At 41.5% G+C, this 57,120-nt stretch carries 59 protein-coding genes and 1 riboswitch (2 of these 60 cut by a window edge); of the genes, 24 read left to right on the top strand and 35 right to left on the bottom strand.

Going from position 1 to position 57,120, the window contains the following annotated elements:
• The 8 genes from speD to PSM_RS01070 all read right to left on the bottom strand — a co-directional run.
• A protein-coding gene (gene speD / locus PSM_RS01105) for an adenosylmethionine decarboxylase (RefSeq protein ID WP_013463831.1) crosses the window boundary here: on the bottom strand, positions 1-227 show its start. The gene continues 586 nt to the left of window position 1, outside the view; only the first 227 of its 813 coding nucleotides appear in the window; the start codon lies at positions 225-227; the stop codon falls past the left edge of the window.
• Positions 228-314: 87 nt separating this feature from the next.
• Positions 315-728: an OsmC family protein gene (locus PSM_RS01100; RefSeq protein WP_013463830.1), complete on the bottom strand. Its 414-nt coding sequence runs from the start codon at positions 726-728 to the stop codon at positions 315-317.
• A 95-nt stretch (positions 729-823) separates the two neighbouring features.
• A complete protein-coding gene (locus tag PSM_RS01095) occupies positions 824-1,162 on the bottom strand; it encodes a DUF3802 family protein (RefSeq protein WP_013463829.1) in 339 nt (112 codons plus the stop codon).
• Between the two features lie 137 nt (positions 1,163-1,299).
• A complete protein-coding gene (astD, locus tag PSM_RS01090) occupies positions 1,300-2,769 on the bottom strand; it encodes a succinylglutamate-semialdehyde dehydrogenase (RefSeq protein ID WP_013463828.1) in 1,470 nt (489 codons plus the stop codon).
• Between the two features lie 15 nt (positions 2,770-2,784).
• A complete protein-coding gene (gene astA / locus PSM_RS01085) occupies positions 2,785-3,801 on the bottom strand; it encodes an arginine N-succinyltransferase (protein ID WP_013463827.1) in 1,017 nt (338 codons plus the stop codon).
• 82 nt (positions 3,802-3,883) lie between these two features.
• Entirely contained in the window at positions 3,884-5,089 is a 1,206-nt protein-coding gene (locus PSM_RS01080) for an aspartate aminotransferase family protein (RefSeq protein ID WP_013463826.1), read from the bottom strand.
• A gap of 370 nt (positions 5,090-5,459) precedes the next feature.
• Complete coding sequence (locus tag PSM_RS01075) at positions 5,460-6,620, bottom strand: HDOD domain-containing protein (protein ID WP_013463825.1); 1,161 nt, start codon at positions 6,618-6,620, stop codon at positions 5,460-5,462.
• Between the two features lie 45 nt (positions 6,621-6,665).
• The gene (locus tag PSM_RS01070; RefSeq protein ID WP_013463824.1) at positions 6,666-7,247 is read right to left on the bottom strand and encodes an anthranilate synthase component II; all 582 of its coding nucleotides are present in this window, start codon (positions 7,245-7,247) and stop codon (positions 6,666-6,668) included.
• Positions 7,248-7,478: 231 nt separating this feature from the next.
• Between PSM_RS01070 and PSM_RS01065 the strand changes: the two genes are divergently transcribed.
• The 3 genes from PSM_RS01065 to glpD all read left to right on the top strand — a co-directional run bounded on the left by PSM_RS01065 (position 7,479) and on the right by glpD (position 10,903).
• Positions 7,479-7,721, top strand: a complete 243-nt coding sequence (locus PSM_RS01065; RefSeq protein WP_013463823.1) for a YdcH family protein — start codon at positions 7,479-7,481, stop codon at positions 7,719-7,721.
• A 168-nt stretch (positions 7,722-7,889) separates the two neighbouring features.
• The gene (glpK, locus tag PSM_RS01060; protein ID WP_013463822.1) at positions 7,890-9,395 is read left to right on the top strand and encodes a glycerol kinase GlpK; all 1,506 of its coding nucleotides are present in this window, start codon (positions 7,890-7,892) and stop codon (positions 9,393-9,395) included.
• Positions 9,396-9,400: 5 nt separating this feature from the next.
• Positions 9,401-10,903 carry a glycerol-3-phosphate dehydrogenase gene (gene glpD / locus PSM_RS01055; RefSeq protein ID WP_013463821.1) on the top strand — a complete coding sequence of 501 codons (1,503 nt, stop codon included), beginning with the start codon at positions 9,401-9,403 and terminating at the stop codon, positions 10,901-10,903.
• A 7-nt stretch (positions 10,904-10,910) separates the two neighbouring features.
• Here the strand turns inward: glpD and PSM_RS01050 are convergent, their stop codons facing one another.
• On the bottom strand, positions 10,911-11,309 hold the full coding sequence (locus PSM_RS01050) for an acyl-CoA thioesterase (protein WP_013463820.1): 399 nt from the start codon (positions 11,307-11,309) through the stop codon (positions 10,911-10,913).
• A gap of 31 nt (positions 11,310-11,340) precedes the next feature.
• Here PSM_RS01050 and PSM_RS01045 point away from each other — a divergent pair, with 31 nt between their 5' ends.
• A complete protein-coding gene (locus tag PSM_RS01045; protein ID WP_013463819.1) occupies positions 11,341-12,045 on the top strand; it encodes a 2OG-Fe(II) oxygenase in 705 nt (234 codons plus the stop codon).
• Positions 12,046-12,203: 158 nt separating this feature from the next.
• On the opposite strand, the gene PSM_RS01040 is transcribed toward PSM_RS01045, so the two are convergent.
• The 6 genes from PSM_RS01040 to PSM_RS01015 form a co-directional block, all read right to left on the bottom strand.
• On the bottom strand, positions 12,204-13,436 hold the full coding sequence (locus tag PSM_RS01040; RefSeq protein ID WP_013463818.1) for a cysteine desulfurase-like protein: 1,233 nt from the start codon (positions 13,434-13,436) through the stop codon (positions 12,204-12,206).
• Positions 13,437-13,446: 10 nt separating this feature from the next.
• Entirely contained in the window at positions 13,447-14,079 is a 633-nt protein-coding gene (locus PSM_RS01035) for a 2OG-Fe dioxygenase family protein (protein WP_013463817.1), read from the bottom strand.
• 201 nt (positions 14,080-14,280) lie between these two features.
• A complete protein-coding gene (acnB, locus tag PSM_RS01030) occupies positions 14,281-16,878 on the bottom strand; it encodes a bifunctional aconitate hydratase 2/2-methylisocitrate dehydratase (RefSeq protein ID WP_013463816.1) in 2,598 nt (865 codons plus the stop codon).
• A gap of 255 nt (positions 16,879-17,133) precedes the next feature.
• The gene (locus PSM_RS01025) at positions 17,134-18,198 is read right to left on the bottom strand and encodes an OmpA family protein (protein ID WP_013463815.1); all 1,065 of its coding nucleotides are present in this window, start codon (positions 18,196-18,198) and stop codon (positions 17,134-17,136) included.
• Between the two features lie 320 nt (positions 18,199-18,518).
• Entirely contained in the window at positions 18,519-19,928 is a 1,410-nt protein-coding gene (locus tag PSM_RS01020) for a protein adenylyltransferase SelO (protein ID WP_013463813.1), read from the bottom strand.
• Between the two features lie 8 nt (positions 19,929-19,936).
• Entirely contained in the window at positions 19,937-20,635 is a 699-nt protein-coding gene (locus PSM_RS01015; protein WP_013463812.1) for a DNA-3-methyladenine glycosylase I, read from the bottom strand.
• A gap of 187 nt (positions 20,636-20,822) precedes the next feature.
• Positions 20,823-21,002: riboswitch (Lysine riboswitch) on the top strand.
• Between the two features lie 127 nt (positions 21,003-21,129).
• Here PSM_RS01015 and dapA point away from each other — a divergent pair.
• The 5 genes from dapA (at position 21,130) to PSM_RS00990 (ending at position 26,311) form a co-directional block, all read left to right on the top strand.
• Positions 21,130-22,014, top strand: coding sequence for a 4-hydroxy-tetrahydrodipicolinate synthase (gene dapA / locus PSM_RS01010; protein WP_013463811.1), 885 nt, complete (start codon positions 21,130-21,132; stop codon positions 22,012-22,014).
• 15 nt (positions 22,015-22,029) lie between these two features.
• Positions 22,030-22,770 (top strand): 2,3,4,5-tetrahydropyridine-2,6-dicarboxylate N-succinyltransferase, encoded by a 741-nt coding sequence (locus PSM_RS01005; protein ID WP_013463810.1) that lies wholly within the window; start codon positions 22,030-22,032, stop codon positions 22,768-22,770.
• Positions 22,770-23,975 (top strand): PLP-dependent decarboxylase, encoded by a 1,206-nt coding sequence (locus tag PSM_RS01000; RefSeq protein WP_013463809.1) that lies wholly within the window; start codon positions 22,770-22,772, stop codon positions 23,973-23,975. The genes PSM_RS01005 and PSM_RS01000 overlap by 1 nt, the downstream gene beginning before the upstream one ends.
• A 5-nt stretch (positions 23,976-23,980) precedes the next feature.
• Positions 23,981-25,102 (top strand): succinylglutamate desuccinylase/aspartoacylase family protein, encoded by a 1,122-nt coding sequence (locus PSM_RS00995; protein ID WP_013463808.1) that lies wholly within the window; start codon positions 23,981-23,983, stop codon positions 25,100-25,102.
• Positions 25,103-25,279: 177 nt separating this feature from the next.
• Complete coding sequence (locus PSM_RS00990) at positions 25,280-26,311, top strand: phospholipase A (protein WP_013463807.1); 1,032 nt, start codon at positions 25,280-25,282, stop codon at positions 26,309-26,311.
• A 54-nt stretch (positions 26,312-26,365) separates the two neighbouring features.
• Here the strand turns inward: PSM_RS00990 and PSM_RS00985 are convergent, their stop codons facing one another.
• The gene (locus PSM_RS00985; protein WP_013463806.1) at positions 26,366-27,259 is read right to left on the bottom strand and encodes a bifunctional GNAT family N-acetyltransferase/hotdog fold thioesterase; all 894 of its coding nucleotides are present in this window, start codon (positions 27,257-27,259) and stop codon (positions 26,366-26,368) included.
• 122 nt (positions 27,260-27,381) lie between these two features.
• Here PSM_RS00985 and PSM_RS00980 point away from each other — a divergent pair, with 122 nt between their 5' ends.
• Entirely contained in the window at positions 27,382-28,128 is a 747-nt protein-coding gene (locus tag PSM_RS00980) for a spermidine synthase (RefSeq protein ID WP_013463805.1), read from the top strand.
• Here PSM_RS00980 and dtd read toward each other — a convergent pair.
• Both dtd and PSM_RS00970 read right to left on the bottom strand, forming a co-directional pair.
• Complete coding sequence (gene dtd, locus PSM_RS00975) at positions 28,125-28,562, bottom strand: D-aminoacyl-tRNA deacylase (protein ID WP_013463804.1); 438 nt, start codon at positions 28,560-28,562, stop codon at positions 28,125-28,127. The genes PSM_RS00980 and dtd overlap by 4 nt on opposite strands.
• Positions 28,563-29,444, bottom strand: coding sequence for a virulence factor BrkB family protein (locus PSM_RS00970; RefSeq protein WP_013463803.1), 882 nt, complete (start codon positions 29,442-29,444; stop codon positions 28,563-28,565).
• A gap of 86 nt (positions 29,445-29,530) precedes the next feature.
• Between PSM_RS00970 and PSM_RS00965 the strand changes: the two genes are divergently transcribed.
• From PSM_RS00965 to PSM_RS00950, 4 genes are all read left to right on the top strand, one after another.
• The gene (locus PSM_RS00965; RefSeq protein ID WP_013463802.1) at positions 29,531-30,184 is read left to right on the top strand and encodes a DUF2959 domain-containing protein; all 654 of its coding nucleotides are present in this window, start codon (positions 29,531-29,533) and stop codon (positions 30,182-30,184) included.
• 138 nt (positions 30,185-30,322) lie between these two features.
• Positions 30,323-31,414: an MBL fold metallo-hydrolase gene (locus tag PSM_RS00960; RefSeq protein ID WP_013463801.1), complete on the top strand. Its 1,092-nt coding sequence runs from the start codon at positions 30,323-30,325 to the stop codon at positions 31,412-31,414.
• 88 nt (positions 31,415-31,502) lie between these two features.
• Positions 31,503-31,928: a BLUF domain-containing protein gene (locus tag PSM_RS00955; protein ID WP_016900061.1), complete on the top strand. Its 426-nt coding sequence runs from the start codon at positions 31,503-31,505 to the stop codon at positions 31,926-31,928.
• A gap of 79 nt (positions 31,929-32,007) precedes the next feature.
• Positions 32,008-32,745, top strand: a complete 738-nt coding sequence (locus PSM_RS00950) for a CBM9 family sugar-binding protein (RefSeq protein ID WP_029609984.1) — start codon at positions 32,008-32,010, stop codon at positions 32,743-32,745.
• Positions 32,746-32,896: 151 nt separating this feature from the next.
• Here PSM_RS00950 and PSM_RS00945 read toward each other — a convergent pair whose 3' ends face one another.
• Complete coding sequence (locus tag PSM_RS00945; RefSeq protein WP_016900062.1) at positions 32,897-33,214, bottom strand: hypothetical protein; 318 nt, start codon at positions 33,212-33,214, stop codon at positions 32,897-32,899.
• A gap of 210 nt (positions 33,215-33,424) precedes the next feature.
• Positions 33,425-35,248, bottom strand: coding sequence for a translational GTPase TypA (typA, locus tag PSM_RS00940; protein WP_013463797.1), 1,824 nt, complete (start codon positions 35,246-35,248; stop codon positions 33,425-33,427).
• Between the two features lie 508 nt (positions 35,249-35,756).
• Here typA and glnA point away from each other — a divergent pair.
• The 5 genes from glnA (at position 35,757) to PSM_RS00915 (ending at position 40,841) form a co-directional block, all read left to right on the top strand.
• On the top strand, positions 35,757-37,163 hold the full coding sequence (glnA, locus tag PSM_RS00935; protein ID WP_013463795.1) for a glutamate--ammonia ligase: 1,407 nt from the start codon (positions 35,757-35,759) through the stop codon (positions 37,161-37,163).
• Positions 37,164-37,277: 114 nt separating this feature from the next.
• Positions 37,278-37,799, top strand: a complete 522-nt coding sequence (locus PSM_RS00930; protein ID WP_013463794.1) for a DUF4124 domain-containing protein — start codon at positions 37,278-37,280, stop codon at positions 37,797-37,799.
• Positions 37,800-37,879: 80 nt separating this feature from the next.
• A complete protein-coding gene (glnL, locus tag PSM_RS00925; RefSeq protein ID WP_013463793.1) occupies positions 37,880-38,950 on the top strand; it encodes a nitrogen regulation protein NR(II) in 1,071 nt (356 codons plus the stop codon).
• 15 nt (positions 38,951-38,965) lie between these two features.
• Positions 38,966-40,351, top strand: coding sequence for a nitrogen regulation protein NR(I) (ntrC, locus tag PSM_RS00920; RefSeq protein ID WP_010391999.1), 1,386 nt, complete (start codon positions 38,966-38,968; stop codon positions 40,349-40,351).
• A gap of 31 nt (positions 40,352-40,382) precedes the next feature.
• Positions 40,383-40,841: a Crp/Fnr family transcriptional regulator gene (locus PSM_RS00915; RefSeq protein WP_013463792.1), complete on the top strand. Its 459-nt coding sequence runs from the start codon at positions 40,383-40,385 to the stop codon at positions 40,839-40,841.
• Between the two features lies 1 nt (position 40,842).
• Here PSM_RS00915 and PSM_RS00910 read toward each other — a convergent pair whose 3' ends face one another.
• Both PSM_RS00910 and PSM_RS00905 read right to left on the bottom strand, forming a co-directional pair.
• Positions 40,843-41,508 (bottom strand): hypothetical protein, encoded by a 666-nt coding sequence (locus tag PSM_RS00910; RefSeq protein WP_013463791.1) that lies wholly within the window; start codon positions 41,506-41,508, stop codon positions 40,843-40,845.
• 56 nt (positions 41,509-41,564) lie between these two features.
• Complete coding sequence (locus tag PSM_RS00905; protein WP_013463790.1) at positions 41,565-41,843, bottom strand: hypothetical protein; 279 nt, start codon at positions 41,841-41,843, stop codon at positions 41,565-41,567.
• 244 nt (positions 41,844-42,087) lie between these two features.
• Between PSM_RS00905 and PSM_RS00900 the strand changes: the two genes are divergently transcribed.
• The 4 genes from PSM_RS00900 (at position 42,088) to PSM_RS00885 (ending at position 46,336) form a co-directional block, all read left to right on the top strand.
• Positions 42,088-42,471: an RNA-binding S4 domain-containing protein gene (locus PSM_RS00900; RefSeq protein WP_013463789.1), complete on the top strand. Its 384-nt coding sequence runs from the start codon at positions 42,088-42,090 to the stop codon at positions 42,469-42,471.
• 96 nt (positions 42,472-42,567) lie between these two features.
• A complete protein-coding gene (locus tag PSM_RS00895) occupies positions 42,568-42,996 on the top strand; it encodes a hypothetical protein (protein ID WP_013463788.1) in 429 nt (142 codons plus the stop codon).
• Positions 42,997-43,196: 200 nt separating this feature from the next.
• Positions 43,197-45,941 carry an aconitate hydratase AcnA gene (gene acnA, locus PSM_RS00890; RefSeq protein ID WP_013463787.1) on the top strand — a complete coding sequence of 915 codons (2,745 nt, stop codon included), beginning with the start codon at positions 43,197-43,199 and terminating at the stop codon, positions 45,939-45,941.
• A 158-nt stretch (positions 45,942-46,099) separates the two neighbouring features.
• The gene (locus PSM_RS00885; protein ID WP_013463786.1) at positions 46,100-46,336 is read left to right on the top strand and encodes a hypothetical protein; all 237 of its coding nucleotides are present in this window, start codon (positions 46,100-46,102) and stop codon (positions 46,334-46,336) included.
• 10 nt (positions 46,337-46,346) lie between these two features.
• Here PSM_RS00885 and PSM_RS00880 read toward each other — a convergent pair whose 3' ends face one another.
• The 4 genes from PSM_RS00880 to PSM_RS00865 all read right to left on the bottom strand — a co-directional run bounded on the left by PSM_RS00880 (position 46,347) and on the right by PSM_RS00865 (position 51,371).
• Positions 46,347-46,877, bottom strand: coding sequence for a DUF4124 domain-containing protein (locus tag PSM_RS00880; protein WP_013463785.1), 531 nt, complete (start codon positions 46,875-46,877; stop codon positions 46,347-46,349).
• 136 nt (positions 46,878-47,013) lie between these two features.
• Positions 47,014-47,754 (bottom strand): phosphoadenylyl-sulfate reductase, encoded by a 741-nt coding sequence (locus PSM_RS00875; RefSeq protein ID WP_013463784.1) that lies wholly within the window; start codon positions 47,752-47,754, stop codon positions 47,014-47,016.
• Between the two features lie 42 nt (positions 47,755-47,796).
• The gene (gene cysI, locus PSM_RS00870; RefSeq protein ID WP_013463783.1) at positions 47,797-49,494 is read right to left on the bottom strand and encodes an assimilatory sulfite reductase (NADPH) hemoprotein subunit; all 1,698 of its coding nucleotides are present in this window, start codon (positions 49,492-49,494) and stop codon (positions 47,797-47,799) included.
• Positions 49,495-49,556: 62 nt separating this feature from the next.
• Positions 49,557-51,371 (bottom strand): assimilatory sulfite reductase (NADPH) flavoprotein subunit, encoded by a 1,815-nt coding sequence (locus tag PSM_RS00865; RefSeq protein WP_013463782.1) that lies wholly within the window; start codon positions 51,369-51,371, stop codon positions 49,557-49,559.
• A 298-nt stretch (positions 51,372-51,669) separates the two neighbouring features.
• On the opposite strand from PSM_RS00865, the gene PSM_RS00860 reads away from it, so the two are divergent.
• A complete protein-coding gene (locus PSM_RS00860; RefSeq protein WP_013463781.1) occupies positions 51,670-53,280 on the top strand; it encodes an endonuclease in 1,611 nt (536 codons plus the stop codon).
• A gap of 318 nt (positions 53,281-53,598) precedes the next feature.
• Here the strand turns inward: PSM_RS00860 and rpsQ are convergent, their stop codons facing one another.
• The 9 genes in view from rpsQ to rplD are tightly spaced (at most 17 nt apart) and all read right to left on the bottom strand, a layout consistent with a single transcriptional unit that may run on beyond the window.
• Entirely contained in the window at positions 53,599-53,856 is a 258-nt protein-coding gene (rpsQ, locus tag PSM_RS00855; RefSeq protein WP_013463780.1) for a 30S ribosomal protein S17, read from the bottom strand.
• Positions 53,856-54,047, bottom strand: a complete 192-nt coding sequence (rpmC, locus tag PSM_RS00850) for a 50S ribosomal protein L29 (protein WP_004588692.1) — start codon at positions 54,045-54,047, stop codon at positions 53,856-53,858. The genes rpsQ and rpmC overlap by 1 nt, the downstream gene beginning before the upstream one ends.
• Positions 54,047-54,460, bottom strand: a complete 414-nt coding sequence (rplP, locus tag PSM_RS00845; RefSeq protein ID WP_008108352.1) for a 50S ribosomal protein L16 — start codon at positions 54,458-54,460, stop codon at positions 54,047-54,049. Before rplP ends, rpmC begins: the two co-directional genes overlap by 1 nt.
• Positions 54,461-54,472: 12 nt before the next feature.
• A complete protein-coding gene (gene rpsC / locus PSM_RS00840) occupies positions 54,473-55,174 on the bottom strand; it encodes a 30S ribosomal protein S3 (protein ID WP_008108350.1) in 702 nt (233 codons plus the stop codon).
• 12 nt (positions 55,175-55,186) lie between these two features.
• A complete protein-coding gene (rplV, locus tag PSM_RS00835; protein WP_004588690.1) occupies positions 55,187-55,519 on the bottom strand; it encodes a 50S ribosomal protein L22 in 333 nt (110 codons plus the stop codon).
• A 13-nt stretch (positions 55,520-55,532) separates the two neighbouring features.
• Positions 55,533-55,811, bottom strand: coding sequence for a 30S ribosomal protein S19 (gene rpsS, locus PSM_RS00830; RefSeq protein WP_004588689.1), 279 nt, complete (start codon positions 55,809-55,811; stop codon positions 55,533-55,535).
• Positions 55,812-55,826: 15 nt separating this feature from the next.
• Positions 55,827-56,651 carry a 50S ribosomal protein L2 gene (gene rplB, locus PSM_RS00825; RefSeq protein WP_007376192.1) on the bottom strand — a complete coding sequence of 275 codons (825 nt, stop codon included), beginning with the start codon at positions 56,649-56,651 and terminating at the stop codon, positions 55,827-55,829.
• Positions 56,652-56,668: 17 nt separating this feature from the next.
• Complete coding sequence (rplW, locus tag PSM_RS00820; protein WP_008108343.1) at positions 56,669-56,971, bottom strand: 50S ribosomal protein L23; 303 nt, start codon at positions 56,969-56,971, stop codon at positions 56,669-56,671.
• Positions 56,968-57,120: the end of a 50S ribosomal protein L4 gene (gene rplD, locus PSM_RS00815; RefSeq protein WP_008108340.1), read on the bottom strand. It continues 453 nt past the right edge of the window; only the last 153 of its 606 coding nucleotides appear in the window; its start codon lies beyond the right edge, outside the window; it ends in the stop codon at positions 56,968-56,970. The genes rplW and rplD overlap by 4 nt, the downstream gene beginning before the upstream one ends.

Raw genomic sequence — 57,120 nt, 5'->3', positions numbered from 1 at the left:
TCGTAATCTTGACGTGCAATATTTAAAATATTGGCACCAATAATATCAACCACATCACCTAAAATGTCGGTTAGTCTATCTGCACTATACTGCTCATCGATATATTCTATATATTCTTTACGTTGTTGCTCTGTTTTTGCATAGCAAATATCGTAAATACTAAAGCTTAGGCTTTTAGTTAAATTATTAAAGCCATGAAGTTTAAGTTTATCGAAGGGTTTGTTCATATAAACCAACCTATAAATTAGTGAAATCTGCACCTGCAGAATGAAAAGTTCGCGGATTTTATACGAATTTTACTCACGGAAAAAGCGTTATTTTCCCTGATCTTGAACAACTTCATGGCTGTGGGTAATTTCTACTGTTTTATCAAGCATTAATGCAACTGAACAATACTTTTCTGCCGAAAGCGAAACCGCTCTTTCTAGGTGCTTTTCAGACACATTATTACCGGTTACAACAAAGTGTAAATTAATTTTGGTGAACACGCGCGGGGCTGTTTCTGCTCGTTCAGCGGTTAACTGCACATCTACTGATGAGAACTCTTGCTTAGTTTTTTTTAAAATACTCACCACATCAACCGATGAACAACCACCAACCGACATCAATACCATTTCCATTGGGCTAGGTGCTGCTCCGTCACTGCCCGCATCAAACACGACATTATGATTGCTGTTAGAGCGACCGATGTAAGTATTACCTTCAACCCATTTTACATTTGCTTGCATTGTTTTATCTCAATAATTTATATTCATTACACGCAGACACTCGCGCGCATTTAAAATTAAATAGCGAATAAAGCGTGGTTTTAAAGGGGGAAATATTAACTAATAGCGTTATCAAATAAGTTTTTGACTAGCCCTGCAAACTCATCAATAAAAGCATGCTGTTCGACTGTGACGGTGTGAGAAGTCACACTGCTGAGTACTTCTTGTAAGTCGTAAACAATGCCATCAACTTCGCGTACAATTTGACTACGCTGCTCTGTAGATAGATCGGGGTGTTGTTGACAAATGCGTATGACATTTTCGGCAATTACATCTTCAATTAACTCAATAACCGTTGGTGCACCTGGCTTTATTTCACCTGGTTTTTCAAACAACGCTAAGTTCTGAGTTAGGTACATTATTAAGTCATCGTACCCTTGCCTGTTTAAAACCATTGTCTACTTACCTCAAAAATACTGGTTGCTTAATTTAAGCAGAAAGCACTGATAATTGCTAGCTTTGTGAGATTGCAGTACAAAAAAAGCAGCCGAAGCTGCTTTTTTAGTGATTTATTACTAGTTTAAAAAATCGATTAATCGATTTTTAAACCTGGGCTTAGTGTTGCTGGCATGGTTACTTTTTCAAGTTCCACAGACGCAACAGGGTATGCACAGTAGTCAGCGGCATAATAAGCGCTTGCTCTGTGGTTACCTGAGGCACCAATACCGCCAAACGGCGCTGCACTTGATGCACCGGTAATAGGACGGTTCCAGTTAACAATCCCCGCACGGATACGACGTAAGAAATGATCGTAATCGGCTTGGTTATCACTTAGTAGGCCTGCTGATAAACCAAAGCTCGTGTCGTTTGCTTTATCAATTGCTTGGTCAAAGTCATCAAAACGGAATACTTTTAGAAGCGGACCAAAATGCTCTTCATCTGGGAAATCATTGATATTTGTACACTCAATAATACCAGGTGTAACAAAACCAGTGTTTGCTGTGTGCTCAAGTTCAACCAGCACTTCGCCACCCATGGCCTTTAACTCATCTTGTGCTTTAACCATTCCAGCGGCAGCGGCCGTTGAAATCATAGAGCCCATAAATGGTTGGTCAGCATCGTCGTAATTACCAACTTTGATTGCTTTAGTGGCTGTAATTAGGCGCGCTAAAATTTCATCGCCTTTAGCACCTGTTGGTAAAAACAATTTACGCGCACACGTACAGCGTTGGCCGCTTGAGATAAACGCAGATTGCACAATATCGTGCACAACAGCAAGCGTATCTTCTGCATCTTTAACGATTAGCGGATTATTACCACCCATTTCAAGCGCTAAAATCTTACTTGGTTGACCTGCGAACTGCTCATGTAAAATATGACCCGTACGAGAAGAACCTGTAAAGAATAAACCATCAATGCCTTTGTGTGACGCCAGTGCTTTACCTGTTTCAACTTCACCTTGTACAAGGTTAATAACCCCTGCTGGTAAACCGGCTTTTTCCCATAGTTTAAGGGTTAGCTCAGCCACCATAGGTGTTAGTTCAGACGGTTTAAATACCACGGTATTACCAGCTAAAAGTGCAGGTACAATGTGGCCATTTGGTAAATGCCCAGGGAAGTTATAAGGACCAAATACAGCAACAACACCGTGTGGCTTATGGCGGATCATCGCACGGCCTTGCGGCATCGCGTTTTCAACGTCGCCGGTACGCTCTAAAAATGCTTTTTCAGCAATGGCAATTTTTCCGACCATGGCACCCGCTTCAGTACGCGTTTCCCAAAGAGGCTTACCTGTTTCTTGAGCTATTGCCACAGCCAACTCTTCGCTATGCTCTTTTAACGTTGCAGCAAAGGTTTTTACAATTTCTAAGCGCTGCGCAAAGCTTTTATCAGCCCAGCTATAAAATGCTTCACGCGCAGAGGCTACGGCGCTATCTACTTGCTCAGCGCTTGCAGCTGATGCCTGCCAAATAACATCGTTATTTGCAGGGTTAACTGAGTTAAATTCGGTGCCTTGGCCTGGTGACCATTGACCATTAATAAATTGTGCAGGATGAGTCATATACTTTCTCCTAAATTAAACTGGGGTAGCCGTAACAAAATCGCCCGATTTCAAATGTAATGCATCAGCAAGTTCTTGCGTAAGCACTAGGCTGTTTGATCGCGAATCAAATGTCATAGGAACAACGGTTGCTCTAAAGTCTTCAAGCTTGTCATTGGCTAACAACACCATGGTATCGCCTGTCATTTCGCCAATTTCAACACTAAAGTTTTGTGCATTGCGAATTGTCGCAATGTTATCTACTTTTGCTTCAACGGTTGGGCCCGCATCAAAAATGTCAACGTAACCATTAAAAGTAAAACCTTCACTTTTTAATAGTTGAATTGCAGGGCGCGTATTGTCATGCACTTGACCTATAACCGCTTGCGCGTCTTTACTCAATAAGTTGACGTAAATTGGGTATTTAGGCATAAGCTCAGCAATAAATACTTTTTGCCCTATTCCCGTCAGATAATCTGCCGTTGGGAAGTCCATAGAGAAAAAGTGCTCTTCAAGCCACTGCCAAAATGGGCTACTACCGTTTTCGTCAGATACACCGCGCATTTCTGCAATAACGGTTTGTGCAAAGCGTTGTTGATGCTGTTTTATAAACATAAAACGTGCTTTTGAAAGCAGCTTACCGTTACAATTTTTACGATAGCCGTTTTTTAAAAACAGTGTGCACAGCTCTGTCGCCCCAGTGTAGTCATTACAAAGGGTGAGAATATCTACCGCTTTATACACATCTAGCGTGCGCGAAGAGTGAATCACTTTACTCAAATGATAATGATAAAATGCGTCATCTAAGCCAACTGCGGCTTCAATACCTGAAGTACCGACTACTTCACCAGTTTCAGTATCTTCAAGAACAAATAAGTAACCCTCATCACCTGGTTGTGATGTCGTTTTTGTAAATGAGTTAACTGAATGCGCTATCTTCTTTTGTAATAACTCTTCATTATTAGGCAAAGAAGTAAAGCCATGTCCCGACTCGTCGGCGATGGTTACTAAAGCTGCATAATCACTTTTTTGGATTGGGCGAAGGATCATCATGAATCCGCTTACTCCCTTATATATAACGGTAAATAGGAACTGCAAGGCAAACTACGTTTGCCCCTAGAAGTTGAATTAGCAATTACGCATTTACAACGTGGGCTACTGCTTTTTCAAAGCGTGCCATACCTTCGCGAATATCCGCTTCTGGTATTACTAAAGAAGGTGTGAAACGAACCACATCAGCACCAGCAACCAATGACATTAAGCCATGCTCAGTACCGGCAACTAAAAACTCTTTTGCACGGCCTTTGTATTGCTCGTTTACCACAGCACCAATTAATAAACCTTGGCCACGAATTTCACTAAATACGTTGTACTTGTCGTTAATGGCATTTAATAGCTCAGTAAATAACGCCGACTTTGCTTTAACGCCTGCTAAAACTTCAGGGTTATTTACAGTATCAAATGCAGCTTCTGCAACTGCACACGCTAATGGGTTACCACCGTAAGTAGAACCATGTGTACCCACTTTAAGATGCTGTGCAATCTCAGTGGTTGTTAGCATAGCGCCAATTGGGAAACCGCCACCGAGAGCTTTTGCTGAGGTTAAAATATCAGGCACTACGTTTAAACCTTGGTATGCGTATAGCTCACCTGTACGGCCAACACCTGATTGTACTTCATCAAAAATAAGCAGTGCGTTGTGTTTAGTACATAAATCGCGAACGCCCTGTGCAAATTCGTCAGTTGGCGAAATGATACCGCCTTCACCTTGAATTGGCTCCATCATTACCGCACAGGTGTTATCGCTGATCAGTGCTTCAAATGCGGCAAGGTCATTGTAATCACAATGAACAATGTCGCCTGGCTTAGGACCAAAACCATCTGAATAGGCTGCTTGACCGCCTACAGTAACGGTGAAGAAGGTACGGCCATGGAAACCTTTATTAAAGGCGATGATTTGCGATTTTTCTGCGCCAAATTTATCAAGCGCAAAACGACGCGCCAATTTAAGTGCCGCTTCGTTTGCTTCTGCGCCTGAGTTTGCAAAGTAAACTTTTTCAGCAAATGTCGCATCAACCATTTTTTTAGCTAGGCGAAGTGCCGGCTCGTTGGTCATTACATTTGATAAATGCCAAATTTTTTCGCCTTGCTCTTTTAATGCGCCCACTAATGCAGGATGGCAATGGCCAAGACAGTTAACGGCAATACCACCAGCAAAGTCGATAAACTCTCGTCCTTGTTGATCCCATACACGAGAGCCTTCGCCTCGAACAGGAATTACGCTTGAAGGTGCGTAGTTAGGAACCATTACGTGATCAAATAATTCGCGATTGACTGTCATTTTATTTCCTCTTAATTGTGTGCATCACAAAGCAGTAGAATAGGGGTGTGATTATTGTTAATAACCAAATGTGCCGGCAAAAATTAATAACTGTATATTTGCCTGAAACTACGTTGTGGTTCAATTTTCAGGCGCTCATTATTTCAGAAATTTAGGGGGATGTCTCTTCAAAAACTTTCATGTACCCCTTTAAAATAAAGGGCTTAAGATATTATTTCATAGATAGTGAATAACTATTTGAGAGCTAATTATGATGTGCATTTACCTTAGTGAGCGCCTCTACAACGAAAAAAGCATGGCGCTTATAAATCAACTGCACATGAATAAGTAGAATTAAAGTGAATGAATAGTCGCAAAAAAATTAACAGATTTAATCAATTTGAAGTGCCAAATTAGTAAAATTACCTGTTTTTAGAGTATCTAACTCTTTTTTAGTGAACTGATAATAGCTAAACCAGCTTTGTAATTCATCGTCTTCAATCAGCTGGTGCTCTTTTAAATTTAAATATTGAGAATAACAGCGAGCCTTTAAAATCACTTGCGATAATGGCAATAAACTATCGCCCTTTTCAACCCCATTCACTAACTGCTGCATAACACTGTTAAAGGGCAAATATTTGAACGACATGGTTTCTATGACCTTGGCGCTGACAAGCAGTGATTTTTCGTGTAGCAGTGTTGTTAAAAATAACGGATCTGGTTTTAGCTCTAATAGCGCGGTGTGTAGGTTTTTATCACCTTCTTCACGAGCACGCAGTACTTTGCGCTGCCATACCTGATCAAACACTTTTAGGTATAAGCGCACTAAAGCAATTTGCCCTACATTCAGTAACATGCCCAATGTAAACGCATGCATTGGGTTTACCCCGTTAAGCTGGGCAAGCGTTTGCGCTGCAATGGCACACGACATGGTGTTGTCTTTTAACCTGCGTTTTAATAACGTGAATGGTTCTGTGCTGTGTGGCATCCAATGACGCACAGCAAAGGTAGGCACTACCAGCTGTAAATTATCTAACCCTACATAACGCAATGCTAATGCAGGCGAGTCTACTTTTACTGAGGTGGTTTTACTGCGCTGCTTACGATAAAAGGGTAAATTAACTAAGGTAACCAGCTCTCGCCCCAACCAACTTAAATCGTTAATTAGCGGCTCTAAACGGCCAACCGAGGCGGCGCGAGTAGCCAGTATATCGAGTATGGCGCACACGTTATCTTCTATGCCAATGGTGTCTTTAATCACAAAATCGATGTCTTCAAGACGTTTAACAATCACGCTTTCAATAACGGTATGGAGTTTTTGACTGGTTTTAGCCTGTAACTTTTGATGTGAAGAGCTTTTTTGTTGGCGCTTTTGCTGCGCAGCTACTTCTACTTCTAATAAGGTGCGTTTTTTAACGGGTTTGCCGTCATTAAGATCTAAGGTATGAATAAAACCAATTTGCTGATTGGCAAAACTATGACCCAGTAGCAAATCATGCGCTCGTTGGTTTAGCACATTAACAATACGCTGTTGCTGCAATATGTCGGTCATAAGCTCTATCTTAGGGCAAAAAGTAAATAGCTTGCAGGTATAAGCCTAGAAGCGCGTTAAAAAGTTATCAAGTAAAGCTAAGCCCTGCTCGGTCAAAATCGCTTCAGGGTGAAATTGCACACCTTCAAGTGCGAGCTCGTTATGTAATAATCCCATAATTTCATCACGCTGCCCAGCGATGCTTTGAGTCCATGCTGTTACTTCTAACTCCTTTGGCAATGAGTGCGCTTCAACAATTAATGAATGGTAGCGGCACACCGTAAGTGGATTAGGTAGGCCTTTAAACATGCCTTGGTGCTGATGATAAATAGGCGATGTTTTTCCATGCATAACCTGTTTAGCTCGCACTACTTTACCACCTAGCACTTGAGCAATGGTTTGGTGCCCCAAACAAATACCTAATATAGGATAAACTCCTTTAAACTGCTCTACCACAGATAACGACACTCCCGCTTCAGTCGGGTTTTTAGGCCCTGGAGAAATCACAATATGATCTGGGTTTAACTGTTTGATCTCACTCAGCGTTATTTGGTCGTTACGTTTTACCAACACGTCTTGATCTAAGCGCTGAAAATACTGTACCAAGTTATAGGTGAACGAGTCGTAGTTATCGATCATTAAAAGCATGTAATAAAGTACTCAAAGTAATTAGGGCCTGTCGCAGGCATATTCTAACTGAAGCCTTTGCAGGTGTCAGTGTTTTGCAGCCCAGCAAACATAAATAGACACACTAACAACCAATAACGGTTGATTTATTTTAGATCAGCCCAAGCTCTGTTGTATGGGGACACCCCAAGTCACTGATCATTTTTATATAACGTGACGTGCATTATGCAACAGCCATTTAAGGAGTAACCTATGTTAGGCGAAGACCATTCATTAACTAAAGATTTTCCTGATTACACGCAAACTATTGCAAAACTTAATGCAAACGATGAAAACTTTGCAACCAAAGCAAAACAATACAATGAAATCGATAAAGAAATTCGAGTACTTGAGCTACAAGACTCACCTATCGATGACGAAGCCATGCAGCAGTTAAAACACGACCGAATGGTATTAAAAGATTGGCTACATCAACAATTAACGGATGCTAATTAATTGTTGTTATTTGGCGCCTATAAAATTGTAGGCGCCAGAATTGAGTGTTCACCTCCCTCTCCTACCTTTCGCTCATCTATAATTTTAACCATTATGGTGCAAAAGCATTGCTATTCGTTTAGCTTAAAGACAAGCTGTCTTTATCTAAATTAAACAACACTATTTTTTATGTCTAAATACATACTCTCGATTGACCAAGGAACGACAAGCTCTCGAGCTATTTTATACACTAAAGATGCCGAGGTTTTTGACACGGCTCAACAAACCTTCCCTCAACACTTTGTGAAAAATGGTTGGGTTGAACATGACCCTGTAGATATTTGGCAAACCGTATTAAGCAGCGTTAAAAGTGTATTATCGCAGCAACAAGTCACTGCCGCCGACATTATTGCCATTGGCATTGCTAACCAACGAGAAACCACCTTAGTGTGGAATAAAAAAACCGGGCAACCTATCTACAATGCGATTGTGTGGCAAGACCGACGCACCAGTGAATATTGCGATAGTTTACGTCATGCAGGGCATACACAAATGGTGAATGATAAAACCGGTTTAGTGCTCGATCCTTACTTTTCTGCAACCAAAATTCGTTGGATTTTAGATAACGTCAAAGGCGCTAAAGAGCAAGCACACGCAGGTGAACTAGCATTTGGTACGATAGATACCTACTTGCTATGGCAACTCACTAACGGTAAAGCTCACAAAACCGATGCTACCAATGCCTCTCGTACATTACTGTTTAACATTCATCAGCAATGCTGGGATGAAGACTTACTCGCCTTATTTGATATTCCAGCGTCGATACTACCTGAGGTAATGGACTCAGCGGCTGACTTTGGGGTGACTGCAAGCGAGCTATTTGGTGGTGAAATTCCAATTTGCGGTATAGCAGGCGATCAACAAGCCGCCTTAATTGGTCAAGCTTGTTTTGAAGAAGGAATGGCAAAAAGTACTTACGGAACGGGCTGCTTTTTAATGCTTAACACTGGTGATAAAGCACTAAAATCAAATAATCGTTTATTAACCACTCTTGCGTATCGGCTCAACGGCAAACCCACCTATGCGATTGAAGGCAGTATTTTTATGGCTGGTGCCACCATGCAGTGGATAGTAGAAGGCTTAAAGTTATTAGAAAACGCGGGAGAAAGTGAAGCTCTCGTCAAAGATGTTCCCTTGGATCATGGGGTATTCTTGGTTCCCTCGTTTACAGGCTTAGGTGCGCCCTATTGGGATGCAAATGCCCGAGGCGCAATTTTGGGCTTAACCCGAGACTCAGGCATTAGCACTATTGTTGCAGCTGCCTTGCAGTCGGTGGGTTATCAAACCAAAGATCTACAAAAAGCCATGGAAGGCGACGGACTCCGCCCTAGTATTCTAAGAGTTGATGGCGGCATGGCAAACAATAATTGGGCAATGGCGTTTTTAGCCAATATTTTAGGCGCAAGCGTTGAGCGCCCTACTCTAACCGAAACCACTTCGTTAGGGGTTGCTTACTTAGCCGGTTTGCAAACTGGGGTGTATAAATCAACTGCGCAGCTTGCCAGCATGTGGAAAAGCGATCATCGTTTTGAACCGACCATGAGCAGTGAAGAGCGCAACGATTTATATGCAAAGTGGCTACATTGCATTGCACAAGTTAGACTTTCTAATAGCACTGACGGCGAGAGTGAGTAAAATCTATGAGCGCACACGACAACGAATATGACTTACTCATTATTGGCGGCGGTATTAACGGCGCTGGCATTGCTGCCGATGCCAGTGGTCGCGGTTTAAAAGTATTATTGTGTGAGCAAAACGATTTAGCCTCAGCCACCTCCTCTAATAGCAGCAAGCTTATTCATGGCGGGCTACGCTATTTAGAGAATTATCAATTTAGATTGGTAAGAGAGGCATTACGTGAACGTGAAGTGCTATTAAAAAAAGCGCCGCATATTATGTGGCCACTGTCTTTTCGACTGCCGCACCAAGCACACTTACGTCCTTCTTGGATGATTCGTGTGGGGTTATTTATTTACGACCACCTAGCCAAGCGTAATACTTTACCCGCTTCAAAGGCGATTGAGTTTAACAGCGATAGCGTTCTTAACAGCAGCATTACCCAAGGCTTTGAATACGCAGACGGCTGGGTTGATGACGCGCGTTTAGTGATTTTAAACGCCCAAGCGGCTCATAATTTAGGCGCCACCATTGCAACACGCACCCGCTGCATTAAAGCAACGCGTAACGCAGATTATTGGGATGTGATTTTAGAGCAACAAGCCAGCAAGCAGCACCTAAATATAAAGGCAAAAAGTGTTGTAAATGCCGCAGGCCCATGGGTCGCGTCATTATTTGAAGATGTATTTACCCAGCCCACACCGCACACTATTCGCCTTGTGAAAGGCAGTCATATTGTAGTGCCCCGACTCCACGATGAGCCAGTTGCCTATATTTTACAAAATGAAGATAACCGCATTGTATTTGTCATTCCTTATGAGCAAGATTACTCACTGATTGGCACCACAGATGAAGAGTACACCGGCGATATTGCTGATGTAAAAATTAGTGAGCAAGAAATCGAGTATCTCATCAGTATTACTAATCATTACTTTAAAAAGCCAATAAGCGAAGCGGATATTGTGCACACGTTTAGTGGCGTGCGCCCGCTGTTAGATGACAAATCAACAGATGCCCAAGCGGTGACCCGCGATTACAAACTGATATTAAATAATGAAGCTGATTATGCTCCATTATTAAGTGTGTTTGGTGGCAAAATTACCACTTATAGAAAGCTTGCAGAAAATGCCGTCAATAAGTTAGCGCCTTTTTACCCACAAATGAGTGGCTCATGGACGAAAGATGCCCCTTTACCAGGCGGTGACTTTAGTAACCAAGCATACCTTAGCGCACAGTTAGAAAGCAGCTACCCTTGGCTGGCAATCGACACCTTAAAACGTATGGTTCGCAGCTATGGCACGCTTAGTTATCAATTACTGGGGAACAGCCAAGCAATCGGCGATTTAGGTTATCACTTTGGTCATGGTCTTTATGCGCAAGAAGTTGATTACTTAGTAAACCATGAATGGGCAAGAACCAGCGCAGATATACTTTGGCGACGAACAAAGCTTGGGCTGCGCTTTACTGAAAAACAAGTCATTGCCTTGGGGCAATATTTAACTAAACATCCTGCTTGTCATAGTTAAGCTGCGATTAACTAACTGCTACAAGGTGCTGTGTTAATGCGGCTTTTTCATCAGTCGAAAGTAGTTGCTTTGTTTTACTAGCAAAGTCATAACGTACCATCACCGTTTTACCAATGGCGCAGCACTTATCTTGCTGCCATGCTTCTTGGCGGATCACAAATGAACTATTGCCAATCTGCTCTATGCTGGTGTTAATTGTCACCTCATGGGCATAAAATAGTTCGCCAACAAACGACACTTCTACTTTAGCAATGATTAACTTCCAGTTGTGTGGATTTAGATCAGGCGTAAAAAATTTAAAAATAGGTACTCGGGCCGCTTCAAACCATACGGGGAGTACGGTATTGTTGATGTGTCCGAGTGCATCCGTTTCGCTAAAACGCGGCATCACTTTTTCAGTAAACATAATAATCCAATAATAATTAAACAGGTAACTCATGACGGACTTTATCCGCGTGTATGACAACGCGCTCAGTAATGAATTTTGCGATAACTTTATCACTACCTTTTCTCAAAGCCCGCATATTAAACAAGGGATGACATCGGGCGGTGTTGACCTTAATAAAAAAGATAGCCACGACTTATACTTAAACAATCATCCTGAATACGCAGAACAATTAAAACATATTCAACAAACCACTGCACAGTATGTTTTCAACTACATTGAAGAACATATTTTTATGATGATTGGGGCATTTGGTTTAAAGGTATATCACCCAAAAACAGGACAACCGGTTGATTTAACTCACGCCAACTATGACGAGGTAGGTAAACCACAACTCCCCTTATTGGTACAGCAAATTTTTAGACTCGGTAATATTCAAGCGCAAAAATACGAAGTAAATAAAGGCGGTTATCCGTATTGGCACAGTGAGGTGTATCCGCAGCTACAGCATAATGAAGCACTGCATCGGGTGTTGTTATTTATGTTTTATTTAAATGATGTTGAAGAAGGCGGAGAAACCGAGTTTTATTATCAAAATCGTAAAATAGCCCCTAAAAAAGGCAGCATGGTAATTGCCCCAGGCTACTTTACGCATACACATAGAGGCAATAAGCCAGTATCAAACGATAAGTATATTTTAACCTCATGGGTTTTGTTTAATCGAGCAGAGCAAATTTATGGAACGCCACAAAGCTAAAGCGGTCAGCGGTCAGCGATCAGCGGTCAGCGGTCAGCGGTCAGCGGTCAGCGGTCAGCGGTCAGCGGTCAGCGGTCAGCGGTCAGAAATTAACTAACTGCTGACTACTGTCAAGTATTTGCATTAAACTGAAAGCTGACGGCTTATAGCTGACAGCTTCAAATCAGCTCATCAAACAAGTCAAACAAAGTGTCCATCTCTTCAATGGTGTTGTAGTGCATACAACCAATGCGTACTACGCCGCCCTTATCAAGCACACCCAGTTGTTTGCATAAACCTTGGGCGTAAAAATTACCATCCCATACACATACATGTTGTTTACCCAAAAATTCAGACACTTGGCGAGGCTCTAACCCTTCAAAGGTCAGTGCGAACGTAGGGGTACGCTCACTCAAACGCTCTAAATCGTCTATACCAAACAACTTAATTTTTGGGTAGTTAACTAGACGCGTTAAAAAGTATTCACTCAATGCCATTTCATGTTGTTTTGTTTTAGCAAACGCAACACGTAATTTTTCTCGGCGTGAGTGACTGTCATCAAGTTCGCTAATCGCCGCTATGTAATCAACCGCCGCAATAAAGCCTGCAAGTGCCTCAAAACTTTGTGTGCCGGTTTCCCAGCGACCTGGTGCAACATCTTTTGCTGGCTCTACTTTATAAGGTGTAAACCCTTCTAAGTGCTCAGTTTTACCATAAACCATGCCTAAGTGCGGGCCAAAAAACTTATATGCAGAACAAGCTAAAAAGTCGCAATCTAACGCTTGTACATCAATCAGTTCATGTGGCGCATAATGCACCGCATCAACATACACCAACGCACCCACATTATGAGCAAGCTCTATAATACGTTTAATATCGTTAATAGAGCCAGTGGTATTTGATGCATACGTAACCGCAACCAATTTAGTGTTAGCGTTTAATAAGCTTTCAAAATGCGCCATATCTAAACTACAATCGGCTTCGTTAATTAGCGCTGTGTTAACCACTGCGCCTTTATCTTCAGCGGCTTGCTGCCAAGACGATACATTTGAAAAATGATCAGCATTGGTCACTATAATTTCATCACCTGCTTGCCAATTGCGTGAAATTGCTCGGCTAAAGCTAAATGTTAGGCTAGTCATATTAGGGCCAAACACAATATTTTGTGCACTGGGCGCATTTAACAAATCAGCCGCCGCTTGACGCGCATTCGCCATCAGCTCAACCGTTTTGTCACTTGAGAAAAACGCACCGCCCAAGTTTGAATTGTAATGCCCTAAATAAGCGGTCATGGCATTGAGTACCGACTGAGGTACTTGTGAGCCACCTGGCCCATCTAAAAACACCGGTGACTTGCCATCAACAGTTTGCATTAAAGCAGGAAATTGCGCGCGCAATTGCATTAAATTCATTTTATTTCTCTTAAGCAGTTAGTACAAAGCAATCCAGGTAACCTGGTTTGTTAGCATCAATTTTGTTCATTGGCGTGGCGTTATGCCATACCTGACGGTCATTAATTAGTGCAAACATGCCGTCTTTTATTTCCATTTTAAAACACGGTTCAGCTTGTTGGTTTTCATAAACCAATAGCTCACCACCTTCTAAATTTTCATGAGAAACACCACATACACACACATGGTCAAACCCATCTTGATGCACACCTTCTGGAGCTGCTGGCGTATCGCTATCAATGGCAAGCATTCTAAATTGGTGAATTTCAATATCACGCTCTGCGTCAATGCCGGTGATCGCTGCAAATTCGCTAACAATGCTTTTCATACCCTCAGACTCAAGCAAGCTTTGCTCTAAGTTTTCGTAAGTACGCTCAACATTACCTTGAAAGGTATTAATTGAATCGTCTTGCACAAACGCTTTGGTCGCTTGAAGATTAAGCTCACCATTTTGTAATTTAACCACTGAATAACGGCGTTTACGAAACGCACCATCTGCATAAGGATTTGCAGGTAAGTTATCAAAAGAAGGCTTAACCAAATCAATATTGGCTTGGTTAATAAAACGAAGTTGCAGTAAATTCTGGTTGTTTAATGCGGTCATAAAATCCTGCTTATAATAATGATAATATTGTCGAGGATTTTAATGCATGTAGAGAGGATTTTTTGCTTTATTAACCATATCAATGACGATATTTAACGAAAGTTAATACAATCATGCAGCGAATTAAGCATTATCTATCTAATATTTTATTTGGACAATAAAAAACCCGCCGAAGCGAGTTTTTTAAACACACTCTATAAATTATACAGCTTGCTGAATAATTACGTTGTCTGCCTTTTTAGTGTACTGAGGCATACGGTGAAAGTTCAAGTAACGGTAGGTATCTGCTGCCGTTGCATTGATCTTCGCTGCGTATTCTTGGTACTCAGTAGGTGTAGGTAATTTGCCTAAAATTGCTGCTACTGCTGCCAGCTCTGCTGATGCTAAGAATACGTTTGCCCCTGTACCTAAACGGTTAGGGAAGTTACGTGTAGAAGTAGACACAACCGTTGCTTTGTCCGCAACACGTGCTTGGTTACCCATACACAGTGAACACCCTGGCGTTTCAATACGTGCACCAACACGACCAAAAATACCGTAGTAACCTTCGTCTGTAAGTTGGTCTTTATCCATTTTCGTTGGTGGAGCAACCCAAAGCTGTGTTGGAATACGCCCTTTAAAGCCATCGAGTAATTTACCTGCAGCACGGAAGTGACCAATATTAGTCATACAAGAACCGATAAATACTTCATCGATTTTCTCGCCTGTCACATCAGAAAGTAGGCGTGCATCATCAGGATCATTTGGCGCACACAGTACTGGCTCTTTAATCTCAGCAAGGTCGATTTCAAGTACGTGTTTGTACTCTGCGTCTTTATCAGCTTCCATTAGCTCTGGGTTTGCTAACCAGTCTTGCATTGCAGTAACACGACGTTCAATCGTACGTACATCGCCGTAACCTTCAGAAATCATCCACTTAAGCATAACAATATTAGACTCAAGGTATTCGCTGATAGACTCTTTAGAAAGCTTAACAGTACAGCCAGCAGCTGAACGCTCTGCAGATGCATCGGATAGCTCAAACGCTTGCTCAACCGTTAAGTGCTCAACCCCTTCAATTTCTAGTATGCGACCAGAGAATTCGTTGATTTTACCTTTCTTCTCAACCGTTAATAGGCCTTCTTTGATACCAAAATAAGGGATAGCATGTACAAGGTCACGTAAAGTGATACCCGGTTGCATTTCACCTTTAAAACGAACCAAAATTGATTCAGGCATATCTAGTGGCATTACACCCGTTGCAGCTGCGAACGCTACCGCCCCCGAACCTGCTGGGAATGAAATACCTAATGGGAAACGTGTATGTGAATCACCACCCGTACCTACGGTATCTGGTAATAACATACGGTTTAACCATGAGTGAATTACACCGTCACCAGGGCGAAGCGATACACCGCCACGATTCATAATAAAATCAGGAAGCGTATGGTGCGTGTTTACATCGATTGGCTTAGGGTAAGCGGATGTATGACAAAAAGACTGCATTGTTAAATCTGCAGAGAAACCTAAACAGGCTAAGTCTTTAAGCTCATCACGCGTCATAGGACCTGTTGTATCTTGCGAGCCAACCGTGGTCATTTTAGGTTCACAGTATTGGCCTGGGCGAATACCGGCAACGTTACATGCTTTACCAACCATTTTTTGCGCAAGCGTAAAGCCTTTGTCTGATACTTCAGTCATTGCTGGTACTTTAAATACGTCAGTTGCGCCTAAACCTAATGATGTACGTGCTTTGTCTGTAAGACCACGACCAATGATCAATGGAATACGACCACCAGCACGAACTTCGTCTAAAATTACCTCTGATTTAAGTTCAAATGTAGAGATCACATCATCAGTACCATGACGTTTCACAACACCTTCATAAGGGTAGATGTCGATTTGGTCACCCATGTTGAATTCATCAACATTTAATTCGATTGGTAACGCACCCGAGTCTTCCATTGTATTGAAAAAAATAGGCGCAATCTTGTTACCTAAACATACACCACCCACGCGCTTGTTTGGTACGAATGGGATATCATCCCCCATAAACCAAAGCACAGAGTTTGTTGCAGACTTACGCGAAGAGCCTGTACCAACAACGTCACCTACGTAAGCAAGTGGTAAGCCTTTAGTTTTTAATTCTTCAAGCTGAGTGATTGGACCTACTTCACCGTCTTTGTCAGGGTTAATACCATCACGCTCATTTTTAAGCATAGCTAATGCATGAAGTGGAATATCAGGACGTGACCATGCATCTGGTGCTGGTGATAAATCATCTGTGTTTGTCTCGCCAGTGACTTTAAATACCGTAACAGAGATTTTTTCAGCAACGGCTGGCTTATTGATAAACCATTCTGCAGCAGCCCAAGACTCTATAATTTGCTTGGCGTATGCATTACCTGCTTTTGCTTTTTCTTCTACATCGTAGAACGCATCAAACATTAATAATGTGTTCGAAAGGCCTTTTACTACAATTGGCGCTAACGCTTCGTCATCAAGTAGTTCAACCATTGGCGCAATATTGTAGCCACCGAGCATAGTACCTAGTAACTCAGCTGCTTTTTCTTTAGAAATCAACGGAGAAACAGCTTCACCTTTAGCAACAGCCGCTAAAAATCCTGCTTTAATGTAGGCTGCATCATCAACACCTGGTGGTACGCGGTTGATCAGTAGTTCTAGGATGAACTCTTCTTCACCTGCCGGTGGCGTTTTAATTAGCTCAATAAGATCAGCCGTCTGCTGAGCATCTAATGGCGCTGGTACGATACCTAACGCGGCACGTTCTTCTACGTGTTTACGATATTCTTGTAGCACAGTATTGCCCTCTTGGTGACGTTAAAGTATTCGGTGGTGTTTACTAAACACACCATAACCCAATACTTATAGTATTCTATCTGCCGATTATAAAGCTTTTGTGCATAGATTAAAATCCATCCAGTTAGGCAACTAGTTATACCGATTATTAATAATATGAATAGTGAAAAAAGTAAAACCAAATCCCATGAATACCTATTAAGCAGCCATAAAAAAACCCAGCCTAAGCTGGGTTTTTACTCAATAATGAGGCTATTAACGTAATACTTTTACACGTTTAATAGATTTTACGTGTGCTTCAACGCGGCGGTTTTCAGCATGCGCTTTTGCCGTATTCGCTTCATTTTTAAGGCGTTCTTCACCTAAACCTGCCGTTGTAATGCGATCTTCTGCAATACCATCAGCAATTAGCTTTTTAGCTACTGCATCAGCACGTTTTTTAGATAACCATTTATTGTAAGACGCTTTACCTACTGCAGACGTATGACCTTCAAGAAGCACTGTTGTATCTGGGTACTCTTTTAAGAAAGTCGCTACTTCATCAATATCATTTAAGTACTGCTGTGAAACTGACGAGTCATTGTTAGGGAATGTTACTAACAAGCTTACTGTTACTTCAGTATCTTCATAAAGTGTACAACCATCGCTACCAACAGCATCTGTCATAGGTGTATTGGCACATTTATCATCTACATCAGGAATGCTGTCTTTATCTGTATCAGCAAGTGCTACCGGCACAGGAACAATTTCTGGCTCTGGCTGTGGTGCAGGCTCAACCGGTGCTACTGGCGCCGATTTTTGACCAAAGAAGTAGTTTATACCTAATTTAGCGCCAACATCTGTGTAGCCTTTGTCTAAACCTTGGTAAACACTGGTTTCAGCATTAACAAAAAAGTTGTCTGTAACAAAGTGTCGGTAACCTACACCTGCGTTTACAAACGTGTTGTCATCAACAACATCAATATCTTTCAGACCAAATAAACCGTAGAAAGGACCGCCACCAAAGTGGTAAAGTGCATCGATACCGTAACGTTCGCCGTCAATATCGTTGCGGTTATTCAATACTTTGTCGTGAGCATTAAAGTCTAGGTCTGCGTACTCTAAACGCGCACTCCAGTAATCATTAAAGCGGTAGCCTAATTCAGCACCCCAGCCTGTTGACTCATTAACGTCAAGGCCAGCTTGCTCACGCATGTTTTTCCACGAAGCATCGTAATAATCGCCGAATGCACCGATGTAAAAGCCTTCTTGCTCGGCTGCGAAAGTAGATGCGCTAGTTGCAGCTAACGCAATAGCCATTGTAAGTGATTTTAATTTCATTGTTTTCTTCCCATTTTAACAACTAAAAATGTAGCTAAGCATTGCTAGCTCTTCTAACTTACCTATACAGTAACTGAGTCTTTGTTAATCAATACTTAACGCAAATATATTTTTTCAATATCTAGGATAATAAAACTAGCTCATAAAAAATGTCGATGAACACAGGCTAGCTCAAAAAGCAAACAATCGCTTTAAACCCCACACGATCACTGGCTTTTATGGAGTTATGGTATCACCCGTTCATAGTTTGCTCTATGAATGAACGTCGCTGGGGTAAAAAATGACCTTTTATATTCATTTTAAAATGCAATAAACCATACTTAAGTACCGCAAAAAGTACGATAATTCTTATCATCTTCGGGCGGCGTTTGAAACTCAGTGGCCTGCGCATGGCTTGTGTAAGGGCTCGACATCACTTTGCTAAAACGACTGAGTAGCTCACTATCCCCATGCGTAGTGTACTGCGTAATAATATCTTCAATAATATGGTTACGTGGGATCACGCTCGGATTGGCTTGTCGCATCACTTGATAGCTGTGCTCATTAGTTCGTGTTTGCCATTGCTGTGCCCAAGAGGTAAGTGCTAATGGTATTTCAGCTTGCCCATTTAACGACTCAGTGAGTGCATTAAAAGTATTGGTATAATCAAGCTGGTGTTGTTTTAATAACCCTAGTAACTCCCCCACCAGCTCATTATCTTTATCATCAGCTATTGTTAGCCCTAACTTTTGTGCCCACATAGCGCTAAATTGCTGATTAAATTGCGTTGAAAAGCCCTCAATTAAAGGCGTCATCATTGCCACCGCTTGCTCGTCATCGTCACTGATCAGCGCTATTAGACTCTCTGCTAAGCGGGCACAGTTCCAACTTGCCATGTTTGGCTGATTACCAAACGCATAACGCCCTTGTTTATCAATAGAGCTAAACACGGTATCAAAATCAAACTGGTTCATCATGGCACATGGACCGTAATCTATGGTTTCACCACTAATTAAGGTGTTGTCGGTATTCATTACCCCATGAATAAACCCCACCCTCATCCAACTTACGACTAAGTTAACTTGATTGGTTATCACTGCGGCTAAAAAATCTAAATAACGCTGAGCGCCAGTGCTGTTAATCTCGGGATAGTGTCTTTGAATGGCTAAGTCGGCTAAGTTTTTTAGGCTAGTAACGTCACCTTGAGTGGCTAAATATTGAAACGAGCCCACCCGAATATGACTGCTGGCGAGTCGGGTTACAATAGCACCTGGTTGAGGTGGGTTGCGATAAACGGTTTCGCCACTGCCAACCACGGCTAAACAACGCGTTGTTGGAATGCCAAGCGCGTGCATAGCTTCGCTCATTACGTACTCACGAATAGCTGGACCTAATGCACAGCGGCCATCGCCTCCGCGCGAAAATGGCGTAGCACCAGCGCCTTTTAATTGCAGATCCCAAAGCTGATTTTTATCATCGCTAATCGCACCGAGCAAATGTGCCCTACCATCCCCTAGTCGCGGTGAAAAGTGACCAAACTGATGACCAGAATATCCCAGTGCCACCGCAGAAATCGCTTGGGGTTCATTACCGCTAAATATATTTGCTCGAGAATCGGCACTCACCTGTATATTAAATTGCTTAGCTAGGGGCTCATTCCATAACAATAACTGTGGCGCTGTCACCTTGGCTGGATGATCGCTAATTGCAAACCCCTCACCAATGTCGGTATACCTTGGCACTAATTTCATGTTTAATCCTATTGTTTTTGGCTGATACCTACGCGATTGTCACCTACACCATAAGCGACAATTAAGCTTAGCTCTTGCATGCTTAAGCCGCTTTGCTGCTGCAGTTCATTAAAGAATGCCTGCGCCGCACTTAGTGACTTTTTAGTTTGTAATCCGCCATCTATAATTTTATGGGCACGCAAATAGCTTTCTACGTCTCTTGAAAGTAAAAAAGTATCTTTTCCTAAGGCGCGCAGCGCATAAGGGCCGGTATTACCACCAAGCCTTGCACCATGCTTTTTTAAATACGCCCACAAGCCAATAATATCTTCACTTGGCCAGTTAGCAATAAACTCACTAAAGCTGCCGTATTGCTCTGCAACTTCGTGGATCATATACGCATTTTCAGTAATAGTTTTTACTTTTTTATAGTTGCGTACAATCCGCTCATCACTGGCTTTTTGCTCAAGCATATCCGGTGGCATCATCAATAGTTTTTCAACATTGAAATCCCAGAAAACCTCTCTAAATCCGGCCCACTTACTGTTGATCACCGACCAATAAAAACCACTTTGAAAAACTTTCCGAGTAAATTCTTCTAGCCAATCATCATCACTTAATGTGACGAGTTGCTTTGTTGATAAAGGTTTTGCGAGTAACAACTTAAGCATTTTTTCAGAGCCCTTTCGCTCTACCGCTCGCTTATAAATATCACTAAATTTTTCCATCTGCTTAATACCTTACTTCGACAATAGTACTAGTGTACGAGAAAAGCAGCTAATACGTAATAACTGTCAATCAGGATGAATCTATCTATATTTAGTCACTTGACACCTAGACGGCTAAAGTGGTTTAATCGCCACACTTACCCTATTACATTGTATTTGCTGATTGATTTTTCAATAGCAAGTGCAAAGGGCTGGAAGAGGTGCGTTATTCAGGTAGCGTATGTTAGGAGCGCAAACTCCATTGAGCATACGTGAGGGGAATTAACGCCGAGAGGTAACACTTTTTTGTGAAAGGTTGCTTCGGGCGACTAGGCTGAATCCTAGCGACTGTCACCAATAACATATTTGGTGGAGAGCTTCTGGTCTTAGTATAATAAGGCCGTGCGCCCTATTATTTAAGCCCATTCGCTCTTCGAATTATAAACACATTCAAAGAGTCAGGCATCCTAAATACCCGCCAAAAACTCGACGAATGCCCTATAAGTTCGTGAGAGATGATCAACAACTTCAATATTAACAATTTCCATTTATGGACTGCGCTGATCACCCCATTTGATCAAAATGGCCTAGTTGATTACGCAACCTTAGACACCTTGGTGGCCGAACAAGAAGCCGCTAACAATGGCATTTTACTGCTAGGTAGCACCGGCGAAGGGTTAGCCCTTACCCTCAAAGAACAGCAAGCCATCGTAGAGCATGTCTGCCAATTACAGCCGAGCGTCCCCCTTATGGTTGCGGTAGGCGGTAGTAACTTAAAGCAACAGCTTGAATGGGTTAATTACTGCAACCAGCTGCCTATCCATGGTTTTTTACTCGGCTCGCCTTTGTATGCCAAACCCGGTGCAGTGGGGCAAACGCATTGGTTTGAAAGCTTACTCAATGCCAGTTCTCATCCTTGTATGCTTTATAACGTACCAGGACGTAGTGCGGTTAGCATTCCCATTGCAACCATTGAAAACCTCAAACAACATAAAAATTTATGGGCACTGAAAGAAGCCAGTGGCTCTATCTCTCAATTTGAAGCCTATCGACAAGCAGCGCCTGAACTAGCCATTTTTAGTGGTGACGATGCCCTCATGCCTTATTTTGCCCAAGCAGGTGCAAAAGGTTTAGTGTCGGTTGCAGCCAATGCATGGCCAGTGCAAACCCATGAGTTTGTAAAGCGCAGTTTAAGCGGCCAACACCCTAATCTTTTTGTCCAGTGGTCTAGTGCTATCAATAGCTTATTTTCAGTAGCCAACCCTATCCCAGTCAAAGTGTTAATGCATTTACAAGGGCGTATTGGCAGTCCGTATTTACGCCCACCTTTAACACACCTTGAGCTGACACACACAGATGACATTTCATCGGCAAACAACACCATTTTATCTTGGCATTAAATACAGGTTTTTATAATGAACTGGTTAGAACTATTAAATAATTTAGAAACGGGCGCGGTTCGCGCAGCAACACAAGACGAAAACGGCCAATGGCACGCTAACGTAGAAGTAAAGCAAGGCATTTTAGAAGCCTTTAAAAACGGTCAAAACACCGAGTTTGCTGGCGGTTTTGTTGATAAACATAACTTAGCGCCGCAAAGCTTTGAAGCCACAGCAGGCGTTCGCATGGTACCCGGTGGTTCAAGTGTGCGCCGTGGTGCACATGTTGCCAAAGGCACTATTATTATGCCACCTGCGTACGTAAATATTGGTGCATTTATTGACGAGGGCACTATGGTAGATAGCCACGCGCTCGTAGGGTCGTGTGCTCAAGTAGGTAAAAATGTGCATTTAAGCGCAGCGGTACAATTAGGCGGAGTACTTGAGCCCATTGGTGCCAGCCCTGTGGTCATAGAAGACGATGCATTCATTGGTGCAGGCTGTGTGATTGTTGAAGGCGTGGTAGTTAAAAAAGGCGCGGTACTTGCCCCAGGTGTTCGCTTATCTGCAACCATCCCTGTTTATGACTGCGTAAATGAGCGCCAGCTTGATAAAGGCGAAGCAATCCCTGAATACGCGATTGTGATCCCTGGATCTCGCCCTGCGTCAAACGATTGGGCGCGCGAGCAAGGCTTAAGCATGTCGTGTGCGTTAATTGTTAAATACCGTGACGAGCAAAGTGATGCGTCATTATTGCTTGAAGAGGTTTTACGTTAATGACCTTTTTGAGCACGCCCGTTAAAACCGCTATTGATAAGCTAGCAACTGAGCTTGATACGCCCTTTTTTGTTTATGATCTTGATTCACTAAACACACATTTAACGCGTTTAGTGGCACAAACCGAGGTAAAACTCTGGTATGCAGTTAAAGCGAACCCGTTATCTAGCGTGATCCAACGCTTAAATAACGCTGGTTTTAACTTTGATGTCGCCAGTAAAGGCGAGCTTGAGCAAGTCCTTGCTCAAGGAATTAACAGTGAACGCGTGCTCAACACGGGGCCTGCAAAAAGCCCTAAACAAATTAAGCACTTTATTGCGCGTGGCGTGCGTACCTTTGTGGCCGAAAGTCTCAATCAGGTACGTTGGCTCAACGAACAAGCGATTGCTCAGCAGTGCCAGTTGCAGGTTTTATTAAGGGTACAATTACGCTGGCCTGAGGGTGATAAAAATCCTTTAGGGGGCGATAGTCTTACTCCATTTGGCTTAGGGTGCGACGAGTGGCAGACGCTAAATACCAGTGATTACTGTGCACTTAATTTTGACGGTCTGCATATTTTTCAGTGGGGCAACATGCTTAGCAGCGACAAACTCGCTGAGCTGTGGACACAAATGATTACGCCGTTAAGGCAACTTGCTGAGGATTTAAATATTAACCTCAAGGTGCTGGATTTAGGTGGTGGTTTAGGTATTCCCTATACGCTTGATACGCCCAGTCTAAGTTGGGATGCACTCATAGAGGCGCTTGCAAAAATTAAATGCGATGCGGGGGTTACTGAGCTATGGATGGAACTAGGTCGCTACGCTGTAGGCGAATGCGGCCACTACGCCACACCTGTTGTTGAGCGCAAACTAAATTACGGCCAACAACAGGTGATTATGAGCGGCGGCATTAATCATTTATTGCGCCCTGCGGTCACCAGTCAAGATTTCCCTGCGCGTTTATTACGAGATTCAAACGCAGCAAATCAAGCAATGAGCCTATACGGCCCCTTATGTACTGCACTTGATTGCTTAGGAGAGCACCAATTACCCAGTGATTTAAATGAGCAAGACTGGCTAGTATTTAGTCAATGCGGTGCCTACGGTTTTACCGAAAGTATGCCGTACTTTTTATGTCATGAACTGGCCGGTGAATATGTAATAGACAATGGCGTATTGAGTTGCGTGCGACAAGCAGAAGATGCAAGCCACTACTTGAGGTAAAAAAGATGAATAACACCATAGCTATAAGCCAAGAAAACATTGTAGTTGGCGAAGTCGCAAACGGACTACCACTGACTATTCCTGTGTATCGTTTAAAAGGCGATGGCACCGGCCCAAGTGTGTATGTACAAGCAAATATGCATGGCGCAGAAGTGCAAGGCAACGCGGTAATTTACCAATTACTTGAGCAACTAAAAACACTTAATTTAAAAGGTGATATTACCTTAGTTCCTTACGCTAACCCCATTGGCTGTAATCAAAAGTCGGGGGAATTTACCCTTGGCCGATTCGATCCCATTACGGGGACTAATTGGAATCGCATGTATCACTGCAATAATAAACTTGCGACCCAGTTTGCACAGCAGTTCAGCGATGCCGATGATAAGATTCTGAAAACAGCCTTTAAAGCCGCGTTAATTAATGACGTTGAGCAACAACTCAACGGCCCTGACTATCGTTTAACAACGGGGAAACGGATTGCGCTAAACTTACAAAAATTGGCGCATCAAGCAGATATAGTTTTAGATTTACACACCGGCCCTATTTCTAGTCAACACTTATATTGCCCTGAGTATGCGACCGATAGCGCGCGTTACTTTAATATTCCCCATGTGCTGGTTATTCCTAATGACTTTGATGGCGCAATGGATGAAGCAAGCTTTTGTCCATGGTGGCAGCTTAGTGAGCAACTTGCTCAGCAAGGGCGTGAATTTAACGTGCAAGTTGAAGCCTTTACGGTAGAGCTTGGCAGCCAAGAAAAAATCGATTTAAGCGCGGCACTAAACGATGCCAATAGTATTTTAAGTTATTTAAATCATAAGCAAGTATTTGTTGATGCCCCCTACAAGCCAAAATTGATGACAAGATATGGCTGCCAACTAAATGATTATATTGCTTATTACGCCCCCATGGGTGGCATGGTCGAATACCTAGCACCTCTTGGCGGGCATGTTAAAGCTGGAGAACCCATTGCTAAAATATTGCGCATGGAGCGCTATTTAAGCGAACAACCGCTGCAAACTCTAAGCTTTGATCTCGATGCAATTGCGATATTGCATTTTGCCTCAGCGAGTGTGAATCAAGGTACCGAGCTGTATAAATTTTTTACTAACGTCTTTGAGCTTTAGCTCACCCCTTCTCATTGCGTGAGAGTTAGCTAGTAAATAACTAGTTACACAGTAAAAGCGACTTAGGTCGCTTTTCTTTTTAAAGTATTAAAGTTCAGGACAAATTCACCATTTATGTGTTAAAAAGGCGCTATAATTAGCAAAATACTGACTTCCCTCACTTACAAAGGAATTATAATGAGTTGGCGCCATTGGATACTACTTTCTACATTACTTAGCACAACCGTTGTTGCTGAAGAAACAGCGAATAACGAGCAAAACAATGAACTTGAGCTGGTTAAACAATGTATTTTAAATGAAGTGATCGGTGGAGACGGTAAACAAACGCTCGATCAATTACGTAAAAAGTGTTCTGCCGTTGAAGAAAGCAAGCAGCTAACGGCTATCGACAAACGCCAAGCCCGTGAAGCGGTTGGTAAAAAAAATCGTAATGTAATTACCCCGCATAAACGTAATTATATTTTACCTGTTTCTTATATGTCGAACCCAAACACTCGCCCGTTTGATGGATTTGCAGAGTTAACCGATAAAAAAGATGGCGACCCACTTGATAACCTAGAAGCTAAATATCAGCTATCAATTAAAGTGCCTTTGTATGATGAGTTTACTGACTCAGACCAGGCGATATTTTTTGGCTTTACTTTGCAGTCATACTGGCAAGTATATAACGACGATATTTCTTCCCCTTTTCGTGAAACCAACTACGAGCCAGAAGTATTTTGGATTAATTACTTAGACCCTGAAAACGTTTTATGGGGCGATGAAATGGCAATAGCCATTGGTATTTCGCACCAATCTAATGGTCGTAGTCAGCCAAACTCGCGTTCTTGGAATCGCATTTATGCCGATTTCATTTGGGAAAAAGACGGCTTTGTATTTAGCTTTAAACCTTGGTATCGCATTCCTGAAAACAAAAAGCCTGCGCCGTTAGATGCACGAGGTGACGATAACCCAGATATCTATAAATACATGGGTTACTTTGAATTTGGTGGCGCGTATCGCTTTAACGATCATGAATTTAGTTTTATGACTCGCAATAATTTAAATTCAGATAACCGCGGGGCAATTCAGCTTGATTGGTCATTCCCATTATGGGGAAGAGTTCGCGGCTACGCACAATATTTTAATGGCTATGGCGAGAGCTTGATAGACTATAACACCGATATCGAACGCTTTGGTGTGGGTATATTACTGACAGATTTACTGTAAAAAATGCTTATAAAAAAAGCCAAGCAACTCGCTTGGCTTTTTCGTTTATTCTTATTATTTTTTAACCACAAACTGCCCTTCAAATTGAGCAACCACCTCGTCACCATCAAAAATGGTTACTGGTACTAAATAGCTCGCCTTACCCGCCTCTTGTAACTCCATTAAGTTACCTTTACAGGTTTGAATATTCACACAGCCCTTAGGGTCAGTATTCAGTGGCTTTAAATACTTAATGTTGGCATCTGCTAACACGATATTCCCTTCAAGCCCGGCTTCTTTTAATGCTAAATACGTTGCACCCCAACCCGTTAATGTAGCTAGGCTATAAATAGAGCCCGCAAACATGGTGTTGTGTAAATTTAAGTTAGCATTTAAATCTGCACGAGTAGTAAATTGCCAATCTGTGTAACTTTCTACTTTTATTCCCATAGCATCACTAATGGGGATTGATTCACGCCATGTGTTTTGCAGTACTTGAGTCCAATTAGGGTGGCGAAACCAACCTGGCTCACTCGGTTTGAGCTTAACCATTTTGTAATGCTGTACATCACCATAAGCCAAATGTGCTTTTTCTTTATTTTCATAGCCATGGCGCTGATAAAATTCCAGTGCTCGCTCACGAGCAAACAACACTAATTCATCAGCATCTTGATTCCACGCTATTTTTTCGAGTTCATGTAGTAAACGGCTACCAATATGTTGATTACGGTTACCCTCTGCAACCGCCATATAACGTACTTGAGCTTGTTGCTGATTATTAAAGTGCAAACGAGCCACACCCAATACTTCACCCGCTTTATTTTTAATGAAGCGATGCTCAGCCTCTTGCTCTAAATCGTCTTGCTCAGAGCCCCGAGGTTCGCCCCATGGGGCACGTAAAACCTGCCAGCGTAATTGGTAATAGGCTTGCCAGTCTTCACTACTTTGTGGGGTGCTCACTTGAAACATACATACTCCATAAATTAAAAATGTAAAATATTACGCTGTGCATTTTGTGAAAAACACCATACTCGATCTGGATAAAACTGCAAATAAGACTTTGGTGCTGAGAAAACAGCTGTAAAAAATTAATGACAAAAGCCGTTGCGATTTACCTCTGCTGGTTTATGCTCAATAGCATGAATAAATATATCCATTGCAGTAGTGGCCTGATCAGCCAACATTTTATTGAGCATAGTTCATCGCTAGGCCAGTTACTTTATTGGCATAATCAGCATGGTGAGCACATACAAGTAAGAGAGTATCAACAACTTCGCTGGCTACTCATTAATAACACCTTGCAGTCTGTTATTTTAAAAGCAAAACCACATGCATTACTGTTTCCACACCTTGCTTATTTAGCAACGGTTTGGCAACAGCTACCTACACCTAAAAAAGTACTCGAACTGGGGTTAGGTGGCGGTGCCATTCGTAATTACTTATTAGAACAGTATCCTCAAGTGCAGGTTACTTCAGTAGAGAAAAGCCCCCATATTATTGACTGTTATCAACAATTTTTTGCCCCTAGTGAACAACAACAGATTCATTGCGAGGATGCGCAAACAATTTTAAAATCAGCAGAGCATATGGACTGGGTCATTTTAGATTTATTTAGTGAATTAGACGCCCCGCGATTTTTATTTGATTCATGCTTTTATCAAACAATTTATGATGCACTTGATCAACAGGGCATCTTATTTATTAACTTTTTATCGCAGCACTCATCACAACTCACTCAGTTACAACATGTACTACTGACTGTATTTGGGAAGGCTATTAGTATTCAAAAAATTACCGGCTTTGTTAATCATATTGTGATTGTAAAAAAAGCACGTTAAGCGGTTAAATTAAAGGTAACCGGCCCATCGTTACATAAACTCACCTGCATATCGGCTGCAAATTCACCGGTCGCGACCTTAATACCGAGTAATTTAGCCTGCTCTACAAAGTAATTATATAGCGCTTGCGCTTGGTCTGGTGTAGCTGCCGATGAAAAGCTAGGCCGCATGCCTTTTTTTGTATTGGCTGCGAGCGTAAATTGCGATACGACTAACAGTTCGCCTTGTATGTCTTTAAGGCTGAGATTCATTTTATCGTTTTCGTCATTAAAAATACGGTAATTGGTGACTTTGTGTAATAGTTTATCAGCGCTGCTTTCATCATCTTCTTTTTCCACCCCCAGCAATAATAAAATGCCTTGTTTAATTTCACCGACAAGCTGTTGGTCTATCACCACATTAGCATGTGTTACTCGTTGAATTAATCCCTGCATTTACTCTGTATCCTCTGCTTGTTGATCTTTTTTATTGTAATGCTGCATGTTAATACACACAGTGAATTCAGCGCCTAGTAGCACCACGACCCACGACAAGTAAACCCATACAAACAAAATGGGAATGGTTGCTACCGCACCATAAATCACTTCGTATGATGGAAAATGGCTAATGTACAAAGCAAAGCCTTTTTTGGTTAGCTCAAATAACATGGCAGCAAATAGCGCACCGGGAACGGCCGCCTTAAACGAAACGCGAGTATTGGGCACTAAGGTGTAAAGCATAATAAAACCAGCCATAGAAATCGCATAAGGGAGTAGCTTTAACAAGAAGCCACTAAACCCTGGGATCCCCTGATCGGCAAACGATACCAACGACACAATATATGAGGTGACACCGATACTGGCGCCCAGTAATACGGGCCCTAAGCTGAGTACCATCCAATATACGGCAAACGATATCATCATCGGGCGTTTTTTCTTTACTCGCCAAATACGGTTTAGCGTGGCATCTACATTACGAATAAGTAGCAAGGCAATGGCTGCTAAAAAGCCAATACCTACTGCCGTCATTTGATTGGCATTACTAGCAAACGAGCTAATATGCTCTTTAATAACACCAGAAGAGGTCGGCACAAAGTTAGTAAACAAAAAGCTCTCAATGGCTAAACGGGTCGACTCAAACCCTGGAAAAGCAGAAAATATTGCCACACCTACAGCAATAAGTGGGACTAACGAAAGTAAAGTAACGTACGCTAAATACCCTGCATTAATGGTTATTTGATCGTCAATACAGCGATTAAAATATTGCATCCACCAGCCTGGTTGCAGTTTTAAAAACGCCTTAACTTGCTGTTTATAATGGGAGAGCTTATCATTCATACAATTAACTTTGTTGGTGAGCTTTTGATTATAATAACAATCAAGGCCATAATTTACAGCATTAACACTCGTAAATAGGAATTCAGATGAAAAAACAAACATTTTTAGGGACAACCATACTTGCGTTAATGCTGATGCTCTCTGGTTGTCAGTCTGCTTATTATTCGGCAATGGAAAAAGTAGGTGTTCATAAGCGTGATATTTTGATTGACCGCGTTGAAGAAACAAAAGACTCACAACAAGAGTCTCAACAAGAATTTCAATCAGCACTTGAGCGTTTAACTACACTCATTAATTTTGATGGCGGTGAGTTGCAAGATGCTTACAATCAACTTAATGACGATTACGAGTCAAGCCTTCAAGCGGCAAACGAAGTATCAAGTAATATTAATAAAGTTGAAGACGTAGCAGAAGCTTTATTTGATGAGTGGAATGATGAGTTAGAGCAATACAAAAGTGCCTCACTTAAGCGTGAAAGCAGCAAAAAGTTAGCAGCAACACAACGTCAATTCGACCAGTTACTTCGCTCAATGCGCAGCGCCGAGAGTAAAATGGAGCCGGTATTATCATCTTTAAAAGACAACGTATTGTACTTAAAGCATAACTTAAATGCGCAAGCGGTAGCGGCTATCAAAGGTGAATTTACTAACTTAAAGCGCGATATTCAGTTATTAATGAATGATATGAACAAATCGATTGAAGACTCAAATAAATTTATTGAGCAAATGAATAAATCCTAAATATTTAACCTATTAAACTGAGCCCGCTAAAAATAGCGGGCTTTTTTATACACACTTTTTGTTACTTTTTTGTCCTTTTTTAGCAAACTGCTTTTGTTACACTTTCAGTAAGATAAAAATAACAACTAAAAATGAATTATGAAAATACATACACTTAGCTTAATCATCGCCTCCAGTGTGCTCGTTGCATGCAGCACTGCGAATAATATTGAGGTTATTGCTGGCCCTAATACCGTTATTCCACTTCATCAACAAGGTGAGCAAGCTGGGCGCTACCACAACCTCTACCCAGGCAAAAAAAGTTATCCTGTTAGCTGTGAAACTGATTGCTACCCAAAAAACAATAACTTAGTTTGTGAAACAGAGGCTGAAAACTGCCAATATCAAGGTCAGCAAAAAAATCCGCAGGTTAATGCGGGCTTTACTATTCGTTGGCTCGGACACGCAGGCTTTGTGATCAAAACCCCGAATGGCCAACAAGTTGTGTTTGATCCCGTAAAAGAGCAATTTGACTCGCCTATTGATTTAGCTTTTCGCCTTACTTCAGGATTTTATCGCAAGCCTGGCGACTGGCTCACAGACAATGAATTGAAAAACTTAGTCGCCGTTATGTATTCTCACATTCACTACGATCATTTCAATAAAGCCGATATTGAAGAAATTGGTAATCAGCCTCGCTACCTAACCCCCCTTGGTATGGCTGATAACTTTCCAACAGGTGGCTTTAACATTAGTGAAATGGCATGGTATGCAAAAACTAAAATTGATGATTTAACCATTCATGCGCTACCTGCGCATCATTTTAGTAGTCGTGTTTTAGTGCCTTTTATTTATGAAGATAACAATAAAGACCTATGGAATGGCTGGTTACTTGAGCAAAGTGGCAGCACTTTATTTTTTGCAGGCGACACTGGTTATTCAAAACACTTTAACGATATACAGCAAAAATATGGCGATATCGATGTGTGCTTAATGCCTATTGCCTCTTATTACCATAAAGAGAACGGCAACTGGTACCGTTATGTACATACCACTCCTGAGGATGCATTAACCGCAGCACAAGCGCTTAACTGTAAAGTAATGATACCGTGGGGCTATGGTAACTCAAGTTGGAAGATGGGCGATCACAGCAGCCACTCTGCACTACTGCGCTTATTGCATATGCATAAAAAAATGAACTCGAAGATACCTCTGTATATTTTAAATGAAGGTGAAAGCATCCAGCTTTAATTAGTCATTTACGCAAAATACGTTTACATAATTAGTAATAACCCCCTCACTGAACTATCTTTAATTAACTAAACAGTCAGGGGGTTTTATGTTTCTTGTGCGACTCATTTACGCCAGTAAAATAAGTAGTGGTTTTGGGCCTGAAGATATAGAAAATATTTTACAAAGTGCGCGAACCTACAATGTAAAAACAAATGTCACCGGCATGTTATGTTTTAGTAATGAGTACTTTTTACAATGCCTTGAAGGCTCCAGAACCGCTGTTAATAATACCTATCAACAAATATTAAATGACAAACGCCACCACAATGTAATTATGCTCAACTATACCCAAATTCCCGAAAGAGAGTTTGAAACATGGTCAATGGGCTATGTGCCGCAATCACAGCTAACCGAATTACTTAATCTAAAATACTCGGGTAACATTGACTTTAACCCTTTTAAAATGTCGGGTGAAAGCGCGCATTTATTAATGTTGGCATTAAAAACAAGCATAACTGGGGCAATAAGTTAATATAATAAATACAACTATGAGATTGTTTTTAATTGCTATTTAAGCCAAGCTAAATCATCTTTAATTGATGAGCTTATTAATGAAAAAAACACTACTCGCTTTTAGTTTACTTTTCACCCAACCACTTATGGCTATTGAAGTTAGTTATACATCAACAGCTATTATTATTGATGGTGTCTCTGAAAGTACATGGGATAGCGCCACATGGCATCCTATGCCGCACCTAATGGATGGCGCACTTCCCTCATCAGATGCCGATTTTAAAGGCCGCTACCGTCTTCTATGGGATGAAAACTACTTGTATTTACAAGCAGATATTAGTGACGATGTGCTGATTGATACTCACCCAAATCCAACTGATAAATACTGGGATGATGATGCCTTAGAAGTGTTTATAGATAGTGACGCATCGGGCGGGAATCATCAGTTTAATCATACCGCGTTTGCTTATCACATTGGTCTTGATAACCAAGCAGCCGATTATGGCCCTGATAAAAAAGCGCATTTATATACCGACCACTTAGTTAGTAGCTGGAAGCGTAATACCACTGCGCCCTATAACATCACGTGGGAAGTGGCGATAAAACTCTACCCGAATGATTATCAACAAGGCGCACAAAACACTCCGCTTAAATTAACTGAAAAACACGTTATTGGCTTTATGCTCGCATATTGCGATAACGACGGCAGTAAAGTTCGTGAGCACTTTATGGGCTCACACGAAGTAAAGCCAGTGAACGGTGACAGAAACCGTGGATTTATAGATGCAGATGTATTTGGGAAAATCACCTTGCTACCGAAAGTAAGTAATCACTAACTAATAATTGATAACGAAGGTTGGGTTGAGCTAAGCGAAACCCAACAAAAATACCCTATTAACAAAAACAGAGACTTTGCAATATAGATTATTTAATTCTCAAGCACGTTTTTCCTTATATAAAGAGCGCTGCGCCCTAATAAAGCTAATTTCAGCCACCCTTTTGCTCATGATTAATAATTTTAAGAAGCAAATCAATTCTGCGATTTGTTTTTTTGGTCTGCTCCCTAATCATTCCCTGCACCACAGCTGAAGCAAGGAAAATAAAACATATTATTTGAAATATTTCAGTTTCAATATCATAGAAGCTATTAGCAATTGATAACAAAATAAAGGGTAAAAAGATTGATATGAGATCTTTCAAGCCCCAATCATTTTTTCCTAACGTTTCAAATTCATCTTTATATTTTTGCAGTTCAGCAATATGTTCTATCTCTAGTTTTGCCATAATTTCATTTTCGGTATTCACACTAGCTCACACGCACATAGTAAATATAGCTTTGATAATAACTTAATACCTCTTTTAGGTTCAATATTAAAAACTGTTTAACAGTATCGAACCAACTGCGATGCTTTAACCTGTGGACTTACGCTCTTCTCTGGCTAACTATTATCCACAAAAAAGCCGCTGTATTTTGCAATACAGCGGCTTTTAAAATCATGATTCTAAATTAATAGATTATGACTTTGGCGCACGACCCGCACGTTTACGCTCATTTTCAGTTAAATGACGTTTACGAATACGAATGTTCTCAGGTGTAACTTCTACTAACTCATCATCAGCAATAAACTCAAGCGCTTGCTCAAGTGAATAGTTAAGAGCTGGTGTTAGTGTTTGTGCTTCATCGGTACCAGATGCACGAACGTTAGTAAGTTGCTTACCTTTAAGCGCATTAACTGTAAGGTCGTTATCACGGCTATGAATACCGATAACCATACCTTCGTATACTTCAACACCGTGACCGATGAATAAACGGCCGCGCTCTTGTAAGTTAAATAATGCGTTAGTTAGTGCTTTACCTGTTGCATTTGCAATCATTACACCGTTCTTACGAACACCTAGCTCGCCACCTTTGTGCGGACCGTAGTGATCGAACGTATGGTAAAGTAAACCAGAACCCGATGTTAACGTCATGAACTCAGTTTGGAAACCGATTAAACCACGGCTTGGGATCATAAAGTCCAAACGCATACGGCCTTTACCATCTGGGGCCATATCAGTAAGCTCACCCTTACGAAGACCAATTTGTTCCATGATAGAACCCTGGTGCTCTTCTTGACAGTCAATTGTTAGTGTTTCATACGGTTCTTCTAACACACCATCAACAGTACGTAAGATAACTTCTGGACGAGATACCGCTAACTCGTAACCTTCACGACGCATGTTCTCGATTAAGATACCTAAGTGTAATTCACCACGACCCGATACACGGAAGCTATCTGGGTTATCAGTGTCTGCAACGCGAAGTGCAACGTTGTGTACTAATTCTTTGTCTAAACGCTCACGGATATTACGTGATGTTACAAACTTACCTTCTTTACCACAGAAAGGTGAGTTATTTACAGAGAACGTCATCGTTACTGTTGGCTCATCAACACTTAGTGGAGGTAATGCTTCAACGTTGTTAGGACAACAAAGCGTATCTGAAATCTTAAGCTCGCCAAGACCCGTTACCGTTACGATGTTACCAGCGTAAGCTTTGTCAGTGTCAATACGCTCAAGACCTAAGTAGCTTTGTACTGAACCAATTTTACCGTTACGTTTAGACCCGTCAGCGCTAATAACCGTAACTTGTTGGTTAGGTACAACTGAACCGCGTTTGATACGACCAATGCCAATTACACCTTTATAAGAGTTGTAATCAAGCTGTGAAATCTGCATTTGGAAGTCACCTTCAGGATCTGCATCCGGTGGTGATACTTCGTCAACGATCATCTTGAACATAGGTTCCATGTTATCAGATGCTTCGTCTAAATCTAATGTAGCCCAACCATTGATTGCTGATGCGTAGATTACTTTAAAGTCTAACTGTTCATCAGTTGCGCCTAGGTTGTCGAATAAATCAAAGATTTGATCCATAACCCAATCAGGGCGAGCACCTGGCTTATCAATTTTATTGATAACAACGATTGGCTTTAAGCCTTGCGCGAATGCCTTTTGCGTTACGAAACGCGTTTGTGGCATTGGACCTTCCTGAGCATCAACAAGTAGTAATACTGAGTCAGCCATCGAAAGTACGCGTTCAACTTCACCACCGAAGTCGGCGTGTCCAGGAGTATCTACGATATTGATATGGTAATCATTCCAAGAGATAGCGGTGTTTTTCGCTAAAATGGTAATACCACGTTCTTTTTCAATGTCGTTTGAATCCATCACGCGCTCTTCATTACCGCCGCGTGTTTCTAATGTACCTGATTGCTCAAGTAGTTTATCAACCAGTGTTGTTTTACCGTGGTCAACGTGGGCGATAATTGCTATATTTCTTAACTTTTCGATGCTCATATATTCACTCAGAGAAATTGAATCTCATTGATCCTGCAGGGGCTATACGTTCTCACCTGCGCTTTCACGAGATGTCCCAGCATAGGATTTAAAAGGGCGCATATTATCCCCTATAAATGGAATGGATGAAAGTTTATCCAAAATAAAATTTCAAACTTTCTCAATAAAATAATTAACCCATTGTTTTAAAATAATTAATTATGATAATTAATTTTTAGATATTTATATAAAAAGATGGTTTTGGGTTAATTTAAAGCAACTTTACTGCGTATTTTGCATTTTCTTTGTGCTAGTCTAAGGTGATTAATTTACAAGCAATTATTGCTTTGTAAATATTGCACCATTTTGGAAAAATTACGCACTAAGATGGTGCTTAATCTATATCACCTTTATTTTATTTATATTTTTTTACATAAAAAACAAATAATTATAATAGTGGCACAAAATCAGCTTATAAGTATTCAACGTATCTAAGCAGCAATAATAAAACCCAATAGTTGGAGGACACATGTCACAATCGGTTTTAGATTTTATTAAAGAAAATGACGTTAAGTTCATTGATTTACGCTTTACTGACACAAAAGGTAAAGAGCAACATGTTTCTATTCCTCATCATCAAGTTGATGAAGACTTTTTCGAAGATGGAAAGATGTTTGACGGTTCTTCAATTGCTGGCTGGAAAGGCATCAACGAATCAGACATGGTGTTACTACCAGATGCAGATTCAATTAAACTTGACCCTTTCACAGAAGAAACAACACTAATCGTTCGTTGTGACGTGGTTGAACCTTCTACATTACAAGGTTACGAACGCGACCCTCGCTCAGTTGCTAAGCGCGCTGAAGAGTACATGCGCTCTACGGGTATTGCTGACACTGTTTTATTTGGCCCAGAACCAGAGTTTTTCGTATTTGACGATGTTAAATACAAATCTGACATGTCAGGTTCAATGTATAAAATTGATTCTAAGCAAGCAGCTTGGAACTCAGATAAAGAATATGCAGATGGCAATACAGGCCATCGCCCAGGTGTTAAAGGCGGTTACTTCCCAGTTGCACCTGTTGATGATTTCCAAGATTGGCGTTCTGCAACGTGCCTAGTTTTAGAAGAAATGGGTCAAGTTGTTGAAGCGCATCACCACGAAGTGGCGACTGCCGGTCAAAACGAGATCGCAACGCGTTTTAATACTATGGTGTTAAAGGCCGATGAAATCCAAGAAATGAAATATGTTATCCACAACATGGCTCACCTTTACGGTAAAACGGCAACATTTATGCCTAAGCCGGTTGTTGGTGATAACGGTTCTGGTATGCACTGTCACCAGTCTTTAGCAAAAGATGGCGTAAACTTATTCGCAGGTGATAAATACGGCGGACTTTCTGAAGATGCACTTTACTACATTGGCGGTATCATCAAACATGCTAAAGCGATCAACGCTTTTGCTAACGCGTCAACTAACTCGTACAAACGTTTAGTACCTGGTTTTGAAGCTCCGGTAATGCTTGCATACTCGGCTCGTAACCGTTCGGCGTCAATCCGTATTCCAGTTGTGCCATCTGCAAAAGGTCGTCGTATCGAAGTACGCTTCCCAGATCCAACAGCTAACCCATACCTTGCTTTCTCAGCAATGCTTATGGCTGGCCTTGACGGAATTAAAAACAAGATCCACCCTGGCGATGCTATGGACAAGGATTTATACGACTTACCAGCTGAAGAAGCGGCAGAAATTCCAACAGTAGCCTCATCATTAGATGAAGCACTAGCTGCACTTGATTCAGACCGTGAATTCTTAAACCAAGGTGGTGTATTCACCAATGACCTAATCGATGCTTACATCGCACTTAAGTCAAAAGAAGTTGAAAAACTTAACATGACAACTCACCCTGTTGAGTTCGAAATGTACTACAGCTGTTAATTTATTAACCGATAAATAATGTGTGTTTTAAGCCCGCTTTGCGGGCTTTTTTTATGGTAAATTTAACGGTTCTACACTAAAGTGAAGTTAGTTTAAACAATGCAGGATAGCTGGATGGTAGGTAAGATTTTGTTGCTATTAATAGCTTTAATGTTAAGCCTTAATAGCCATGCGAGCGATAAAAAAATTTACGCATGGAAAGACAAAAATGGGGTGTTGGTTTTTTCAGATACTCCTCAGCCTGGCGCTAAAGAGGTTAAACTCACGAGCCAACATCTCAGCATGCCCGCTACAAACACCGATATTCTTGATACTGCTCCTACTAAAACAGCAGTAAAGTTTAGTATTAGTATTTCATCGCCTGAACCAAACCAAACTATCAGGGAAAACACCGGCTCTGTGTATGTCTCTACCCGTATTGCCCCTCGATTTGAAGCTGGATTTACCATTGGTTTATTTTTAAATGGCGTTGCCATTGGTGAACCTAGTGACACCACTACACTGGCGTTAAGAGATGTGGAGCGAGGCCAACACACACTGCAAGTTAAACTTTATAATAAACAAAATCAGGTAATTGCAACCAGTCCTGACAGTGTATTTTTTATGCACCGTAAAGGCCTTAACATAGGTCGATAATTACAATTAAGTACGCGTGTTTAGCGTATATTTTCTAAAAACCTTGCCTACCTTCCCAGGCGCACTAAAATGGTGCAATGATGATTAATAAAACACATTTTAGCCCAGAGCTACTGAATATAATTTGGCAAAACCAAACAACCGCCCTGATGTTACTTGATGAAAGCTTTCAGCTTATTTACGCTAACACCAGTGCCAGTGAATTACTTGGCTTAGGCGAAAAACGTTTGCTAGGACAAGCATTCGACGATTTATTTAACTACCATTCTATCGACTTAAAACGCATTGCACAGTACTCGTTAGTTGATGGTGTAGACTGCCACCAGCACAGGGCTGACGTGGTGTTTATCGATTCTCGCCATGCAAAATTAGCGGTGAGTACTCGGCGAATAAAACATAACGACACCTATTATATTTTATTTGAATGTCGACAAACCGATGACGAAATAAAACATGACCAAGTCTCAAATCAAATGCATCAATACCAAGCTGCACGTAACTTAATTCGCGGTTTAGCCCATGAAATTAAAAACCCGCTGGGTGGAATTCGCGGGGCGGCGCAATTATTGCAGTATGAGGGTGATCAACAAGAAAGAGATCAATGTGCAGAACTGATAATTGAACAAGCCGATCGGTTGCGTGAATTAGTTGATAGACTCCTTGGGCCTAACCAACTACCGCAAAAATCGTATGGCAATATACATCAAACATTAGAGTCGGTTGTTAAACTCAGTACGTTAGATAACAACCGCGATATTCGGTTAGTTAAAGACTACGACCCGAGTATTCCTGATGTCTATATTGATCAGAGCAAGGTTCAACAAGTGGTGCTTAATATTGTGCGTAATGCGCAACAGGCATTGGTGGATGGTGGCGAAATAAAAATAAAAACACGGATTAATTATCAGCATCGTCGCCCGGGAAAAGCCCCTAAAAAGGCATTGCTTATTCAAGTAATGGATAACGGCCCAGGTATTGATGCTAATTTACGCGACACCTTATTTTACCCTATGACCACTAATAAAGAAGGTGGCTCGGGACTTGGATTATCTATAGCGCAAACCTTGATTGATCAACATGATGGCTATATCGAATGCGATAGTTGGCCAGGACATACTGAATTTAATATTTATCTGCCATTTACAGATTAATACTTTGGAGTTTGCATGAAAACAGCTTGGCTTGTAGATGATGATGCCTCAATTCGCTTTGTACTAGAAAAAGCACTGACTCGCGCAGGGTTTGAAGTAGAAAGCTTTGCAGATGCGCAAAACGTTCTTAATGCACTAAAATTTAGTCAACCCAGTGTGTTAATTTCAGATGTAAGAATGCCGGGGATGGACGGGATGGCGTTACTTGAGCTGATAGCTGAGCAAACCCCTGGCCTACCCGTTATTATTATGACCGCACACTCTGATTTAGACTCAGCGGTTAATGCTTTTCAAAAAGGTGCGTTTGAGTACTTAGCTAAACCGTTTGATTTAAATGAAGCCGTTGCGCTAGTGGAAAGCGCCTATCGTGCTAATTCGACCAAAAAAACCAAACGAAAAAGCGCGCCACCCAAAAGCGCTCATATTATTGGCGAAGCCCCTGCTATGCAGGAAGTGTTTCGTGCTATAGGCAAACTCTCAGCATCCAGTATGAGCGTACTCATCAATGGTGAATCAGGTACCGGTAAAGAGTTGGTTGCCAGCGCCTTGCACAATCACAGCCCGCGTAAAGAAAACCAATTTATTGCTCTTAATATGGCCGCTATTCCTAAAGAGTTAGTTGAGTCTGAATTATTTGGCCATGAAAAAGGCGCTTTTACGGGGGCCGATAGCGTGCGTAAAGGGCGCTTTGAACAAGCCAATGGCGGTACCTTATTTTTGGATGAAATAGGTGATATGCCACTTGATGTACAAACCCGCTTGTTACGCGTATTAGCCGATGGCGAGTTTTACCGCGTTGGCGGCCATCAAAGTATAAAAGTGGATGTGCGCATCATTGCTGCCACTCACCAAAATTTAGAAGAGCTGGTAAAACAAGGTAAGTTTAGAGATGACTTATTTCATCGTTTAAACGTGGTTCGCTTACGCTTGCCGGCTCTACGCGAGCGCCCCGAAGACATAGAACGCTTAGCGCTACACTTTTTACATAAAAGTGCAAAAGACCTGCAAGTAGATAGTAAAGTACTTAGCCCTAAAGCGATTAAACAACTGTGTTTATTTAATTGGCCAGGAAATGTTCGCCAGCTTGAAAACACCTGTCGATGGTTAACCGTAATGGCACCTGGGGAGCTGATTGGTGAGCAAGATTTACCCCCTGAAATTATTGATAATGCCGCCGCAACTCAAGAAGGCGATTGGCTAGATTCATTTCAGCAATGGCTTAATCAAGAGTTTAAACAAGGTAAAGAAAATATTTGGCCGGATATTCAAGCCCAGCTGGAAACCCGCTTAATAAAAACAGCACTCGCTAATTGTTCAGGCCATAAGCAAGAAGCCGCGGTAAAAATTGGTTGGGGTCGCAATACGTTGACCCGTAAATTAAAAGAGCGCAATATTAGCTGATATTTTATAAGGCTAGCGCCCTAGGTTATTGATGAAGTTAATTGAAAACATCCCTTTGTTTAAGCAAATGGAAATTATAAATCGCTTAGAATTCTTTAAAGAGTTCACGCTTAATGAACGTCAAATTCTTTTAGAGTCGTTTGGATTATTATACTTAGTAAGTAAAAATCAGTTTTTATTTAAAGAGTTTGATAATGACAAGCGACTTTTTATTGTCCTCAGTGGCTCTTTGATGGTGTTTAAGCATAGTCACCTACTGGAACTGGGTAGTATAGAGCCTGGTGAATTTATTGGTGAGGGCGCGTTTATTAATAACCGAGAGCGCAGCATTAATGCACGCGCCAAAGAAAATGCCATCGTACTGGCTATTACTGCCGATGCCCTTACCCGCCTACCTAATGTTATACGCGAAAAAATTAAAGACCGTATTATTGAAGGAATGAGCCTGCGCATAGCTAAACTAAGCGAACATATAGAAACCCACGGTTAAATCAGTCCATATAAACAATTTGTAGTGAGCAATCAAGCCAACCAGGGGTGTTAACGCTTGCGGTATATGTGTAGGTATCTGACGGCTTGGCGCCAAAGGGGGTATTTACAAGCGGCTGCGAATGACTGTATGTTTGCGAATAGTCTTTAAAATAAACAACAACATAACCATATAAATATTCCCAGTTTAGCCTCACGATTGCGCCACTTGGTAATGTAAACTCAACAGCTTCATTTGCAAATTTGACTGCTAAATCATTGTATTTATCTTCGCTGCAATGAGTTGTTCTCAGCTGTTTAGGCATAACAAAATTTCTATTGGCATCAGCATTTTTTAAATAAAAGCCTATATTGCCATCACCATAAAAATGATTTGAACGACTTGTATAATTAACTTGTGGCGCGTACCCTAGCTCTTGCATTATAGCTGCAAGTTGCTCCGTCTCTTTGGGGTAAATTTTATCGCTTGAGAGTAGTAATGTGGCCTCACCAAAATCTGATGGGATTGCTAGTTCTACATATTCATAGGGAAGAGTTTGTGCATTTAGTGCAGCATCTAGCTGGTTGCGCTGTTCACCTTGCAAGTTTTCAATAAAAACATAAACAGTAGGTCGCTGGCACGCAGCTAATAAAAACACCAATACACATATTAAAATTCCATTTTTCATTATCACCCCCAATCAATTACAAGTGTAGTCTATAAGGGGTGATTTAAAATGGCAATTTAATTTATTTGGTTATTTAACCATGCATCAACACTCTGGCGATTATAAAGTACTTCATTAAATAAACGATGTCGTTCAAATACCAGCTCGCTTTGTTTGGTTTTAAGCCCGCTGACTAACTGACTATGGGTGTCATTAAACTTGGAGATAACTGAAAAACCACGTTCAGTGTCTTCTTGTACCTGCTGAGCCAAATGCTTTCTAACATCATCAGCAGTTAACATATCTGAATTGTCTAAGCCCATTAGCTCTTTTTTCATCGCTAATCTTATGCCCATGTTTTACTCCACTGTTTATATTCAATCTCTTTTTACGACAGATATTGGCAATAAGCGCGCCAATGTGTAATTTTTTTCACGCGAAGTGTAGTCTTGAATTACTTCAGTTTTTTTAAAGACAAATGAAAGAGGTAAAAAGTTTCATAAAAAATGCACAATCATCGCATCTAACAAACGCACTTTGGTGCAAAATAACCAGCTAGCCTTTATACTACAGCTAATGCCACCCCCACAGAGAAACATGATGAACGAAGAATATATAGAAATTGAATTAGAAGAAGAGCCTATAGAGCTTTGTAAATTATTAAAAGTATTAGATCTAGTTGAAGGTGGTGGCCAAGCAAAAAATCTAATTAGCGGTGGCTATGTAGGTGTTAACCATGAAATTTGTACAATTAAACGGAAAAAATTATACAGTGGCGATGTTCTTACATTTGATGGCGAGTTGTTCCAACTGACGCTAAGTGAAGATGCAACTCCTGCAGAGCGTCCTGTTATTGATGAAACAGTTACAGCAGAAAAAGCCGCGCCCGTAGCAACAACAGAGCCGGCTAAAAATAAGCGCAAACGTACTAAAAAACCTAAAGTGGATGAAAAAACGGGTCGTCGTCCTATTTCGTTTGGCTAACATTCGCTTACGTCATATGTGTTATTAAAAGCCAGTTTGCATCACTGGCTTTTTTATTCTTTAATAGAATATCAATAATAAAAAATCGATGCTTACATGTCAGAAAACACTGCAAACCGCTGGATAAAACCCGTACTCATCACCGCCCTGTTATGGAATATATTAGGTGTTTTTGCATTTATCATGCAGCTATTATTAACACCCGAAATGGTAAGTAAACTCCCACAAGAACAACAACTTGCTTATAACAGCCAACCCCTATGGGCTACTTTAGCGTTTGCTATTGCAGTATTTGGCGGCGCATTAGGGTGCGTACTTTTATTATTCAAAAAGTCACTAGCCACATTAACATTAATAATCTCTTTGGCAGCGGTTTTAGCTCAGCAATACTATAATTTTATGATTATTAATAGCATCAGCTTGTTTGGCGTTAGCGCTATTTTTATGCCTATTGCAGTGACCTTAATTGCGATTGCATTGGTGTATTTAAGTTTCCACTTAAAACAACAGGACTACTTTAAATAACACTTTTTTGAGTTTAGTTTTGTGGCCAATTATTACTCAGAGCATCCCTTGAATTTTAACTTTTGGCCTTCATCTCTATTTATATAACAGTCAAAAAAATTACACTGCATAGTATTTTTTTATCATGGTACACAGTTTGCAAACTACTACAGAGGTCACTTTTTCAAGAATATCAATCTAATTTATTGAAGGGACAAATAATGAAAAATAGTTTCGACACCCAACAACAGCTTACTATCAATGGCGAGCAATATCATATTAACTCGCTCATGGGACTTGGCGATAAAGCCAAACGCCTGCCTTTTTCGTTAAAAATATTACTAGAAAATTTATTGCGTAATGAAGATGGTGTGAATATTAAAGAGCAAGATATTCAGGCACTACTAGATTGGGATCCAAAGGCTAAGCCCTCGGCCGAAGTAGCCTTCACCCCTGCCCGCGTAGTAATGCAAGATTTTACCGGTGTCCCTGCTATTGTTGACTTAGCCGCCATGCGTGATGCGATGGAAAAACTTGGTGGCGATCCTGCAAAAATAAATCCGCTTTCTCCGGCTGAACTGGTGATAGATCACTCAGTACAAGTGGATGGTTACGGTAAAGATGGCTCATTCGACTTAAATTCAAAACTAGAATATGAACGTAATAAAGAGCGATACGAATTTTTACGTTGGGGTCAAACTGCATTTGATAATTTAAAAGTGGTGCCACCAGCCACAGGTATTGTCCATCAAGTAAATTTAGAGTATTTAGCCCGCGTAGTATTTAATGATACAAAAAACGGTAAATCGTTAGCTTATCCAGATACACTGGTTGGTACTGATTCTCACACAACCATGATCAACGGCTTAGGCGTACTCGGTTGGGGTGTAGGCGGTATTGAAGCCGAAGCCGCAATGCTTGGCCAACCTATTAGCTTGCTTATTCCACAGGTTGTGGGTGTTAAATTAAATGGTCGCTTACCTGAGGGCACTACAGCAACCGATTTAGTACTTACTGTTACTGAAATGCTGCGTAACCACGGTGTGGTAGGTAAGTTTGTTGAGTTTTATGGTGACGGGCTTGCCGACTTACCACTGGCCGACAGAGCGACTATTGCCAACATGGCACCGGAATATGGCGCAACCTGTGGTATTTTCCCTATTGATGATGAAACGATTAATTACTTACGCTTAACTAATCGCGATGAAAAGCAGCTTAAACTGATTGAAGATTACGCAAAACATCAAGGTTTATGGCGTAATGATGGCGATGAAGCACATTATACTGATAAGCTAGAACTAACTTTAGATGATGTAGTACCAAGTCTTGCTGGCCCGAAACGTCCACAAGACAGAATCACACTGGATAAAGCCGGTGATGTTATTGGTCAACACTTAAAAGACTTCCAAGACGAACGTATGGCACGTCGAGATAAAAGCGATGAAGAGCAAGCGCGTATTGAAAGTGAAGGCCCTACTACCAATCCTGACGAACCCACTGATGAAGCGCAGTTTATGGGCGCAGCAAAAGTTAACTTTAATGGCCAAGAGTTTGAATTAAACGATGGCGCCTGCGTCATTGCTGCAATAACAAGCTGTACTAATACCTCTAATCCAAGCGTAATTTTAGCGGCAGGATTAGTGGCTCAAAAAGCATGTCAATTAGGTATTAATGTAAAACCTTGGGTTAAAACGTCTTTAGCACCAGGTTCGCAGGTGGTTACCGATTACCTTGAAAAAGCAGGGTTAATGGATGATCTTGATGCGCTTGGTTTTAACTTAGTTGGTTATGGCTGTACCACCTGTATCGGTAACTCAGGCCCATTAGCGGATGAAATTTCAGAAGCTATTCAAAAACATAAACTAATTGTAAGCTCTATTTTGTCGGGTAACCGTAACTTTGAAGGGCGTATTCACCAAGACGTTAAAATGAACTTCCTCGCGTCGCCACCACTTGTAGTAGCTTATGCTATAGCAGGTAGAACCGATATTGATGTATACAACGAACCACTTGCGCAAGATAAGCATGGTAACGATATATACCTTAAAAATATTTGGCCAAGCGTTAAAGAAGTGAGTGAGCTTGTAAAAAATACGGTAACTAAAGAAATGTTCGAAAAAAGCTACGCCAATGTTTACGATGGCGACAGTCGCTGGCAAAAAATTCAAATACCTGATGGTAAGCTTTACGATTGGGATGCTGCCTCGACTTATATCAAAAAAGCGCCATTCTTTGATGGTATGAGTGTTGAACCGCCGGGGATCCCAAAAATAGAAGGTGCGCGCTGTCTAGCTAAACTAGGCGATTCAGTGACTACCGATCATATTTCACCAGCAGGTGCGATTAAAGCGGAGGCACCCGCAGGACTTTATCTACAAGAAAATGGGGTAGAAAAAGCACAGTTTAATTCTTATGGTTCTCGCCGTGGTAATCACGAAGTGATGATGCGTGGTACATTTGCTAATGTGCGCCTTAAAAACTTACTCGCCCCCGGTACTGAGGGCGGTGTCACTCGCACTCAACCTGACGATAAGCTAGAGAGTATTTATGATGCGGCAATGGCATATCAAGAGAGTGGAACACCATTAGTGGTTCTAGCAGGTAAAGAATATGGTACCGGCTCCTCACGAGATTGGGCTGCAAAAGGCTCATTACTACTCGGTATTAAAGCTGTGATAGCACAAAGCTATGAGCGTATTCACCGCTCGAACCTGATTGGTATGGGCGTATTACCTTTACAATTTAAAGAGGGTGAAAGCCATGAATCATTGGGCTTAACGGGGCAAGAACAATTTGATATTCAAGGTTTATACGACAAAACCGACGAAGTCAGTGTCATTGCCACTAACAGTGAAGGTAAACAAGTTAGTTTTAGTGCCGATGTGCGTATTGATACCCCTAAAGAGTGGGATTACTACAAACATGGCGGGATTTTACAGTACGTATTACGCAATATGCTCGACTAACTAGCCATTAAACAGTAGTAGCTTAAAAGCCCAGCTCAGCAATGAGCTGGGCTTTTTTACATTCGCTATAGAGTAAATATTGATACACCCTTGCGCTAAATCAATGTTGCTCTATCAAGATACCATACACTAAGAAGACACGCTGCGCAGAGGTCGCCATGTCTTCAATAGTAATGATAAGACTACTTAAAACATCTATTTTGCTTGGGTTATGCCTGATTGTGACAGGCCATATATTAATTGTATCGAGCTACTTTACCAGCCAGTACGGTATTAAAGGCATTATTACTGCAGCAGCGTGCATTGCAATTGGTGTGTTTTTATCACTGCCAACTAAAATTTATTTAACCATATTATTAATGGAAGCAGAAAAGCGCTACTTGAAATCGCAGTAACCGTCTAGAGCTAAAAGCCGCTGAAACTTTCGACTTCTTTACTGCGTTGCTCAATTCTCTTTTTGGCTTTTTCAGCATCTTCAAACAACTTATTGATTGACTCACTGTTGTATATTTCAGGCGCTCGCTGAGGAAAAGGTTTTGCCGCAGATTTAGCACTGCCACTTAATATAGCTGTATCTTCGGCTACCACAACATTAATATCTGCGGGATCAAGATGCACTTCAATACTCTTGCCATTTTTATTTGGCACATCGGAGAAATGCCACTGCCCTTGCTCATCTTGCCACTTATAAATTTTACTTTGAGAGTCAGATGCTAACGGTGACGATGTGATTTTATCTCCTACTTTTTTAAGCTCAAGTGTGAGCTGTTCGAATGTATTAGATGAAAGCGCTACCACTTTATCTTTAATAGAAAAAGATTCATTTTTAATCAATGAGCTGGTGAGCCAAGGTTGCCCATTTGGCTTTTTAAGATAAAACAAAGAGATAAGAGCAATGACCATTACTGATATTGCTAAGTAGGTAAAGTATTTCATAGCGTTCCTGCTGTAAATTTAATCCTTTATTATCATTAATATAATAAAAAAACAGCAGTCAGGCAATTATTTTCCACAAAATAAAAACGCAGCTTTAGCTGCGTTTTTAAATTTATAGCTTTGAATAATAAGGTAATTAAATTCCATCACCATCAATATGCAAGCCACACTCACGGTTCAGCCCAAAAAAGCGGGTTTCTTCTTCGCTCATTCCTGGCTCTAATTTACGCGTAGTGTGTACATCACCCATAGACACATAACCTTGCTCCCATAATGGGTGGTATGGCAGATCATGTTTAGTGAGGTATTGGTACACATCACGATTATTCCACTCAATAATAGGGTACACTTTTACTGTACCTCGGCTGATTTCTAAAACTTGTTTTTCAGCACGGCTCGACGATTGATCTCGACGCAAGCCACTAAACCAGGTGCTCGCGTTAAGCTCTTTTAAAGCACGCGTCATTGGCTCTACTTTATTGAGCTGGTTGTATTGCTTAATACCTTCTTCACCTAGCTCCCATAGTTTTCCAAATTTAGCCTCTTGCCATGCAGGGCTCAACTGCGCTTTATACACTTTTAAATTAAGTGATAAACGCTCGCTCATCTGATCGATAAACTGATAGGTTTCTGGAAATAGATAACCCGTGTCTGTTAATACAACAGGTATATCGGGGCGCTGTGATGTCATTAAATGCAACATTACCGCTGCTTGAATACCAAAACTCGATGATAAAAACGCGGTGTCAGGCAAGTGCTCTAACGCCCATGCAACGCGCTGCTCAGCACTCATGTTAGCCAGCAAACCGTTCGCATCAGCTAACATAGCCTGTTGGCTTTGCTTATCTAGCTGTAATATGTTTTTAAATTCACTCATGGTCAATTTTAAACCTCACCAGCGCGGTGCGCTGCTTTTAAATTATGCGTAAAAATCGGTAACAGATACTTTTACTTCTGCAACAATACCCTTGCGAATAACAAAATCACCAAAGCATTCGCCTTCATTGCGCTCACTAACCCATTGCCCAATCAGCTTATCAAATGCCTCTAGGTAAACTTCTTCGCCCACATTTTCAAGATAAAGCTTAGGGATACGCGTACCCTCCGTATTCCCGCCAAGGTAAACATTGTACTTACCTGGGCCTTTACCTACTAATCCAGCTTCAGCTAGCATGGCACGACCACAGCCGTTAGGGCAACCAACCACACGCATAATAATGCTGTCATTTGGTACTCCATGCTTAGCCAATAAGCCTTCTATTTTTTCAATTAAACTCGGTAAGTAACGCTCGGCTTCAGCCATCGCTAAAGGACAAGTGGGCAGTGACACACACGCCATTGAGTTTTTACGTTGCTCAGTGTCTTTGTCATCAATCAAACCGTGTTCACGCGCTATTTTTTCAATGATTGCTTTTTGATCCGCAGGCACACCGGCAATAATTAAGTTTTGATTGGCGGTCATGCGAAAGTCACCTTGATGGATTTCTGCAATCTTACGACACCCTGTTTTCAGTGGCTTATTGGGGTAATCTAAAATACGACCACTTTGAATAAAGAGCGTTAAGTGATGTTTACCGTCAATGCCTTCAACCCAGCCAATACGATCCCCTCGATGAGTAAACTCATAAGGGCGGCTTGGTGCAAAACTCACGCCTGCACGTTTTTCAACTTCTGCTTTAAATACACCAGACCCAACACGGTCAAGTGTGTATTTAGTTTTTGCGTTTTTACGGTTAGAACGATTACCCCAATCACGCTGAACAGATACCACGTGCTCAGCAATTTTTAGGGTATCTTCAAGGGCAATAAAACCAAAATCATCGGCTTTTCGTGGATACGTTGCAGTATCACCATGGGTCATGGCAAGGCCACCCCCTACTAGCACGTTAAAACCAACTAATTTACCGTTATCAGCAATCGCCACAAAGTTTAAGTCGTTTGCATGAACATCCACTTCATTATTTGGTGGAATTGTTACAGTGGTTTTAAACTTACGCGGTAAATAAGTTGAGCCTAAAATTGGCTCTTCTGTGGTTTCGCTTTTTTCGCCATTGAGCCAAATCTCTGCATACGCTTTGGTTTTAGGTAATAAGTGTTCAGAAATCTTTGCCGCCCACTCATACGCCTCCTGGTGTAACTCAGACTCAACAGGGTTAGTGGTACAAAGTACATTTCGGTTCACGTCACCGGCAGTTGCAATAGAATCAATACCCACGCTATTAAGTAATTGGTGCATACCTTTAATTTCAGGTTTTAATACACCATGAAACTGAAATGTTTGGCGCGTAGTTAAACGAATACTGCCATAGCTGGTTTTCTCCCCAGCAAACTTATCAATTGCTAACCATTGCTCGGGCTTAATAATGCCGCCAGGCATACGCGCACGCAGCATGACATTATGTAGTGGTTCTAGCTTTTGCTTAGCACGCTCAGGACGAATATCGCGGTCATCTTGCTGGTACATGCCATGAAAACGAATTAACTGGAAATTATCGGCAGTAAAACCACCGGTAATTTCATCTTTTAAATCTTGCGCTATAGTGCCGCGTAAAAAGTTACTTTCTCTTTTTAAACGTTCGTTATCAGAAAGCTTTACGGTTTTATCTTGTTCGCTCATTTTAAATCCTAAATTTGTTACAGTGACGGCTGTTAGCTTTTAATAAAATAAACAACGTGCACTTAATACACGTCTTTCTGATAGCGATTTGCGCTACGCAAATCTTTTAAGTATTGATCGGCTTCTTCATTACTTTTGCCGGTATTTTCTGTGATGATATCAATTAAGGCATTGTGTACATCTTTAGCCATACGGTTTGCATCGCCACACACATAAAAATGAGCACCCGCTTCTAACCAGTCAAATACTTCTTTTGAGTTTTTACGTAACTTGTCTTGCACGTAAACTTTTTCTGCTTGCTCACGGCTAAACGCCACATCTACTTTACTCAATAAGCCTGATTTTAAGTAACCTTGAATTTCTACTTGGTATAAAAAGTCTTGGGTAAAGTGTGGGTTACCAAAAAACAGCCAGTTTTTACCCGTAGCCTCTCGCGCATCACGTTCTTGTAAAAAAGCACGGAACGGTGCAATACCTGTACCTGGCCCTACCATGATAATCGGTGTGTCATCATTTACTGGTAAGCGGAAGTTGTCGTTATGTTCACTAAATACTTTTACTTTACAGCCTTCTTGCGCACGGCGTGCTAAATAGCCTGAACAGCCACCTAAATGCTCTGTGCCAAACGCTTCAAACTCAACCAATGCAATAGTTAAATGCACTTCGTCCTCAACCTCGCTTTGGCTAGAAGCAATTGAATATAAGCGCGCTTGCAGTTTACGTAGGCAATCAACCAGTGTTTGCGCCTCTAATTTAGCTGGGTTTTGTGCAACCACATCAAAAATTTGGCGAGGCTCAATATATTCGCGCATTGCGGCTTTATCTTCCACAAGCTTAAGAAGTTCAGGCGTGCCTGTAGCCGTGGCATATTTTTCGACAAAACCAGGGTACGATTGTGTCAGCTCTAGTTTTTCAATTAAGGCATCACGCACGCTAAGTTCTTCATCGCCAAGTTTAACGCGGCTAGTTGGATCAATTTGCGTTTGCGCTAGTAGCTCATCTACACGGGCTTCATCATTTAAAAAGTAAATGCCTAACGAGTCACCCGGCGTATAGGTAATGTCAGAGCCTTCAAGTGAAATTTCAACATGGCGTACATCTTTGGTTGAGTCATGACCGGTAATTTTTTGCACTAAGCTTAGCTCTGCCGCAAACGGGTTTTGCTTAGTGTATTGGCTAGCCGCTGTCGTGGGCGTGCCAAATGGCATTGATACAACTTGGCCGCCTGTGGCATCTTGCTGAGCTTTTAAATCTGGTTCAAACGCATTTAACGCGCCCTCAATCCAAGTGGCGGCTTCATCATCGTAATCAACGTCTAGGTCGGCACGTTGATAAATAACCTCTGCACCGAGTTTAGTTAAACGCTCTTCAAAGTCTTTAGCGGTTTGACAGAAAAATTCATAGCTAGAATCACCTAAACCTAATACCGCGACTTTAACGCCATCAAGCTTTGGCGCTTTTTTGGTAATTAAAAATTCGTACAGTGTTTCGGCATCTTCAGGTGGCTCACCTTCACCATAAGTTGATACAACAACGGTTAAAAACTTTTCTTTTTTCAATGCGGTTGGCTTGTAATCTGACATGCTAACCAGCTTTGCAGCTAACCCACGAGATTCAGCTTGCTCTTTAAGCTTAGTCGCCACCGCTTTAGCGTTACCTGTTTGTGAACCATACAAAATAGTAAGTACTGCTGCCTCAGAGGTTGCTGGTGTACCTGCAATTGGCGCACCTAGCGCTGCTGAATTAGCATTAGCAGCCAAATAGCCGCTAACCCACGCTTGCTGAATTGGATTAAGCTCAGCCACTAAACCTTGTAGCTTTTGTACTTGCTCTTGCGAAAGCGGACTTGCTAGCGCATTGAGTTGACCTAACAACATGAATTTTTCCTCATAACCCTGAACGTTAAACACAATGCTTGTTCACATTGTTTAAAATGAGTGCCACCTCATTCAGAAGGTTCTGTTGAGGTTAATTGAGTATGCAGGATAGCCGTCTAAGCATAGATAAAAAAAGAATAGAATCTGCTTTGATATTCCATTTAGTTATTAATCTAGTTAAAAACCAGTGAAATTAACCTAAAGGGTTTTTATTGCCTTTTATGAAATTCTAATTTAACAATTTTGTAACCTTTATGATCTGATGTATATTGCTTAAAACTATAAAATAGGAACACCTATGTTACACGGCATATATAAAAACAAATTACTTTTGAGCGCGTTGTTATTGAGCTCTTTGCCTGCGATGGCTAATGTGGTTAATGGCAACTTTGAACAATGGACAGGCAACACCCCACAAGCATGGACGGTGATTGATAGCGGTATTAACGTATCTGCCAACAGCGCAGTCGTGAGTACAGGCTTACAAGCAGCAGCGATTAGCGTAAATACTGGCACACAAAGTAACACTGACTTTTTACAGCAAGTCGCGGTGGAAATGGGTGAAACTTATGAATTTTCAGTGGATGTGTATCATACCGAAGGTCATCTTAAGGCCCGTTTGTTCATAGATGGTTATAAAGGCTATTCAAATCCAGCACAAACCAATCAATGGCAAACCATAACTTACAGCTATACCGCTGATAGTAGTAAAACGATTGATGTCGGTTTACGCTTTTACGATACAAGCGGCTTTGATGGTAGTGAGTTAGTTTATGTTGATAACTTCTTACCTAATAATGACAGCAGTGATTCTCCAAGCTGCGCAGATAACAGCCTTACTTTTAACCTAACTACAGATAACTACGGCGAAGAAACCAGTTGGCAAATAACACACAACCAAGCTGGTATGGTTGCAAGCGGCAGTGGTTATGCCGCAAATACTCAATACACCGAACAATTATGTTTAACCAATGGCGACTATACATTTACTATTAACGACAGCTACGGCGATGGTATTTGTTGCTCATTTGGCAGTGGCAGCTACGCCTTGAATAATGAAGCCAATTTGCTTGCCAGTGGATCAAGCTTTCAAGCAAGTGAGTCTACCGCATTCTCATTAGGTGCTACCCAGCCAACACCGACGCCAACCGGCTACTATGTTACAACTCAAGGCTTAACTGGCTACACGCTAAAAACTGAGCTTTATAACATTATTAATAACCATAACGCTCAAGGGTATTCTGCTATTTGGAGTTTTTACGACGCATCAGCACGCGATAAATACTTTGAAAATGATAATAGTATTTTAGATATGTACAGTGAAAAGCCAAATGGAGTTGATAGCTACACTTATACTGCTGTAAGCGATCAGTGCGGTACCTACAATAGCGAAGCCGATTGTTATAACCGTGAACATTCATTTCCTAAAAGCTGGTTTGGCGGCACCATAGAACCAATGAACTCTGATGTTCATCATATTTACGCCACTGACGGCTATGTAAATTCAAAGCGTAGCAACTTCCCGTTCGGTGAAGTGGCCAGCGCTACGTTTACTTCAACCAATGGCAGTCAATTAGGTTCTGCAAGTAGTGCGATTAATTACACTGGTACTGTATTTGAGCCTATTGATGAATTTAAAGGTGACTTTGCTCGTGCTTATTTTTACATGGCTACACGCTACCAAAACGTAATCGGCTCTTGGCAAAATAACACCACGGCTAGTAATGCCGTACTTAACGGCTCTAGTAACCAAGTATTTGAAAATTGGGTCGTGGCTATGTTATTAAAATGGCATAACAACGACCCCGTTAGCCAAATGGAATTAGACCGCAATCAAGCAGCGTTTGAATTTCAGGGAAATCGTAACCCGTATATCGACCACCCTGAATTTGTAGAAATGATTTGGTAAAAGGGCTCCGGGCTTCGGGCTTCGGGCTTCGGGCTTCGGGCTTCGGGCTTCGGGCTTCGGGCTTCGGGCTTCGGGCTTCGGGCTTCGGGCTTCGGGCTTCGCAGAAAAGCATATGCCTTTGCACTTGCAAAGGCTTTTCTTACGCCTATTTTATAATAATATTTTATTGCACTTAGGTTCGTAACACTCAACCCAAACTACGGCGCTATAATTTACTTCTGCCAGCTAAAGGCTGAAAGCTTACCGCTAAAAACTGCTCTAAACGTAAAAAGCCCCAGCTAATGCCGGGGCTTTTCATAAAACAGACTTAATTAAAAATTAAGCTTGTTTTGGACGTTCAACAACATCTACCAAAGTCCAAGATTTGTTCTTAGAGATTGGAGCGCATTCACGGATAGTAACTACGTCACCCGCTTTTGCAGTGTTATTTTCGTCATGTACGTGTAACTTAGTCGTACGTTTGATGAATTTCCCATAGATTGGGTGCTTCACGTAACGTGCGATAGCAACAGTGAAAGATTTTTCCATCTTGTCGCTGATTACACGGCCTTGAAGAGTACGAATTTTATCGCTCATTATTGACCTGCCTTCTGGTTAATAATTGTTTTTACACGCGCGATATCGCGACGTACTGTTCTTAGCGTGTGTGTCTGAGCTAACTGACCAGTGCTTGCTTGCATGCGCAGGTTAAACTGCTCACGAAGAAGACCTAGAAGTTCAGCATTTAGCTCTTCTACGCTTTTATCTTTTAGTTCGCTTGCTTTCATCACATTACCGTCCGAGTTACGAAAGTTGTTTTGAATGGCAGTTTACGAGCAGCAAGGTTAAACGCTTCACGAGCAAGCTCTTCTGAAACACCTTCCATTTCGTAAAGTACTTTACCAGGCTGAATTTCAGCAACCCAATATTCAACAGAACCTTTACCTTTACCCATACGAACTTCAAGAGGTTTTTCTGTGATCGGCTTGTCAGGGAAGACACGGATCCAGATTTTACCTTGACGTTTCACGTGACGCGTCATAGCACGACGAGCTGCTTCGATTTGACGAGCAGTCATGCGGCCACGACCAGTAGCTTTCAAACCGAAAGTACCGAAGCTTACTTTGTTACCGTTTTGCGCTAGACCACGGTTGCGGCCTTTATGCATTTTACGGAATTTTGTACGTTTTGGCTGTAACATTACTCGCTACCTCTACTTAGCACTTTTTTTGGCTTTCTTTGGTGCGCGTTTAGCTGGCTTCTCTTGCTCTTGTACTAGTGGTAAACCACCAATAACTTCGCCTTTGAAGATCCAAACTTTAACACCAATGATACCGTAAGTGGTTAAGGCTTCAGAAGTTGCGTAGTCGATATCAGCACGAAGAGTATGTAGAGGTACACGACCTTCACGATACCATTCTGAACGTGCGATTTCTGCGCCGCCAAGACGACCGCTAACTTCAACTTTAATCCCTTTAGAACCGATGCGCATTGCATTTTGTACCGAACGCTTCATAGCGCGACGGAACATAACACGACGCTCTAGCTGAGAGGCAATGCCGTCTGCTACTAGTTGTGCATCTAGTTCTGGTTTACGTACTTCAGAAATATTAATCTGAGCAGGTACACCAGCGATTTTAGTTACCGCTTGACGTAATTTTTCTACGTCTTCGCCTTTTTTACCGATAACAACACCCGGACGAGCCGTGTGAATAGTTACTCGGATAGATTTTGCTGGACGCTCAATAACGATTTTAGACACAGAAGCCGCTTTTAATTCCTTAGTAAGGAATGTACGTACTTTGTGATCGCCAAAAAGCTGTGCAGAGAAATCTTTTGAATTCGCGTACCAGGTAGAAACCCAAGGTTTAGATATACCTAGGCGAATACCAGTAGGATGAACTTTTTGTCCCATTACTTATATCTCCTAGCTATCTGAAACCACAACAGTGATGTGGCTTGTACGCTTAAGGATGCGGTCTGCGCGTCCTTTAGCACGTGGCATAATACGTTTCATTGTTGGACCATCGTCCACAAAAATCGTTGTTACACGTAGCTCATCAATGTCAGCACCTTCGTTATGCTCTGCGTTAGCAATAGCAGACTCAAGTACTTTCTTAACTAATACAGCCGCTTTTTTCGGGCTGTACGCCAGGATTTCTAGTGCGCGATCGACAGGTAACCCGCGGATCTGATCTGCAACTAGACGTGCTTTTTGCGCCGAACCAGAGGCGAATTTATGTTTAGCTAATGCTTGCATTTATCTTCCCCTCTTAACGTTTCTTCGCTTTCTTATCCGCAGCATGGCCACGGTAAGTGCGAGTTGGTGCAAATTCACCTAGTTTGTGACCGATCATTTCGTCAGAAACGAAAACTGGTACATGCTGGCGACCATTATGGACAGCAATGGTCAATCCGATCATGTTAGGTATGATCATTGAACGACGGCTCCAAGTTTTAATTGGCTTCTTTTCACCGCTTTCCAAAGCTTTCTCTACCTTCTTCAGCAAGTGTAGGTCTATAAAAGGACCCTTCTTGAGAGAGCGTGGCATGGCTATTCCTCAATATTACTTAGTACGACGACGTACTATAAATTTATCCGTACGCTTGTTCTTACGCGTCTTAGCACCTTTAGTCGGCTTACCCCATGGAGACACAGGATGACGACCACCAGATGTACGACCTTCACCACCACCGTGTGGGTGATCAACCGGGTTCATGGCAACACCACGAACTGTCGGACGAATACCACGCCAGCGATTTGCACCTGCTTTACCAAGTGAACGAAGCATATGCTCAGCATTGCCTACTTCACCTAGTGTCGCACGACAATCAGATTCAACTTTACGAACTTCGCCTGAACGAAGACGTAATGTTACATATTGACCATCACGTGCAAGGATTTGAACGTATGCACCAGCAGAACGTGCAATTTGAGCACCTTTACCTGGTTTAAGTTCTACGTTGTGAACAGTCGAACCTACAGGCATATTACGCATTGGTAATGCATTACCAGGTTTGATTGGTGCATCAACACCAGACTGGATTGCATCGCCAGCTTTTAAGCCTTTTGGTGCGATAATGTAACGACGCTCACCGTCTGCATATAATACAAGAGCGATGTTTGCGCTACGATTTGGATCATATTCTAAACGCTCAACAGTGGCTGGAATGCCATCTTTAGTACGTTTAAAATCGATTAAACGGTAATGCTGCTTATGACCACCACCGATATGACGAACCGTAATACGACCATTGTTATTACGACCACCTGATTTAGAGTTTTTCTCTAATAGTGGTGCGTAAGGTTTACCCTTATGTAAATCTGGGTTAACCACTTTAACTAGGTGACGACGACCCGCAGAAGTTGGCTTACACTTTTGAAGTGCCATAATTCTAACTCCCCTTATTACTCGGCGCCGCCGACAAAGTCCAGCTCGCTACCTTCTTTAAGAGTAACGTAAGCTTTCTTCCAGTCGCTACGACGACCGAAACGCATGCCAGTACGTTTTGTTTTACCCTTAACGTTAAGTGTGCGAACACCAGTTACTTCTACTTCAAAAAGCTTCTCAACTGCCGCTTTAACTTCAGCTTTAGTTGCGTCATTTGCTACTTTGAAAACAATCGTGTTGTTTTCTTCAGCAGCGATTGTGCTTTTTTCAGAGATGTGTGGAGCAAGGATCACTTTTAAAAGACGTTCTTCACGGATCATGCTAGCGCCTCCTCAAGTTGCTTAACAGCAGCAGCTGTAATTAGTACCTTGTCGAAAGCAATTAAGCTTACAGGATCGATACCAGCTACATCACGTGTGTCAACCTTGTACAGGTTACGTGCCGATAAGAAAAGATTTTCATCTACTTC

It is taken from the genome of Pseudoalteromonas sp. SM9913 (genome assembly GCF_000184065.1).
GTDB lineage: Bacteria > Pseudomonadota > Gammaproteobacteria > Enterobacterales > Alteromonadaceae > Pseudoalteromonas > Pseudoalteromonas tetraodonis.
The sequence above is the reverse complement of the archived record's forward strand: the minus strand, read 5'-3'. Positions and strand labels throughout refer to the sequence as shown.

What these genes read in the sequence shown, in the direction of transcription:
- PSM_RS01100 (WP_013463830.1), bottom strand. Translation starts at nt 728, where the DNA reads ATGCAAGCAAATGTAAAATGGGTTGAAGGTAATACTTACATCGGTCGC.
- PSM_RS01095 (WP_013463829.1), bottom strand. Translation starts at nt 1,162, where the DNA reads ATGGTTTTAAACAGGCAAGGGTACGATGACTTAATAATGTACCTAACT.
- astD (WP_013463828.1), bottom strand. Translation starts at nt 2,769, where the DNA reads ATGACTCATCCTGCACAATTTATTAATGGTCAATGGTCACCAGGCCAA.
- astA (WP_013463827.1), bottom strand. Translation starts at nt 3,801, where the DNA reads ATGATGATCCTTCGCCCAATCCAAAAAAGTGATTATGCAGCTTTAGTA.
- PSM_RS01080 (WP_013463826.1), bottom strand. Translation starts at nt 5,089, where the DNA reads ATGACAGTCAATCGCGAATTATTTGATCACGTAATGGTTCCTAACTAC.
- PSM_RS01075 (WP_013463825.1), bottom strand. Translation starts at nt 6,620, where the DNA reads ATGACCGACATATTGCAGCAACAGCGTATTGTTAATGTGCTAAACCAA.
- PSM_RS01070 (WP_013463824.1), bottom strand. Translation starts at nt 7,247, where the DNA reads ATGCTTTTAATGATCGATAACTACGACTCGTTCACCTATAACTTGGTA.
- PSM_RS01065 (WP_013463823.1), top strand. Translation starts at nt 7,479, where the DNA reads ATGTTAGGCGAAGACCATTCATTAACTAAAGATTTTCCTGATTACACG.
- glpK (WP_013463822.1), top strand. Translation starts at nt 7,890, where the DNA reads ATGTCTAAATACATACTCTCGATTGACCAAGGAACGACAAGCTCTCGA.
- glpD (WP_013463821.1), top strand. Translation starts at nt 9,401, where the DNA reads ATGAGCGCACACGACAACGAATATGACTTACTCATTATTGGCGGCGGT.
- PSM_RS01050 (WP_013463820.1), bottom strand. Translation starts at nt 11,309, where the DNA reads ATGTTTACTGAAAAAGTGATGCCGCGTTTTAGCGAAACGGATGCACTC.
- PSM_RS01045 (WP_013463819.1), top strand. Translation starts at nt 11,341, where the DNA reads ATGACGGACTTTATCCGCGTGTATGACAACGCGCTCAGTAATGAATTT.
- PSM_RS01040 (WP_013463818.1), bottom strand. Translation starts at nt 13,436, where the DNA reads ATGAATTTAATGCAATTGCGCGCGCAATTTCCTGCTTTAATGCAAACT.
- PSM_RS01035 (WP_013463817.1), bottom strand. Translation starts at nt 14,079, where the DNA reads ATGACCGCATTAAACAACCAGAATTTACTGCAACTTCGTTTTATTAAC.
- PSM_RS01025 (WP_013463815.1), bottom strand. Translation starts at nt 18,198, where the DNA reads ATGAAATTAAAATCACTTACAATGGCTATTGCGTTAGCTGCAACTAGC.
- PSM_RS01020 (WP_013463813.1), bottom strand. Translation starts at nt 19,928, where the DNA reads ATGAAATTAGTGCCAAGGTATACCGACATTGGTGAGGGGTTTGCAATT.
- PSM_RS01015 (WP_013463812.1), bottom strand. Translation starts at nt 20,635, where the DNA reads ATGGAAAAATTTAGTGATATTTATAAGCGAGCGGTAGAGCGAAAGGGC.
- dapA (WP_013463811.1), top strand. Translation starts at nt 21,130, where the DNA reads ATGATCAACAACTTCAATATTAACAATTTCCATTTATGGACTGCGCTG.
- PSM_RS01005 (WP_013463810.1), top strand. Translation starts at nt 22,030, where the DNA reads ATGAACTGGTTAGAACTATTAAATAATTTAGAAACGGGCGCGGTTCGC.
- PSM_RS01000 (WP_013463809.1), top strand. Translation starts at nt 22,770, where the DNA reads ATGACCTTTTTGAGCACGCCCGTTAAAACCGCTATTGATAAGCTAGCA.
- PSM_RS00995 (WP_013463808.1), top strand. Translation starts at nt 23,981, where the DNA reads ATGAATAACACCATAGCTATAAGCCAAGAAAACATTGTAGTTGGCGAA.
- PSM_RS00990 (WP_013463807.1), top strand. Translation starts at nt 25,280, where the DNA reads ATGAGTTGGCGCCATTGGATACTACTTTCTACATTACTTAGCACAACC.
- PSM_RS00985 (WP_013463806.1), bottom strand. Translation starts at nt 27,259, where the DNA reads ATGTTTCAAGTGAGCACCCCACAAAGTAGTGAAGACTGGCAAGCCTAT.
- PSM_RS00980 (WP_013463805.1), top strand. Translation starts at nt 27,382, where the DNA reads ATGACAAAAGCCGTTGCGATTTACCTCTGCTGGTTTATGCTCAATAGC.
- dtd (WP_013463804.1), bottom strand. Translation starts at nt 28,562, where the DNA reads ATGCAGGGATTAATTCAACGAGTAACACATGCTAATGTGGTGATAGAC.
- PSM_RS00970 (WP_013463803.1), bottom strand. Translation starts at nt 29,444, where the DNA reads ATGAATGATAAGCTCTCCCATTATAAACAGCAAGTTAAGGCGTTTTTA.
- PSM_RS00965 (WP_013463802.1), top strand. Translation starts at nt 29,531, where the DNA reads ATGAAAAAACAAACATTTTTAGGGACAACCATACTTGCGTTAATGCTG.
- PSM_RS00960 (WP_013463801.1), top strand. Translation starts at nt 30,323, where the DNA reads ATGAAAATACATACACTTAGCTTAATCATCGCCTCCAGTGTGCTCGTT.
- PSM_RS00955 (WP_016900061.1), top strand. Translation starts at nt 31,503, where the DNA reads ATGTTTCTTGTGCGACTCATTTACGCCAGTAAAATAAGTAGTGGTTTT.
- PSM_RS00950 (WP_029609984.1), top strand. Translation starts at nt 32,008, where the DNA reads ATGAAAAAAACACTACTCGCTTTTAGTTTACTTTTCACCCAACCACTT.
- typA (WP_013463797.1), bottom strand. Translation starts at nt 35,248, where the DNA reads ATGAGCATCGAAAAGTTAAGAAATATAGCAATTATCGCCCACGTTGAC.
- glnA (WP_013463795.1), top strand. Translation starts at nt 35,757, where the DNA reads ATGTCACAATCGGTTTTAGATTTTATTAAAGAAAATGACGTTAAGTTC.
- PSM_RS00930 (WP_013463794.1), top strand. Translation starts at nt 37,278, where the DNA reads ATGGTAGGTAAGATTTTGTTGCTATTAATAGCTTTAATGTTAAGCCTT.
- glnL (WP_013463793.1), top strand. Translation starts at nt 37,880, where the DNA reads ATGATTAATAAAACACATTTTAGCCCAGAGCTACTGAATATAATTTGG.
- ntrC (WP_010391999.1), top strand. Translation starts at nt 38,966, where the DNA reads ATGAAAACAGCTTGGCTTGTAGATGATGATGCCTCAATTCGCTTTGTA.
- PSM_RS00915 (WP_013463792.1), top strand. Translation starts at nt 40,383, where the DNA reads ATGAAGTTAATTGAAAACATCCCTTTGTTTAAGCAAATGGAAATTATA.
- PSM_RS00910 (WP_013463791.1), bottom strand. Translation starts at nt 41,508, where the DNA reads ATGAAAAATGGAATTTTAATATGTGTATTGGTGTTTTTATTAGCTGCG.
- PSM_RS00905 (WP_013463790.1), bottom strand. Translation starts at nt 41,843, where the DNA reads ATGGGCATAAGATTAGCGATGAAAAAAGAGCTAATGGGCTTAGACAAT.
- PSM_RS00900 (WP_013463789.1), top strand. Translation starts at nt 42,088, where the DNA reads ATGAACGAAGAATATATAGAAATTGAATTAGAAGAAGAGCCTATAGAG.
- PSM_RS00895 (WP_013463788.1), top strand. Translation starts at nt 42,568, where the DNA reads ATGTCAGAAAACACTGCAAACCGCTGGATAAAACCCGTACTCATCACC.
- acnA (WP_013463787.1), top strand. Translation starts at nt 43,197, where the DNA reads ATGAAAAATAGTTTCGACACCCAACAACAGCTTACTATCAATGGCGAG.
- PSM_RS00885 (WP_013463786.1), top strand. Translation starts at nt 46,100, where the DNA reads ATGTCTTCAATAGTAATGATAAGACTACTTAAAACATCTATTTTGCTT.
- PSM_RS00880 (WP_013463785.1), bottom strand. Translation starts at nt 46,877, where the DNA reads ATGAAATACTTTACCTACTTAGCAATATCAGTAATGGTCATTGCTCTT.
- PSM_RS00875 (WP_013463784.1), bottom strand. Translation starts at nt 47,754, where the DNA reads ATGAGTGAATTTAAAAACATATTACAGCTAGATAAGCAAAGCCAACAG.
- cysI (WP_013463783.1), bottom strand. Translation starts at nt 49,494, where the DNA reads ATGAGCGAACAAGATAAAACCGTAAAGCTTTCTGATAACGAACGTTTA.
- PSM_RS00865 (WP_013463782.1), bottom strand. Translation starts at nt 51,371, where the DNA reads ATGTTGTTAGGTCAACTCAATGCGCTAGCAAGTCCGCTTTCGCAAGAG.
- PSM_RS00860 (WP_013463781.1), top strand. Translation starts at nt 51,670, where the DNA reads ATGTTACACGGCATATATAAAAACAAATTACTTTTGAGCGCGTTGTTA.
- rpsQ (WP_013463780.1), bottom strand. Translation starts at nt 53,856, where the DNA reads ATGAGCGATAAAATTCGTACTCTTCAAGGCCGTGTAATCAGCGACAAG.
- rpmC (WP_004588692.1), bottom strand. Translation starts at nt 54,047, where the DNA reads ATGAAAGCAAGCGAACTAAAAGATAAAAGCGTAGAAGAGCTAAATGCT.
- rplP (WP_008108352.1), bottom strand. Translation starts at nt 54,460, where the DNA reads ATGTTACAGCCAAAACGTACAAAATTCCGTAAAATGCATAAAGGCCGC.
- rpsC (WP_008108350.1), bottom strand. Translation starts at nt 55,174, where the DNA reads ATGGGACAAAAAGTTCATCCTACTGGTATTCGCCTAGGTATATCTAAA.
- rplV (WP_004588690.1), bottom strand. Translation starts at nt 55,519, where the DNA reads ATGCAAGCATTAGCTAAACATAAATTCGCCTCTGGTTCGGCGCAAAAA.
- rpsS (WP_004588689.1), bottom strand. Translation starts at nt 55,811, where the DNA reads ATGCCACGCTCTCTCAAGAAGGGTCCTTTTATAGACCTACACTTGCTG.
- rplB (WP_007376192.1), bottom strand. Translation starts at nt 56,651, where the DNA reads ATGGCACTTCAAAAGTGTAAGCCAACTTCTGCGGGTCGTCGTCACCTA.
- rplW (WP_008108343.1), bottom strand. Translation starts at nt 56,971, where the DNA reads ATGATCCGTGAAGAACGTCTTTTAAAAGTGATCCTTGCTCCACACATC.